The 57,671-nt window shown below is 58.8% G+C and carries 54 protein-coding genes (1 of these 54 running past the window's edge); 21 read left to right on the top strand and 33 right to left on the bottom strand.

What is annotated here, in order from left to right; genetic code table 11:
• From U3654_RS00270 to U3654_RS00250, 5 genes are all read right to left on the bottom strand, one after another.
• A protein-coding gene (locus U3654_RS00270) for a DUF481 domain-containing protein (protein ID WP_324753374.1) crosses the window boundary here: on the bottom strand, window positions 1-820 show its 5' portion. It extends 8 nt beyond the left edge of the window; 820 of the gene's 828 nt are visible here — the first part of the coding sequence; it begins with the start codon at window positions 818-820; its stop codon lies off the left edge, out of view.
• A gap of 125 nt (window positions 821-945) precedes the next feature.
• Window positions 946-1,887 carry a LysR family transcriptional regulator gene (locus tag U3654_RS00265; protein WP_324753373.1) on the bottom strand — a complete coding sequence of 314 codons (942 nt, stop codon included), beginning with the start codon at window positions 1,885-1,887 and terminating at the stop codon, window positions 946-948.
• 213 nt (window positions 1,888-2,100) lie between these two features.
• Window positions 2,101-2,313: an imelysin family protein gene (locus tag U3654_RS00260; protein WP_324753372.1), complete on the bottom strand. Its 213-nt coding sequence runs from the start codon at window positions 2,311-2,313 to the stop codon at window positions 2,101-2,103.
• A 217-nt stretch (window positions 2,314-2,530) separates the two neighbouring features.
• A complete protein-coding gene (gene hemP / locus U3654_RS00255) occupies window positions 2,531-2,698 on the bottom strand; it encodes a hemin uptake protein HemP (protein WP_324753371.1) in 168 nt (55 codons plus the stop codon).
• Window positions 2,695-2,865 carry a hypothetical protein gene (locus tag U3654_RS00250; RefSeq protein WP_324753370.1) on the bottom strand — a complete coding sequence of 57 codons (171 nt, stop codon included), beginning with the start codon at window positions 2,863-2,865 and terminating at the stop codon, window positions 2,695-2,697. The genes hemP and U3654_RS00250 overlap by 4 nt, the downstream gene beginning before the upstream one ends.
• A 230-nt stretch (window positions 2,866-3,095) precedes the next feature.
• Between U3654_RS00250 and U3654_RS00245 the strand changes: the two genes are divergently transcribed.
• Window positions 3,096-4,313, top strand: a complete 1,218-nt coding sequence (locus U3654_RS00245; protein ID WP_324753369.1) for an FAD-binding oxidoreductase — start codon at window positions 3,096-3,098, stop codon at window positions 4,311-4,313.
• Window positions 4,314-4,322: 9 nt separating this feature from the next.
• On the top strand, window positions 4,323-5,330 hold the full coding sequence (locus U3654_RS00240) for a C-terminal binding protein (protein WP_324753368.1): 1,008 nt from the start codon (window positions 4,323-4,325) through the stop codon (window positions 5,328-5,330).
• On the opposite strand, the gene U3654_RS00235 is transcribed toward U3654_RS00240, so the two are convergent.
• The 5 genes from U3654_RS00235 to U3654_RS00215 form a co-directional block, all read right to left on the bottom strand.
• Window positions 5,321-6,094, bottom strand: coding sequence for a DMT family transporter (locus U3654_RS00235; protein WP_324753367.1), 774 nt, complete (start codon window positions 6,092-6,094; stop codon window positions 5,321-5,323). The genes U3654_RS00240 and U3654_RS00235 overlap by 10 nt on opposite strands.
• A 62-nt stretch (window positions 6,095-6,156) precedes the next feature.
• A complete protein-coding gene (locus tag U3654_RS00230) occupies window positions 6,157-7,512 on the bottom strand; it encodes an aspartate aminotransferase family protein (RefSeq protein WP_324753366.1) in 1,356 nt (451 codons plus the stop codon).
• Window positions 7,513-7,590: 78 nt separating this feature from the next.
• Window positions 7,591-9,039, bottom strand: coding sequence for a phosphonoacetaldehyde dehydrogenase (phnY, locus tag U3654_RS00225; protein WP_324753365.1), 1,449 nt, complete (start codon window positions 9,037-9,039; stop codon window positions 7,591-7,593).
• Between the two features lie 16 nt (window positions 9,040-9,055).
• The gene (gene phnA, locus U3654_RS00220) at window positions 9,056-10,300 is read right to left on the bottom strand and encodes a phosphonoacetate hydrolase (protein ID WP_324753364.1); all 1,245 of its coding nucleotides are present in this window, start codon (window positions 10,298-10,300) and stop codon (window positions 9,056-9,058) included.
• A gap of 18 nt (window positions 10,301-10,318) precedes the next feature.
• Entirely contained in the window at window positions 10,319-11,497 is a 1,179-nt protein-coding gene (locus tag U3654_RS00215; RefSeq protein WP_324753363.1) for a 2-aminoethylphosphonate--pyruvate transaminase, read from the bottom strand.
• A 123-nt stretch (window positions 11,498-11,620) separates the two neighbouring features.
• Here U3654_RS00215 and U3654_RS00210 point away from each other — a divergent pair, with 123 nt between their 5' ends.
• The gene (locus tag U3654_RS00210) at window positions 11,621-12,496 is read left to right on the top strand and encodes a LysR substrate-binding domain-containing protein (RefSeq protein ID WP_324753362.1); all 876 of its coding nucleotides are present in this window, start codon (window positions 11,621-11,623) and stop codon (window positions 12,494-12,496) included.
• A 3-nt stretch (window positions 12,497-12,499) separates the two neighbouring features.
• Here U3654_RS00210 and U3654_RS00205 read toward each other — a convergent pair whose 3' ends face one another.
• The 6 genes from U3654_RS00205 to U3654_RS00180 form a co-directional block, all read right to left on the bottom strand.
• Window positions 12,500-14,527 carry a putative 2-aminoethylphosphonate ABC transporter permease subunit gene (locus tag U3654_RS00205; protein ID WP_324753361.1) on the bottom strand — a complete coding sequence of 676 codons (2,028 nt, stop codon included), beginning with the start codon at window positions 14,525-14,527 and terminating at the stop codon, window positions 12,500-12,502.
• A gap of 3 nt (window positions 14,528-14,530) precedes the next feature.
• The gene (locus U3654_RS00200) at window positions 14,531-15,655 is read right to left on the bottom strand and encodes a putative 2-aminoethylphosphonate ABC transporter ATP-binding protein (RefSeq protein WP_324753360.1); all 1,125 of its coding nucleotides are present in this window, start codon (window positions 15,653-15,655) and stop codon (window positions 14,531-14,533) included.
• Between the two features lie 79 nt (window positions 15,656-15,734).
• A complete protein-coding gene (locus U3654_RS00195; protein WP_324753359.1) occupies window positions 15,735-16,754 on the bottom strand; it encodes a putative 2-aminoethylphosphonate ABC transporter substrate-binding protein in 1,020 nt (339 codons plus the stop codon).
• A 205-nt stretch (window positions 16,755-16,959) separates the two neighbouring features.
• Window positions 16,960-19,422, bottom strand: coding sequence for an FAD-dependent oxidoreductase (locus tag U3654_RS00190; RefSeq protein WP_324753358.1), 2,463 nt, complete (start codon window positions 19,420-19,422; stop codon window positions 16,960-16,962).
• 84 nt (window positions 19,423-19,506) lie between these two features.
• Window positions 19,507-20,277 carry a DeoR/GlpR family DNA-binding transcription regulator gene (locus U3654_RS00185; protein WP_324753357.1) on the bottom strand — a complete coding sequence of 257 codons (771 nt, stop codon included), beginning with the start codon at window positions 20,275-20,277 and terminating at the stop codon, window positions 19,507-19,509.
• A gap of 72 nt (window positions 20,278-20,349) precedes the next feature.
• Window positions 20,350-22,023 carry a Na/Pi cotransporter family protein gene (locus tag U3654_RS00180; protein ID WP_324753356.1) on the bottom strand — a complete coding sequence of 558 codons (1,674 nt, stop codon included), beginning with the start codon at window positions 22,021-22,023 and terminating at the stop codon, window positions 20,350-20,352.
• A 393-nt stretch (window positions 22,024-22,416) separates the two neighbouring features.
• Between U3654_RS00180 and U3654_RS00175 the strand changes: the two genes are divergently transcribed.
• Window positions 22,417-23,169 carry a rhodanese-like domain-containing protein gene (locus U3654_RS00175; RefSeq protein WP_324753355.1) on the top strand — a complete coding sequence of 251 codons (753 nt, stop codon included), beginning with the start codon at window positions 22,417-22,419 and terminating at the stop codon, window positions 23,167-23,169.
• A 182-nt stretch (window positions 23,170-23,351) separates the two neighbouring features.
• Here the strand turns inward: U3654_RS00175 and U3654_RS00170 are convergent, their stop codons facing one another.
• The 6 genes from U3654_RS00170 to U3654_RS00145 form a co-directional block, all read right to left on the bottom strand.
• Window positions 23,352-24,161, bottom strand: coding sequence for an ABC transporter permease subunit (locus tag U3654_RS00170; RefSeq protein ID WP_324753354.1), 810 nt, complete (start codon window positions 24,159-24,161; stop codon window positions 23,352-23,354).
• Window positions 24,161-25,042 (bottom strand): ABC transporter permease subunit, encoded by an 882-nt coding sequence (locus U3654_RS00165; RefSeq protein WP_324755343.1) that lies wholly within the window; start codon window positions 25,040-25,042, stop codon window positions 24,161-24,163. Before U3654_RS00165 ends, U3654_RS00170 begins: the two co-directional genes overlap by 1 nt.
• A gap of 44 nt (window positions 25,043-25,086) precedes the next feature.
• Entirely contained in the window at window positions 25,087-26,226 is a 1,140-nt protein-coding gene (locus U3654_RS00160) for an ABC transporter ATP-binding protein (RefSeq protein WP_324753353.1), read from the bottom strand.
• A gap of 68 nt (window positions 26,227-26,294) precedes the next feature.
• Window positions 26,295-27,380 carry a polyamine ABC transporter substrate-binding protein gene (locus U3654_RS00155; RefSeq protein ID WP_324753352.1) on the bottom strand — a complete coding sequence of 362 codons (1,086 nt, stop codon included), beginning with the start codon at window positions 27,378-27,380 and terminating at the stop codon, window positions 26,295-26,297.
• Window positions 27,381-27,410: 30 nt separating this feature from the next.
• A complete protein-coding gene (locus U3654_RS00150; RefSeq protein WP_324753351.1) occupies window positions 27,411-28,721 on the bottom strand; it encodes an FAD-binding oxidoreductase in 1,311 nt (436 codons plus the stop codon).
• Window positions 28,721-30,070, bottom strand: a complete 1,350-nt coding sequence (locus U3654_RS00145; protein WP_324753350.1) for a glutamine synthetase family protein — start codon at window positions 30,068-30,070, stop codon at window positions 28,721-28,723. Before U3654_RS00145 ends, U3654_RS00150 begins: the two co-directional genes overlap by 1 nt.
• A gap of 124 nt (window positions 30,071-30,194) precedes the next feature.
• Here U3654_RS00145 and U3654_RS00140 point away from each other — a divergent pair, with 124 nt between their 5' ends.
• The 7 genes from U3654_RS00140 to U3654_RS00110 all read left to right on the top strand — a co-directional run bounded on the left by U3654_RS00140 (window position 30,195) and on the right by U3654_RS00110 (window position 35,798).
• The gene (locus U3654_RS00140) at window positions 30,195-30,890 is read left to right on the top strand and encodes a GntR family transcriptional regulator (RefSeq protein ID WP_324753349.1); all 696 of its coding nucleotides are present in this window, start codon (window positions 30,195-30,197) and stop codon (window positions 30,888-30,890) included.
• Window positions 30,891-31,025: 135 nt separating this feature from the next.
• The gene (locus U3654_RS00135) at window positions 31,026-31,694 is read left to right on the top strand and encodes a Crp/Fnr family transcriptional regulator (RefSeq protein ID WP_324753348.1); all 669 of its coding nucleotides are present in this window, start codon (window positions 31,026-31,028) and stop codon (window positions 31,692-31,694) included.
• Between the two features lie 167 nt (window positions 31,695-31,861).
• The gene (locus U3654_RS00130) at window positions 31,862-32,074 is read left to right on the top strand and encodes a DUF2892 domain-containing protein (protein WP_324753347.1); all 213 of its coding nucleotides are present in this window, start codon (window positions 31,862-31,864) and stop codon (window positions 32,072-32,074) included.
• Between the two features lie 17 nt (window positions 32,075-32,091).
• Window positions 32,092-32,973, top strand: a complete 882-nt coding sequence (locus U3654_RS00125) for an MBL fold metallo-hydrolase (RefSeq protein ID WP_324753346.1) — start codon at window positions 32,092-32,094, stop codon at window positions 32,971-32,973.
• Window positions 32,974-33,158: 185 nt separating this feature from the next.
• Complete coding sequence (locus U3654_RS00120) at window positions 33,159-34,913, top strand: SulP family inorganic anion transporter (RefSeq protein WP_324753345.1); 1,755 nt, start codon at window positions 33,159-33,161, stop codon at window positions 34,911-34,913.
• A gap of 13 nt (window positions 34,914-34,926) precedes the next feature.
• The gene (locus U3654_RS00115) at window positions 34,927-35,367 is read left to right on the top strand and encodes a YeeE/YedE family protein (protein ID WP_324753344.1); all 441 of its coding nucleotides are present in this window, start codon (window positions 34,927-34,929) and stop codon (window positions 35,365-35,367) included.
• Entirely contained in the window at window positions 35,367-35,798 is a 432-nt protein-coding gene (locus U3654_RS00110) for a DUF6691 family protein (protein WP_324753343.1), read from the top strand. The genes U3654_RS00115 and U3654_RS00110 overlap by 1 nt, the downstream gene beginning before the upstream one ends.
• 301 nt (window positions 35,799-36,099) lie before the next feature.
• On the opposite strand, the gene U3654_RS00105 is transcribed toward U3654_RS00110, so the two are convergent.
• Both U3654_RS00105 and U3654_RS00100 read right to left on the bottom strand, forming a co-directional pair.
• The gene (locus U3654_RS00105) at window positions 36,100-37,302 is read right to left on the bottom strand and encodes a M24 family metallopeptidase (protein WP_324755342.1); all 1,203 of its coding nucleotides are present in this window, start codon (window positions 37,300-37,302) and stop codon (window positions 36,100-36,102) included.
• 124 nt (window positions 37,303-37,426) lie between these two features.
• Window positions 37,427-38,320 carry a LysR substrate-binding domain-containing protein gene (locus U3654_RS00100; RefSeq protein WP_324753342.1) on the bottom strand — a complete coding sequence of 298 codons (894 nt, stop codon included), beginning with the start codon at window positions 38,318-38,320 and terminating at the stop codon, window positions 37,427-37,429.
• A 92-nt stretch (window positions 38,321-38,412) separates the two neighbouring features.
• Here U3654_RS00100 and U3654_RS00095 point away from each other — a divergent pair, with 92 nt between their 5' ends.
• The 5 genes from U3654_RS00095 (at window position 38,413) to U3654_RS00075 (ending at window position 43,199) form a co-directional block, all read left to right on the top strand.
• A complete protein-coding gene (locus tag U3654_RS00095) occupies window positions 38,413-39,216 on the top strand; it encodes a creatininase (RefSeq protein ID WP_324753341.1) in 804 nt (267 codons plus the stop codon).
• Window positions 39,217-39,267: 51 nt separating this feature from the next.
• Window positions 39,268-40,386: a spermidine/putrescine ABC transporter substrate-binding protein gene (locus U3654_RS00090; protein ID WP_324753339.1), complete on the top strand. Its 1,119-nt coding sequence runs from the start codon at window positions 39,268-39,270 to the stop codon at window positions 40,384-40,386.
• Between the two features lie 69 nt (window positions 40,387-40,455).
• A complete protein-coding gene (locus tag U3654_RS00085) occupies window positions 40,456-41,298 on the top strand; it encodes an ABC transporter permease (RefSeq protein ID WP_324755341.1) in 843 nt (280 codons plus the stop codon).
• Window positions 41,298-42,095, top strand: coding sequence for an ABC transporter permease (locus tag U3654_RS00080; RefSeq protein WP_324753338.1), 798 nt, complete (start codon window positions 41,298-41,300; stop codon window positions 42,093-42,095). Before U3654_RS00085 ends, U3654_RS00080 begins: the two co-directional genes overlap by 1 nt.
• A 15-nt stretch (window positions 42,096-42,110) precedes the next feature.
• Window positions 42,111-43,199 (top strand): ABC transporter ATP-binding protein, encoded by a 1,089-nt coding sequence (locus U3654_RS00075; protein WP_324753337.1) that lies wholly within the window; start codon window positions 42,111-42,113, stop codon window positions 43,197-43,199.
• A gap of 189 nt (window positions 43,200-43,388) precedes the next feature.
• Here U3654_RS00075 and ctaD read toward each other — a convergent pair whose 3' ends face one another.
• The 3 genes from ctaD to U3654_RS00060 are packed head-to-tail and all read right to left on the bottom strand — an operon-like array spanning window position 43,389 to window position 46,006.
• Entirely contained in the window at window positions 43,389-45,059 is a 1,671-nt protein-coding gene (gene ctaD / locus U3654_RS00070; protein WP_324753336.1) for a cytochrome c oxidase subunit I, read from the bottom strand.
• A 32-nt stretch (window positions 45,060-45,091) separates the two neighbouring features.
• Window positions 45,092-45,301 carry a hypothetical protein gene (locus U3654_RS00065; protein ID WP_324753335.1) on the bottom strand — a complete coding sequence of 70 codons (210 nt, stop codon included), beginning with the start codon at window positions 45,299-45,301 and terminating at the stop codon, window positions 45,092-45,094.
• 39 nt (window positions 45,302-45,340) lie between these two features.
• A complete protein-coding gene (locus U3654_RS00060; protein WP_324753334.1) occupies window positions 45,341-46,006 on the bottom strand; it encodes an FAD-binding oxidoreductase in 666 nt (221 codons plus the stop codon).
• 170 nt (window positions 46,007-46,176) lie between these two features.
• Here U3654_RS00060 and U3654_RS00055 point away from each other — a divergent pair, with 170 nt between their 5' ends.
• Together U3654_RS00055 and U3654_RS00050 are read left to right on the top strand one after the other, a co-directional pair.
• Window positions 46,177-46,605 (top strand): RrF2 family transcriptional regulator, encoded by a 429-nt coding sequence (locus U3654_RS00055; protein WP_416384537.1) that lies wholly within the window; start codon window positions 46,177-46,179, stop codon window positions 46,603-46,605.
• 24 nt (window positions 46,606-46,629) lie between these two features.
• Window positions 46,630-47,130, top strand: a complete 501-nt coding sequence (locus U3654_RS00050) for a DUF6522 family protein (RefSeq protein ID WP_324753332.1) — start codon at window positions 46,630-46,632, stop codon at window positions 47,128-47,130.
• 198 nt (window positions 47,131-47,328) lie between these two features.
• On the opposite strand, the gene U3654_RS00045 is transcribed toward U3654_RS00050, so the two are convergent.
• Both U3654_RS00045 and nhaA read right to left on the bottom strand, forming a co-directional pair.
• Window positions 47,329-47,538: a DUF2945 domain-containing protein gene (locus U3654_RS00045; protein WP_324753331.1), complete on the bottom strand. Its 210-nt coding sequence runs from the start codon at window positions 47,536-47,538 to the stop codon at window positions 47,329-47,331.
• A gap of 67 nt (window positions 47,539-47,605) precedes the next feature.
• Complete coding sequence (gene nhaA / locus U3654_RS00040) at window positions 47,606-49,420, bottom strand: Na+/H+ antiporter NhaA (protein ID WP_324753330.1); 1,815 nt, start codon at window positions 49,418-49,420, stop codon at window positions 47,606-47,608.
• Between the two features lie 224 nt (window positions 49,421-49,644).
• Here nhaA and U3654_RS00035 point away from each other — a divergent pair, with 224 nt between their 5' ends.
• From U3654_RS00035 to U3654_RS00025, 3 genes are read left to right on the top strand one after another with little or no spacing between them, the layout of a single operon-like run.
• The gene (locus U3654_RS00035; protein ID WP_324753329.1) at window positions 49,645-50,070 is read left to right on the top strand and encodes a DUF5602 domain-containing protein; all 426 of its coding nucleotides are present in this window, start codon (window positions 49,645-49,647) and stop codon (window positions 50,068-50,070) included.
• Between the two features lies 1 nt (window position 50,071).
• Complete coding sequence (locus U3654_RS00030) at window positions 50,072-50,587, top strand: plastocyanin/azurin family copper-binding protein (protein ID WP_324753328.1); 516 nt, start codon at window positions 50,072-50,074, stop codon at window positions 50,585-50,587.
• Between the two features lies 1 nt (window position 50,588).
• Entirely contained in the window at window positions 50,589-51,296 is a 708-nt protein-coding gene (locus tag U3654_RS00025; RefSeq protein WP_324753327.1) for an RNA polymerase sigma factor, read from the top strand.
• A gap of 110 nt (window positions 51,297-51,406) precedes the next feature.
• On the opposite strand, the gene gyrB is transcribed toward U3654_RS00025, so the two are convergent.
• The 4 genes from gyrB to dnaA all read right to left on the bottom strand — a co-directional run bounded on the left by gyrB (window position 51,407) and on the right by dnaA (window position 57,671).
• Window positions 51,407-53,824: a DNA topoisomerase (ATP-hydrolyzing) subunit B gene (gene gyrB / locus U3654_RS00020; protein WP_324753326.1), complete on the bottom strand. Its 2,418-nt coding sequence runs from the start codon at window positions 53,822-53,824 to the stop codon at window positions 51,407-51,409.
• A gap of 84 nt (window positions 53,825-53,908) precedes the next feature.
• The gene (gene recF, locus U3654_RS00015; RefSeq protein ID WP_324753325.1) at window positions 53,909-55,012 is read right to left on the bottom strand and encodes a DNA replication/repair protein RecF; all 1,104 of its coding nucleotides are present in this window, start codon (window positions 55,010-55,012) and stop codon (window positions 53,909-53,911) included.
• 45 nt (window positions 55,013-55,057) lie between these two features.
• Window positions 55,058-56,176, bottom strand: coding sequence for a DNA polymerase III subunit beta (dnaN, locus tag U3654_RS00010; RefSeq protein WP_324753324.1), 1,119 nt, complete (start codon window positions 56,174-56,176; stop codon window positions 55,058-55,060).
• Between the two features lie 142 nt (window positions 56,177-56,318).
• Window positions 56,319-57,671: a chromosomal replication initiator protein DnaA gene (gene dnaA / locus U3654_RS00005; protein ID WP_324753323.1), complete on the bottom strand. Its 1,353-nt coding sequence runs from the start codon at window positions 57,669-57,671 to the stop codon at window positions 56,319-56,321.

The raw sequence follows: 57,671 nt of genomic DNA, 5'->3' as shown, positions 1-57,671 counted from the left end.
CAACCACGAGGGACACATTGAACGAGGTATCGGTATCATCGCGACCGGGCAGCGGATCGCTGTTCCATTCAGTCCGCAGGCTGGTACGGGTGGCCAGGCTCTTGGACAGCTTGAAGGTCACGCCCAGATCGTTGACGACCAGCGTGTCGTTGTCCGAGAACAGGACGTCAGTGTCGTTCGACAGGAACGCGTACTCGTTGATCTTATGGTAGAGGCGCGAGGATGCGATACCAGCGATCTCGGTGGTGTCGTTGCCAAGCTGGTCCTCGATATAGCGCACGCCGGGGCCTGCCTGAACGCGCCAGGCTGTGCGATCGTTGTTGATGATCCGGTAGCCCGGACCGGCGCCGAGGAACGCGTCCCATTTGTTGGACGCAAAGCCGTCATAGCGCAGGGTGCCAACACCGAAGATATAGGCATTTTCGCTGACGTAGCGGTTCGCCTCATAGGTGGCGAACGCCTCTTCCTTGTTGCGCACGTCGTTGTCTTCGGCTGCTTCCAGTGCGAAGGCCCAAGTGTGGTTCCAGGGGCCGACACCATAGCGCAGGCGACCGGCAAGTGACAGATCGACAGTGTCGGTATTGCCGTCAGTGGCCGACAGGCCCAGCGCCATGCTACCGCTCCAGCCTTGTGCGAATTGGTTGTTGCCGAAACGGTCTTTGTCTTCGGCTTTGTCCATGTCACGGGTGACGTCGCGCTCGATATCCTCGACGCGGTCGTCCAGGTCATCGATGCCGAGAACCACGCTCTGAGCGAATGACGGTGCAGCGATCATCAGCGCCAAAGCGGAGGCAGCCGCCAGTTTGGTTGAATTCTTCATGGGTCGTTCCTTTCCCAACAAGGTGACCCGCTCAGTTCATTTGAACGGGAGCATCTCTGCTAAGACGAAAATAGGAACCCCTCATGCATAAGTTAAATTCAAATTATTCAAGTATGAAATGATTATTACTCACGTGAATCGTTTTCACCGCTACCTAAAATTGTAATCTCATGTACCTCGCTGATTTCACGCAATTTCTCCCGAACTTGCTCCTGCTCGACCTCTGTGTTCAATGCCACATCATGCAGCGCAGAGCGTGCTATTTCTGCAACTTCCGGATCCAAATCCTCGCGCCAGATTGCCCAGACCGGAAAGGGAAATACAGGCGCGTCGGGCACCAGGTGCAACTGGCCGCTGTCGATGTAGCGTTTGACGTATCGCGCGGGCAGATAGGCCGCATAATTGCGCGACAGGATGTACTCGGCGACCAGCGCCCCCAGTGCAAAGGTAATGCCTGGGTTGGTCAGATTGGGCAGCTCCATCGCGTGGGATTGCACAAATTCCGGCCCCCAGTCGACAAAAAGGTATCGCCCCTCCAAGTCCATCGTCGGCTCGGGCCAGGGCGCGACCAGCACCAGTTCCTCGTCCGTGACCTTTTCGACTGACAGGCCGGGCCGCAGTTGTGGTGTGTACATAAGGGCGGCGTGCAGCACGCCTTCGGTCAGTTGGCGCGTCAGGCGGTCCGGCATCCCCAGCTCGGTGCGCAGGTTCAGCTGCGGCATGACCTGCCTCAGCCGGTCGATCCAACGAAATCCCAGCCGTGGCCAGAGCGAATATTGCGCCCCGATTGTAATCGTCTTAGTAAAACCTGCCGGCATGGCGATCTGCTGACGTGCCTCCTGCCAGATCTTGATCAGGCTCAGCGCGTAATGTTCGAATTCGCGGCCAGCGACGGTTAGTTCCGCCCCCGCCTTGGACCGCGTGAACAGCGGACAGCCCAGCGATTCCTCCAGCCGCAAGATGCGCAGCGAAACTGCCGATTGGGTGACGAACAGTCGCTCGGACGCGGCCACGAACGACCCGGAGGCAGCGACTTCGAGAAATGTTTTGATAAGCGTGATGTCCATGGGGCAAACATGAGAGTTTCTCATGTCAATCGCAAATGAAAATCGTTAGGCGTTCACGGAAAAACGGCCTAATCCCATTGATGCGGAACTAGATGACGCAAGCCCTTTGCGTCCGGGCTTGACGAAAGATCTCGTGCGGTCCCAACCCCAGAGGCCTGACGTCCGGTTCCGCACAGTTAACCCCGATATTAGGCGATCGGACCGCAGCGCCGCTCAACATGTGATACCGGGCCTCGGCACTGCTACGCACTCCTTGACCAGCATACCGCGAAAGTGGCGGTGCTTCAGCCACACCTCTTTCGCGGCCTGAAGCGCCTCGGGTGAGGGATCGTTGGTCAGGGCCTGAACCGCGTCTTGCAGGGCGCGCGCCGACGCGGCGCTGTCCTCATACCCGGCGGCAGCGATGTTGGTGTAAGTGTACAGCACTTCCGATTTTGTCGCGGCAAAGGCCGGTAGCGCCAATGCAACGGTGAGGACCGTGGTGCTGAGAAAAAAGGCGGTTCATGTAGATCTGTCCTTTAGTGCAATGCGGCAAACGCCGAGGCTATCCGCGCAATGTCGCGCGGCGCGGCCAGCGCGAAGCATTTCATCGTCAGCCCACATTCGCAGGCCAGCGTGGTGAGGATCGGTGAGCAACGGCCGCTCATTTCGTCAGGATCAACTTGCCGGCGCGCGTTATTCGCAAATTGTAAACCTTGTCCTCGAACACGATGCGCGCCTGATCGCCGTCCAGCACCAGATGCCGGGCGTCATAGGTGGGCAGATTGTCCGCCGCGTTACTGATTTCGATGGTCTTGGGCTGAAGCGTCATGGCCGGGCCTCCTGCGGCGGGCGCGTACGGTCCAGCATCCATTCAAGGGCAGCGCCCTCGATCCCGGCATCCTCCTGCCAGCGCTGCACAATCTCGGCGGCGCCGGGGCGCGCACTGGTCCGCGCCGGGTCGGCAGGGGTTTGCAAGGGTGGTTTTTGGAACAGCATGGCGCGCGTCCTGATCTATAAATATCCGTCGGCTTCCCCGAATCTCAAGACATGTCCCGAGTCGAGGTGGCTGGCACAGAAATAAATCTGAGTGATTCAGTCAGCTATGTCAATTCGACTTTTTTAGTCGGAAACAAAAACCTGCCGACCTCTGTCAATTCCACAGGACTTGCCTTTTGCCGCGCGCCTGACGAAAGTCGATCTGCGCGCCCCCTTCAGGAGACACCAAGATGCCGCCCAATAGCTATGTGTCGTCCCCCGCCCATGACGCCTATGACGTGATTATCATAGGCGGCGCAATGATGGGTGCGGCTGCGGCGTGGTTCACTGCGAGCGATGCGGATTTCGACGGGCGCATTCTGGTGATCGACCGTGATCCGACTTACGAGAAATGTTCGACCGGGCACACGAATTCCTGCATCCGCCAGCAGTTCAGTTCAGCGCTGAATGTGCGCATCTCGCAGTTTGGGGCCGATTTCATCCAGAACCTGCGCAGCTATATGGGTGATGACCCTCGCGTACCGCAGCTAAAGATTCAGAATTACGGCTATATGTATCTGGCCGATACCGAGGCTGGCGCAGATGCCCTTCGTGCCAGCCATGCCGTCCAGCGCGCCGAAGGGGCCGAAACGCGGCTGATGACGCCGGATGAACTGGCCGCCGAATATCCGTTCTACGCGGTGGACGATCTGGTGCTGGGCAGCATCAACCTCAAGGATGAGGGCTATTGGGACTATATGGCCGTCTTTGACTGGTGGCGCCGTTCCGCGCGCGAGCGCGGCGTCGAGTTTCTGGCAGGCGAGGTGACAGCGATCCATCATGACAAGGGCCGGGTGACAAGCGTCACGCTTGCGTCGGGCGATGCCATCGCCTGCGGCCAATTGGTCAACGCGACCGGCCCGCGCGCCGCGCGCACGGCGGCGATGGCGGGCATCGACATCCCGGTGGAACCTCGCAAGCGCTATACGTGGACGTTCTCGGCCGAGCAGCCGCTGAGCCGCGAATTGCCGCTGACGGTGGACCCTTCGGGCGTGCACATCCGGCAGGATGGGCGCGATACCTATATGGCGGGCGCCCATAGCCATATTGATCCGGCGGTCGATCCGGACGATTTTGACATGGACCATAGCATTTGGATGGACCACGTCTGGCCCGCCATCGCCACGCGTATCCCGCAATTCGAGGCGATCCGCGTCCTGCGCGAATGGGCCGGGCACTATGCCATGAATACCTTTGACCATAACGCCATTTGCGGCCCACATCCTGAGCTGAGCAACTTTCTGTTTTTGAACGGATTCTCCGGCCACGGGCTACAGCAAGCGCCCGCCATGGGGCTTGGTATGGCCGAATGGCTGGTGCATGGGCAGTATCGCACGCTGGATCTGACCCCATTCCATTTCGAGCGGATCACAGAGGGCAGACCCTATGCTGAGACCGCCATCATTTAGGGATTCCCCATGAAGATCGTTCGCACCGACGCCGAGCTGCAAACCCCTATTACCGATACCGCGCTGAGGGATGCAGGCCACGATCTGGTCACGCTGCCTGATGGAATAGATGAGGATAGCCTCATCGCCGCGGTGGCGGACGCCGACCTGCTGCTGATGTGCTACACTCCCATAACCGTCCGCGTGATCGACGCCGCGCCCAACCTGCGCGGCATCGTCAAATACGGCGTAGGTATCGACGCTATCGACATCCCTGCCGCCAAGGCGCGCGGTATCACGGTCGTCAACATCCCCGAATATGCCGAAGAAACGGTGGCCGAGGGCGCCTTTGCGCTGATGATCGCGCTGGCCAGAAAGCTGATCCCGCTGGACCGCAAAATGCGCGCCGATGGCTGGGCCTGGCCCGAGCCGACATGGATGGGCAACGATATTGCGGGCAAAACTATCGGCATCGTCGGCTTTGGTAAAATCGGGCGCAGCATGGCGCGAATGTGCGGACAGGGATTCCGCGCCAACGTGATCGCCTACAGCCCTCATACGCCCGCCAGTGACATGGAGGCGGTCGGCGTGACCCGGTGCGAGACGCTGCTCGATCTTCTGGCGCAAGCCGATATTATCAGTATCCACTGCGTTCTGAACGCCAACACCCACCACCTGATCGGCGAGGCCGAACTGCGCGCGATGCAGCCCCACGCCCACCTCATCAACGTCTCGCGCGGGGCCATCGTGGACGAGGCGGCGCTGGTACGCGCATTGCAGGAGGGATGGATCGCAGGTGCGGGTCTGGATGTTTTCAGCGACGAGCCTCTGCGCCGCGACGGCCATATGATCAGCCCGCTCTTTGAGATGGACAACGTGATCCTGTCGCCGCACCTGACGTTTTACACCGCCGAGGCGATGGAGCGGCTGGAGCGCGAGACATTGGAGCGCTGCAACGAGATGATTGAGGGGCGGCCCGTGCTGGTCAAATCCACTGATCCGCGCCTACAGGATCAGCCGGGCGCTACCTATCCGTGACCGGCGATCAGTACGATTCCGACCGCAACGATCCCAGCTGCCACCAGTCGCCGTGCGCGCGGCCCTTCGCCGAACCATAGAACCCCGATCATCGCGGCAAAGATCACCGACGTCTCGCGCAACGCCGAGACGAGGCCGAGGGGTGCCAGCGTCTTGGCATACAGCACCAGGCCATAACCGCAGCCCGATATCACGCCCCCCAACAGGCCCAGAGCGATTGTTTTGACCGGCAACGCACGCAGTCGTTCCATCCGGCGCGGAAACACATACATCGCCACGGTCAGATTGCCGACAAAGACCCACGCGATGTAGCCCACCGCATTGCCGGATGCGCGCACGCCCATACCGTCGATCAGCGTATAGCTGGCCACGATCAGCCCCACCCCGACCGCCGCCAGCACGCCACCCATTGGCAGGGCGCCATGCAGCACCGGATAAGACAGGACCGATATGCCGACACTGATTGCGACGATTCCGGCCCATGCGTAAAGCGGTAGCACCTCACCCACCCAGATCTGCGCCGCCAGCGCCACCACGAGCGGTGCAAGGCCGCGCGAAATGGGATAGATCAGGCTAAGATCGCCCAGCCGATATGCAACATTCAGCAGATAGAAATAGCCCCAGTGAATGACGATGGACGCGATCAGCCACGGCAGTGCCGCCATCGACATACGCGCCGAAAACAGCGCCAGCGTCAGGCCGAATGCCCCCTGCCCAATCGCGAGCAGCCCGGTGGTCAACGCGCGATCCCCTGCTCCCTTCATCACCGCATTCCACAGCGCATGAAGCATGGCGGCGCAGAGTACCATCAGGCTGACGGTGAGGGTCAGTTTGCTGCGTCCTTGATCGCCGCCACAACGATCTCGAGCGCACGGTCAAGATCGCCCTTTGGGATGGTCAGCGGCGGTGACAAGGTCAAAACACAGCCTTGGGATATCTTGAAGCTGAGGCCCGCATCAAGGCAGGCATAGTAGATGCCCTCGGCCAGCGCATTGCCTTGCGTCTTGTCGCCCCGATTCTGCACAATCTCGACGCCGAACATCAGGCCGCGCCCGCGAATGTCACCGACAATCGGGCAGCCATTCAGCCGATCCCTCAACAGGTCCATCGCATAATCGCCCAACTCTGCTGAGCGTTCGACAAGGTTTTCGTCCTCGATGATTTCCAGCGTGGTCAGCGCTGCGCGGGCGGTCACGGGGTTTTTCTCATGCGTGTAATGCCCGATGGCAAAATCGCCGCATACATCCAGATCACGCCGCGCGACGCAGGCGGCGATAGGCAGGATACCTCCGCCTAGTGCCTTGCCCATGGTGACAATATCCGGAATTACGTCGTCATGCTCAAACGCGAACATGCGGCCCGTCTTGCCCAGACCTGTCGGAATTTCGTCGAGGATCAGCAGCGCACCATGACGATCACAGGACTCGCGCACGGCCTTCCAAAAGCCGGGAGGCGGCACGTAAGGGACGGCGCGCATCGGCTCGGCTATGACGGCTGCGACGTCGCCTTCGCGCTCTAAAACATAGTCGACCATCTTGGCGCAGGCGAGGCCGCAGACGTCCGGACCTGAGTGATTATAGGGGCAGCGATAGCAGGCAAAAGGCGCGACATGCTCGGCACCGGAGATGAGAGGTCCGGCGATGTGGCTGCGAAAGGTCGCCTCGCCACCGACGCTGGCCGCGCCCATGCCGGCGCCATGGAAGGCATCCCAGAAGCTGACCGTCTTGAACCGCCCTGTCGCGGCGCGCGCGATTTTCAGCGCCACTTCGTTGGCGTCCGATCCGCCGGTGGTAAAGAGAGTCTTGCCCAGATCGCCCGGCGCAATTTCGGCCAGTTTTTCGGCCAACTGCACCGCAGGTTCGTTAGTGAAACGGCGCGGTGCGAATGGCAACTCATCCATCTGAGCGGCGATGGCGGCCTTTAGTCGGGGATGCCCGTACCCGATATGGTGCACCGAATTGCCGTGGAAATCCATGAAGCGACGGCCATCCAAATCCTCGATCCAGATGCCTTCGGCCTTGGCGATGGTCGACACGCAAGGGCTAGAGAGGCTCTGATGCAGGAAGGCGTCGGAGTCGCGTTGTAGGAGCGGTGCGGAGTTCGAGCCGATGGACTTCTTTAGCCACGCCTGACGCGCGTCCGAGGTGTTGGATTCGCCTTCGGTGTGAACGATCTGGGTCATGGTGCCTCGCCTTCGGGTGCCTGTGGCGTCAAAAAAGAGAGGCCCGACAAGCGGGCCTCAAGTCTCGGGGAGAGAGTATTATCCGGGCCACGGCAGCGAGTATGTCTTGACGTTGGTAAAGAATTTCATCGCCTCAATGACGCCTTCCTTGACGCCATTCCCGCTGTCCTTGATCCCGCCAAAGGGTGACATTTCAATCCGGTAGCCGGGCTGTTCCCAGATGTTGCAGGTGCCTACGTCCAGCCCGTTGATATAGGCGATGGCGCGGTTCAGATCGTTGGTGCAGACACCCGACGACAGGCCGAAGGGGGTGGAGTTCGAAATCCTCATCACCTCGACATCATCATCGGGTACACGCACGATCGGGATGATCGGCCCGAAGGTTTCCTCCATCACCAATTCGCTGTCGTGGGGTACGTGATCGACCACAATGGGTGGCAGCAGCGCGCCCTTGCGCTCGGGGTGATACAGGATTTTTGCGCCCTGTTTCTCGGCATCGAGCACGCGGTTCTCAAAGGTTTCGGCAGCCTTGGCGTGGATGACGCAGCCCAGTTCGGTATCGGGATCTCGCGGATCGCCAAAACGGATCGCTTTGGCCTTTTCCAGCACCAGCGCGACAAAGCGGTCACCTACAGATTCCTGCACCAGAATACGCTTGATCGCTGTGCAGCGCTGGCCGGAATTGCCCGTCGCGCCCGCAACGGCGATGGTCGCGGCCTTGTCCAGATCAGCGTCGGTCAGGTCGTTACAGATAATCAGCGGATCGTTCCCTCCCAGTTCCAGCGCCTGACGTTTATAGCCCGCCTTGGACGCGATCATCTTGCCCACCGGCACACCGCCGGTGAACGTGATGATGTCGATATGATCGTTGGTGATCATTTCGTCGCCGATGTCGCCGGGCAGGCCGGTGACGATCTGGAACATCTCGGGCGGTAGGCCGGCCTCATAGAGGATATCGGCCAGCGCGATCGCGGTCAGCGGGGTCAATTCGGTCGGCTTGCAGACCATGCAATTGTTCGTGGCGATGGACGGCGCGATCTTGTGGCTGACCATGTTCAGCGGGTGGTTGAACGGCGTGATGGCCGAAATCACACGAACCGGCTCGCGCATGGTAAAGATTTTACGCGCTTTGCCGTTATGAGTGAGGTCGCACGAGAAAATCTCGCCGTCGTCGATCAGCGCCTGAGAGGATGCAAAATTATAGACATCCTGCGCGCGTTTCGTCTCGTAAATGGCGTGCTGGTGGCAAATGCCCAGCTCCAGCACCAGCCATTTGGCCAGATACTCGCGCCGCTCGCCGATCAGTTCGCCCGCGCGGTGCAGGATCTGGCTGCGCTCATATCGGGTCAGGGTCGGCTTGTAATTAGCGGCTATCTCGAACGCCCTGCGCGCGTGCTCGGCCTTGCCCGCCGGGACGGTGCCGATGACCTCTTCGGTGTAGGGAAAAAGCACCTCGACAACATCGTCGGTAAAGACGATTTCACCGCCAATGCGCATCCCCTCGTGGCGTGGCTCGATCTGGGTCAAGGACAAGTCCTCCATATCAAAGTGCCGCCGCAGTCGTAGCGTAGAAGAATGCATCGAAGTTGCGCAATTCCGGCTTGGTGGGCAAGTCGATCTTGCGGTTCACGATGAAGGGCACGACCTGCTCGGTCAGGCCACCATGGCTGCGCAGCGGCTCGTTCAGGGCGGCCAGATCGTGGCGGTGCTCGGAGGTGCCGATGGTCATGTTCTCGGTCGAAATCATGACAATGTCGCCGATGCGGTCTTCGGGCAGTTCAAAGCGTTTCACTGCCTCTTCCTTGTCGATGACTTCTAGCAGTTCATCATGCTTTTTCAGGCGCGCGATGATGTCCGCGCGGTCGGCACCTTTGGGCAGATACGCGGTGGCAAAGCCGCCCAGCGCGCCGTGATGGACGACGTAAGGGTCGGTGATTGGCAGAATGACGCGCGCCGCCGCCTCGCCCAGCCATTCGTCCATCAGATCCTGAACATAGATGGCCTGCGGATCACCATTGGCGTCATGCTTGGGTTTCATGCCGTGATCGGCGGTGACCACGATCGCCGCGCCCATTTCATCAAGCTCGCCCAGATACTTGTCGAACATCTTGTAGAACGATTTCGCCTCTGCGTCGTCCGGCGCATATTTGTGCTGAACGTAGTCGGTGGTCGTCAGATACATTACGTCCGGCTTCCATTCGCGCAGCAGCTTGACGCCAGCGGCAAAGACGAACTCCGACAATTCAGCAGAATAGACCTCGGGCTGTGCCATGCCCAGCCATTTGCTGGCGGCGTCCTGGCCGTGATCGGCCTGCGTGGATGTATCGGACTTCTCGGCCGAGAAGCACTTGGCGCGGTCATCGTCGAATTTGAGGCCCGCACCCAGCAGCGCGCGCAGCTTGTCCTTGGCCGTGACGATGGCGACGCGCGCGCCTGCTTCGTAGAACTTGCTAAAGACAGTCGGCGCGCGCAAGAAGCGCACGTCGTTCATCATCACCTCTTCGCCGGTGTCCGGATCATAGAGGTAGTTGCCGCAAATCCCGTGGACGATGGGCGGGCGGCCCGTCGCGATGCTGAGATTGTTGGGGTTGGTAAAGGACGGAATCACCGAATGGGCCAAACGGTCGGTACCGGTTTCACGCATCTTTTGCAGGTTCGGCATCAGACCGTCCGCGATCGCCTTGGTCAGGTATTCCGGCTCGCATCCGTCGAGGCAGATGGCAATGGCGCAGACCTTCGGCGCTGGATATTCGCGGTCGTTGGCGGTGACGGAGTTGGTAATCGGCATATGTTCGGTCCTTAAAATTCAGGCAGCCAGCTTGGCGCGTTCTTCCAGCGCGATGGCCGGCGGTGTGGCATCGGTGACGCCCATTTCCTTAAGCGATGCGGCGGCGGCCTCGACCACCTTGCGCATCACATGTTCATCCATCTGCCCGATACAACCGACGCGGAAACTGTCCACGACTGTCAGCTTGCCGGGGTAGATGATGAAACCCTTGTCCTTCATCAGACCATAGAACTGGTCAAAGACGAAATTGGCATCGTCGGGGCAAAAGAACGTGACGATGATCGGCGACAGCCAGCGATCCTTGAGCAATGTCTCAAACCCCAGCTTGCGCATCCCCTCGACCATCACGTCACGGTTGCGGGTATAGCGTGCGCCGCGACCCTCTACGCCGCCCTCTTCCTCGTGCGCCTTGAGGGCAACGAGGAACGCGGCGACGACATGCGTGGGGGGCGTAAAGCGCCACTGACCGGTCTTGTTCATATGCGCCCATTGCGCATGCACGTCGAGGCTGAGTGAGTGGCTGCGGCCCTTGGCTGCCTCCAACTCGTCCTTGCGCGCGATGATAAAGCCAAAGCCCGGCACACCCTCGATGCATTTGTTGGCCGACGATACCAGCGCCTCATACCGGATCTCGGACGGCTTGAGTTCAATCGCGCCGAAGGCCGACATCGAGTCGATCAGCAGCTTGCGCCCTGCGGCATATGTCGCCTCGGAAATTTCCTCGACCGGGTTCAGAATGCCGCTGGACGTTTCGCAATGGATGGCGACGACATGGGTGATGGCGGGATCGTCTGCGAGGATCTGCGCCACCTCCTCGCCGCGGGGGGGCAGGTAGTCGCCCTTGTCCAGCACGACATGCGCGCGGTCCAGATATTCCAACGTCTGCACAGTTCGCTTGCCATAGGCGCCATTGGCCAGCACCAGCACCTTGCCATCGCGGGGAATGAAGGAGGCCAGCATCGCCTCGACGGCGAAGGTGCCACTGCCCTGCATCGGTACGCAGTCGAAATCGTCCTTGCCCGTTCCCAGCATGGCCAGCAGGCGGTCCCGCAGATCGCGGGTCATGCCACGAAAATCGTCGTCCCAGCTACCCCAGTCCCGCAACATCGCCTCCTTGGTGGCGAGGGACGTGGTCAGCGGACCGGGGGTGAGCAGGTAAGGCTCGCCCAGATGCGGGGGTTTGATGGGGAGGGTCATATCGCAATGCTCCGAAAAGACAGTGTTGCGAACACGATTGCCGCAAGGCCGCCCATATGTAAAATTGCAATAATCAATTAATGTATAGGCCCGGCCTATGCGTAACCCAAAGGGAGGTGGCCCATGCGGCATAGCCAGTTGCGCGCTTTTCATCATGTCGCGGCTCTCGGCGGATTTTCCCGCGCAGCCGAGGCCATGTTTCTGACGCAGCCCGCCATTTCGGAGCAGGTGCGCAAGCTGGAGCAGGCCCATGACGTGCTGCTGTTTTACCGCGAGCGCAAGCGTGTGCGCCTGACCGAAACTGGCGAGCATTTGTTTTTGCTGACCAAGCAACTTTTCGAGGTTGAGCAACGCATCGCCGACTACATGTCCGAAACCCGCGCGGCGATCGAGGGCGAGTTGCGCATCGTCGCGGACAGCGCGCATCACGTCGTCAATCTGCTCACGCAGTTCCGCCAGCGCTATCCGAATGTCACCGTGTCCCTGCGCAGTGGCAATACCGAAGAAATCCTGCACGAGCTGCGCAGCTACAACGCCGAGATCGGCGTGATCGGCGATGCGCCTTCCACACCCGATGTCGAAATGCTGGATCTGGGTGCGACGCCCATCACCGCCTTTGCCGCTATCGGCCTGCTGGTCAATCCCGCCGCCGGGCTGACGCTGGCTGAGGCGGCAGAATTTCCGCTGATCCTACGCGAAGCAGGATCCAAGACGCGCGCCAGCCTCGAGGAAGAGGCCGCAAAACAAGGCATCACGCTAAAGCCTGCCATCGTTGCCGAGGGGCGCGAGGCGGTGCGCGAGATGGTCGCATCCGGTGCCGGGATCGGCTTTGTCTCGCTGGCCGAATTCGGGCACGATCCGCGGCTGGTGCAAATACCGCTGAACGGCGTCGACATCGCGATGCGCGAGACAATCGTGCATTTGCGGCAGCGCCGCGAGGTGCGGGTGATCCGCGCCTTCATGGAGTTCGCCCGCGCCGATCACCCGGCTGAGGTGTAATATCTAGCGCGTCCGCCAGGCCTGCGTGCGGCCCAGTATGCCCTTGGACGCGATCAGGTGGATGATCCGCGCCACCGCGTTGGTGTAGAAAATCATCATGCCCATCGCCGCCGCCGGGGCGATATCGCCCGCATCGTCCATGTTCAGCACCGCAATCGACGCCAGCGCCGTATCGGTCGAATAGAGGAACACCACCGCCGACACCGTCGTCATCGCATTGACGAAAAGGTATATCGAAATATCCAGGATCGCGGGCAGGCAAACCGGGACTGTCACCCGCGCGAACAGCTTCATCGTGGGCTGTTTCAGCGATGCCGACACAGCCTCGAATTCGCCATCCATCTGTTTTAATGCCGTGACTGCCGTCAGGTGGGAGACGGTGTAAAAGTGCGTCACAGTCGACACCACGAGGATCACCATCGTGCCGTAGATTACGTTCAGCGGGTTATCCGGATTGTTGAAGAAAAAGATGTAGGCAAGGCCCAGCACCATCCCCGGAATCGCCATAGGCAGCATCGCGAAGCCTTGAAATATCGCGCGCCCGGTTTTGAACCCCTTGGATTTTTCGACGAGGTAAGCGCCGAAGAACACAACCGCCGTGCCAATGACCGCCGTCAGCAGACCCAGCTTGATCGAATTGTAATATGCCTCCCAGCCACCGCCATCCATGCGGTCGAACTGGAAATTCTTGAGGCTGAGACTGAGGTCATAGGGCCAGAATTTGACCAGCGCCGCAAACTGGCAGACAGCGAGGATGCCCACGATGAATATCCCGACAAGCGTGCAGTAAATCAGGAACAGCCGGTCCATTTTCTTGTCCGGTGTGGGCTGGAATGGAACCGAGCGGGCCGAGAGGGACGCGACCTGTTTCGATTGAACCATCCGGTCTATCGCAAAGGCGAGGATCGCGGGGATCACGAGGACCACCGACACAACCGCGCCCATTTCAAAGTTCTGCTGACCTATAACCTGTTTATAGATATCGACCGCCAGCACGTTGAACTGTCCGCCAATCACCTTTGGCAGGCCGAAATCGGTGATGACGAGGTTAAAGACAACGAAAGCCGCCGAGATCAGACCATAACGCGCGCCAGGAATGGTCACCGTCCAGAAGGTGCGCCAGGGTGAGGCGCGCAGGGATGTGGCTGCCTCGTAGAGGCGCGCGTCCGATATTGCGAGCGCGGTCGAGATAATTAGGAACGCGTGTGGAAAGGTGAAAAATACCGACCCTATCACGATACCGATTGGCCCATATATCGTCGCGCCGAACAACAGCTCTTTCAACATACCCTGATTGCCAAAAAGATAGACCAGCGCGATGCCGGGCAGCAGCGATGGCACCAGAATGGGCATCATCGCGATCAGGCGGAACACGCCTTTGAACCTCATGCAACTACGGTTCAGCGCATAGGCAAACCAGAACGACAGGCCCACGGTGATGACCGTGCTGATAGCAGCGATCCACAGCGAATTCTTGATCGAATTTGACAGTGCGGGCGTCGAAAAATACTCAACAAAGTTGGACAGGCCGCGCGATTTCGTAGGCCTTAGCGATACGCGCCGGAACGTATTGCTGTCCAGCTGCTGCCACTCAGTTCCTGTAACCAGCTTTGAGCCGACGAGGAAACGGCCGCCCGTAGCCACGTTCCGGATCTGGTATTCGACCGGACTGCGAAAGCTAAAATCGGGGAAAAGCCCGGTCACGCCAAGGCGTCCGTCAGCGTTCGTGTTCAGATCGCGCGGCTTATAGGTCTCGGTGCGCTCGTTCAATTCGGTGCCGGTAAGGATAGTGCCGTCGAAAACGCCCGCTTCGTCCGAAACCTGAAATTCGAACCCCGACAGATCGAACCGATAGGTCGACAGCGACTTTGAGAACATGACGTAAAGCGGCATCACCAACGTGACGACGAGGTAGAGCGCGATCACACCCATCCCCGCGCGCATCAATATGTCATCGCGGCTCAGCTTGCCCTTGATTGCGCGGCCGGCGGGCATCTGCGACTGGGCTTTGGTCTGGCTTGCGTCGACCATCGCTCAGACCTCGCCTGCGTCAAAGACCATGACGCGGCTCTTGGGCAGTTCGATCATCATGTCCTTGCCTTCGCGCAGGTCCAGCCGCCGCACCGCGTTCATCGAGAAATTGGCAAAAAGCGGCTCGCGGCCAAAGCGTTCGTTCGCAAGACGGCAGCGCCAGTAAGAGCCGAGGAATTCCATCTCGGTCACGGTGACGTTCAGTGTATTGGCCTGCGTTTCGACCCCGCCCGATGCGTCCGCTTCGCCCGGCTCGGCCCCGTGGGGGATGACGTCTTCGGGGCGGATCGCCATGGTGACTTTGGCGCCGCGCTCAAAGCTGTGCGGCGCACACTCCAATTCAGCGCCGCCGCATGACACCCGGTCGCCAACGCCGGCGGTCGCTTCGAATTGGTTCATGTCGCCGATAAACCCGGCGACGAACAGCGAGCTGGGGTGGCGATAAATTTCGGTCGGGGTGCCGATCTGCTCGACCCGGCCATGGTTGATGACGACGATCCGGTCGGCCATCGACAGCGCCTCTTCCTGATCGTGGGTCACCATGACGGTGGTCACGCCCAGCTGGCGCTGCAGTTTCTTGATCTCATGACGCAGGAACACGCGCACCTTGGCGTCGAGCGCCGACAAAGGCTCATCCAGCAGCAAAAGGCCGGGGTTCGTGGCGATGGCGCGCGCCAGTGCGATACGTTGCTGTTGCCCACCCGATAGCTGGGCAGGATATTTCTTGCGCTGCTCTTCGAGGCCAACAAGGCCCAACAGTTCCGTCACGCGCGCCTCGATCTCGGGCTTCTTGCGACCGGTGTTTTCGAGGCCGAAGGCGATATTTTTCTCAATCGTCAGGTTTGGGAACAGGGCGTAGGATTGGAACACGATGCCAAAGTCGCGCTGCGACGGTGGTAGGTTCGACACATCCTTGCCGCCCTGATGCACGCTGCCCTTGGTCTGTAGGTCCAGCCCCGCGATTGCCCTCAGAAGAGTTGTCTTGCCGCAGCCGGACGGACCAAGGAAGCAGACGAATTCGCCCTCTTGAATGTCAAGCGAGACATCGCTGAGCGCAAGGAAATCGCCAAAGGCTTTCCAGAGGTTTTCGATTTTCAGATAGGCAGGTCCAGCAGTTGCGTCGAGCACAGGGAGCGTCCTTTCGCGAATGGGTTTGGCTAGGGAATAGGAAAAAAGGGGGCGGCCTTGGCCACCCCCGATCATCGTCTTACTCGGCTTCGGACTTGCCGTCGTAGCGCTTCTGCCACTCCTCGAGGATGCGCCCGCGGTTGTTCGCAGCAAACTCGAAATCGTTTTCGATCATCGCATCGCCCAGACCTTCGGGGAAATGCTCGACAGGCTGCGCGATGCCGTCGATCGCGACCACGGCGTAGCCGACATTATACATCTCCATCGCGCGCTCAGTGATGGTGAAGTCGACCAGCTTTTGCGCTGCTTCTAGATCGTCGGTGCCTGCGACAATGGCCGTCGCCTCCATGTCCCAGCCGACGCCCTCGCTGGGCACGATGATCTCAAGCGGTGCGCCCTCGGCCTTGGACTTGGCGCCGCGGAACGCGAATGAGATGCCGATCGGGATTTCGCCTGCCGCTGCCAGCTTGCACGGCTTGGAGCCGGAATGGGTGTAACGCGCAATGTTGTTGTGCAGCGCGTCCATATAGGCCCAGCCCTCATCCTCGCCGAACATCTGTAGCCAGCTGGACACATCAAGAAAGCCGGTGCCGGACGAATTGGGGTTCGGCATGATGATCTTGTTCTCGTATTGCGGATCGGTCAGATCCTTCCACGAGGTGGGCATCGTCAGGCCCTGCTTTTCGGCCTCGACCGTGTTGTAGCAAACGGCAGCGACCCATGCGTCCATGCCGACCCATGCGGGGGGCGTGTCCTTGTCGACGAACTTGGGGTTCAGTTTTTCGACGCCTTCAGGCGCGTACGGCTCCAGAATACCTTCGGATTTCAGCAGCAGCAGCGATGTCGCAGCAAGGCCCCAGATGACGTCGGCCTGCGGGTTGTCACGCTCGGCCAGCAGTTTGGCGGTGACGACGCCGGTGGAATCGCGCACCCAGTTGACGGTGATGTCGGGATGCACTTCGTTGAAACGCTCGGCGTAGCGAGCCAGATCCTCGGCCTCGATGGCGGTGTATACGGTCAGCTCGGTTTCGGCGATGGCAGCGGTGGCCATCAGCATCCCCGTCAGGGCCGATACGGCGGTTGTCAGTTTGAAATTCATTATCTTCTCCACTGTTATGCGCGGGTCAGTGCCCGCTTGATACGCTGCACGGCCTTCTTAGGACCGCTTTGCAACAAGACTGTGACAGGTTACGTCGACAAGCAAAATCGATTTAACCTATCGGTTGATTAGCAAAGCCTATCAATAATTTCGCGCCACGCGCCCATTTTTTTTGCCCCACAACCGATGCGTGAACGGCGATGCGTCAGGCATCTGCCTTTGGCCGCGCGCTCTTGGGGTCGTAGGGGCTGCGCAGGTGCGCCTTGGCTGTCAGCTTTTTCCCTGCAAGATCAATTTCGAACCGGGCAGCGCGAATCACGTCGGCGGTCAGCGGCTGCGACCCGTGCAGCAAACACAGCGCCGCGCACGCCCCCAGACTGTGCCCATACGCCGCCGAGCGAACCTCACCCATTTCGACGCCATCCATCAACACTGCCTCGCCGCCCCACAGCTGCGCATCCGCGTCGTCAACGACCAATTGCACGATTCTGGTCCGCATGTGATCCGTGTCGGCCTTGGCCGCGATCAACGCATCGCGCCCGATGAAACCGCCCGGCTTATCCATATCGACAGCAAAGCCCAGACCGGCCTGCCACGGCGTAATATCGGGCGTCAATTCGCGGCTCCACGCACGAAACCCCTTTTCGATGCGCAGCCCCTCCAGCGCATAATAGCCCGCATCGCGGATGCCGTGATCCGCACCGATGCGCATAAGATCGTCATAGACGCCGGCCGTGAATTCGGTCGGCACGATCAACTCCCATCCCAACTCGCCCACATAGGTCATGCGGTTAGCGATGACGGTCGCATAGCCCAGATCAATCTGGCGGTGCGTGGCAAAGGGGAAGGCCGCATTGCTTAGGTCAGCGCGGGTCAGCGCGCCCAAAACATCCCGCGATTTCGGCCCCATCAGCGCCAGCACCGACCAGCCGGAGGTTACGTCCGTGACCGTCACATGCGCGCCCTCGCCCAGATTGCGCGTGATCCAGTCGGCATCGTGAATCGCCTGCGCCGAGCCGGTGATCAGCAGGAATTCGTCCCGCCCGCGCCGCAGAACGGTCAGGTCGCTTTCATACCCCCCACGCGGGTTCAGAAGGCCGGTATAGATTGTGCGCCCAATTTCGACGTCAATGTTCGCGGCGCAGATACGATTTAGCTGCGCACAGGCATCGCGGCCCTGCACCAGCAGTTTGGCGAACGATGTCTGATCAAAGAGGGCGACACCCTCGCGGACCGCCTTGTGTTCAGCGCCCGCAAAGTCATGCCAGTTCTGGCGGCCAAAGCTGTAGTCGATCCGCGCACTATCGGCATCAGGGGCAAAGAAATTCGCCCGCTCCCATCCCATTTTCGATCCGAAAACAGCGTGTTTCGCCATCAGGCGATCAAAGAGAGGTGAGCGGCGGAAGGGGCGCGCCGTGTCTAATTCGCGGTTTGGCCATGGCATGGCATAGTGCAGGCCCAGCGTTTCCTTTATGCGGTCGTGCAGCCACGTCGGGTTGTTGTTAAAGCCCGCAAAACGGCGGATATCAACGGCTAAGAGGTCAGAGGTCGGCGCGCCCGCGACAATCCATTCGGCCAGCGCACGCCCGGCACCACCCGCACTAGCGATGCCCATGGAATTGAACCCCGCCCCGACAAAGAAATTGCGCAGGTTCGGCGCTTCGCCAAGGATGTAGTTGTTATCGGGGGTAAAGCTTTCGGGGCCGTTGTAGAACTGCCGCACACCCGCCTCGGCCAGTTGCGGCACACGGATCAACGCGTTGTCCATCAGGATTTCGAACTGGTCCCAATCATCGGGCAGCAGTTGGAAAAAGAATTTGTCAGGGATGCCATTCATGCCCCACGGCTTTGCCTCAGGTTCGAAACCGCCCATGACGAGACCGCCGGTTTCCTCCTTGAAGTAGATATAGCCGTCCGGATCGCGCATGACGGGCAGATCGGGGGTCACGCCCGCCATCTTGTCGGTCACGACATAGAGATGCTCGGCCGAGTGCAGCGGCACGTCGACCCCGCACATCAGGCCCAGCTTGCGCGCCCACTGACCGGCGCAATTCACCACCACTTCGGCGCGGATCGTACCCTGATCGGTGACGACGCCTGTCACAGCGCCGTTTTCGGTCAGAACGTCTGTCACCTCAACGCCCTCGATAACCTTAGCGCCGCGGTTGCGCGCGCCCTTGGCCAACGATTGGGTCAGATCGGTAGGGTTCGCCTTGCCATCGCCAGGCATCCAGATCGCGCCCTTGATGTCATCCACCTGCATGACGGGCCATTTTTCCTGTGCCTCAGCAGGGCTGATGACGTCGACTTCGACGCCCTGCGCACGGGCCGATGCGGCGGTGCGCTTCAGCATCGTCATGCGGTCGTCACTGCGCGCGACGGTGACTGATCCGCAGCGTTTCCATCCGGTGCCAAGGCCGGTTTCAGCCTCGAGGCCGGCATAAAGTTCGGTCGAATAGCGGATGAGTTCGGTCATCGCTGGCTGGCTGCGCAGTTGGCCGACGAGGCCGGCGGCGTGCCATGTTGTACCGCAGCTCAGTTGCCCCTGCTCCAGCAGGACAACGTCGCTGTGCCCCATTTTGGTCAAGTGATACGCGACCGAACAGCCGATGATACCACCCCCTATGATCACATATTGCGCGGTGTCAGGAAGTGTCGATTCGGACATGGGGCAGGCTCCGGCTGGGCGATGTGGAAACTGGAATCACCCTAAGCGGGCTTTGCATAATTTGGCAATATTTTTCTTTTCTGGCTAATCGTCAAGCGCGCCTGCGATGTCCACACCGATCGACGCATGCCTGAGGGCGGCAGCGATATCGTCCGGCGGAGCAAGATCGCTGACCATGCGCGCGCCCTTGGGCAAGGGGCCCAGCACCACCTGCCCCACCTCGCCGAACTTGCTGCTGTCGGTCAGGATCAGCGCCTCTTCTGCCTGCCGCATCATACGCAAGCGCATCTCGGCTGCCTCGCGTGAGAAATCTGTGAAAAGCGCGCGCGCGCTGACGCCGCCCGCCCCGATCAGCGCGAATTCGGCGCGGTAATGGCTGAGTTGCTCAAGCGTCACGATGCCGAATGTCGCCGTCTCGGCCAAATCCAACCGCCCGCCCAGAACAGTGACCTCCCGTGCGGCTGGGGCAATTATTTCGGCTATTTTCAGATCGTTCGTATAGATGGTCAAGCGCTGCCTGCACTGGGCAAGCACCAAAGCCACGGCCAAGGTGGTCAAGCCATTGTCAATGAACAGGCTCGCCCCGTCGCCAATACGCTGAGCCACATGGTGAGCGATGCGCGCCTTGCCCTCGGGGTTCGTCGCGGCGCGGGTCTGCGTTGGAGGTTCGGATGTCAGGATGCGCGTGGCGCCGCCGCGCACCTGCCGCAGTTGATTGTCGGCAGCCAGAAGTTCGATATCCTTGCGCACCGTCTCGCGGCTGACGCCTAGCGCCTCGGTCAGATCGCGGATCGACACGGCGGGGTGCGACGACACCTCGCGCAGGATAATCTGGTGGCGCTGGGATGGTAACATGGTGTCGCTCTTTTCCTGCTTTGGCGTGGATCATGCCAAGTTTCGCAAAGCACGTCCAGCTTTAGCCCGCCCTCAGTCGTCCGTGCCGTCTTCCATGTTCTGAATCAGGCGCGTCTCCAGAAGCTGGCCGTTGCGATAGAGGATCGGATAGGCCACCGCCGAAATATGGCCGTTCAGATCACGCAGCGCGCGCAGCGTTTCCAGATGCACATCGCTGGATTCGAAACTGTCGGCGCGGCCCTCTGACAGGCGTTGCAGATGGCGCTTACGGCTGCGCCTTTCCTTCTGCTTCATCTCGGTCTTTTCCATGACCAGCAAGCGCGCGCTTTCCAGATCGTCCGAGATCAGCACGTTGCTTGCCAACTTGAAATTGGCGCGCACGGCCTCGAACATGTGGACCAACTCGGACCATCCATCGGCGGACAATTCCACCCGCTCATCGCGCTTTTCCGCCGCAGTGCTCAGGAACTGGCCCGACACCAAATCACCCGCCGCCTCGAGGCGGATGGCGAATTCCATGAGGCTGCGCACGATATTGGCCTCGTCCTTCGTATATTTGTCCAGTGGGATGTCGGCAACGTAGCGCCTTATGCCCAAAAGCGCGGCGTTGACTGCGTTATCCTGTAGCTTGATCGCACGCATCCGCGCCTTGTCGGCATCTTGGTAGAGGGACTGGATCGGCTGATACATCCGCTCGACCAGCCCCATCATGCGCAAAAGCTCGCGCTTGAGGCTGGCGATGGCCATTTGCGGCGAGCCAAGAGCATCGATATCCAGCACGCTGATTTCGTCATGCTGCTCGGGCTCGGCGCGCGCGACATTTGGCATCATTGCCACCACGGGCCGCGCCAGCGGACGGCACAGCGGCAACGCGATTATCATCAGCGACAGGTTGAAGGCGATATGCGCATAGATCAGCGACTGTTCTGGCGACACGATCAACAGATGCGAAGGATCAAACCCGATGTTGATGACCAGCAGCGCAACCAGCGCCCAAGTACCACGCAGCGCCATGTTGGCCACCGGGATGCGCCGGCCCTCGACGCCCATTCCGCGCGTAAGATAGACAGGAATGACCGCACTCCCGAGGTTTGCACCCAGCACCAGCGACAGGCCAGCGGCGAAGGGAATCGCGTCGATATGCACCAACGTGACGCACATCAGGATCGCAGCCACGCTGGAATGCATGACAAAGGCCAGCGCTGCGCCAACGATGAAAGCAGTGATAAAGTCACGTCCCAGATATTCAGCGATGGCGGGCAGGAACGCGCTGTCCTTGATCGGCTCCATCGTCTGGCGCAGCAATTGCAACGAGATGAGGATGAACGCCACCCCCATCAGGATGCGCCCCGCCTGCCGCCAGCGCCGCCCTTCGGTCTTGATGAATAACCAGCCGCCGATGGTCAGCAGCAGTGGCACCAGCCAGTCCAGCCGGAACGAAAGCACCTGAATGATCAGCGCCGATCCCAGATCGCCGCCCAACACCACCGCCAACCCTGCCGGGAACGCCAGATATCCAGCCGCCGCAAAGCCCGACGTCAGCAGGGCGACCGCAGCCGAACTTTGCAAGATCAGCGCCAGCATCACACCCGTCGCACCCGATCCGATCAGACTGGTGCTTTCGGTCAGCCAACGTTGGAATTGCGCGCCAAAACTGCGTTCGATCCCAGTGCGCACCATCCGCACGGCAAAGAGCAGCAGCATGGTGGCCCCGGCCAGATTGATGAGAAAGCTGAGAATCGCCATGTTCTAGTTCCGTCCTACCCGCATCGCGGCCCAAAGCGGCACCGCATCCGGTCACACGCACTACAGCGGGACATCTGCTGTCGTTATATAGGGGCCAGTCGCTACCAATCTGCTACAAACCATAAAACTAGGCCATATCCCAGAGGAATTTTGCAAAACTTGGCGATCGCACAGCATAGCCAAGCCCAAATCACAATACTTCCACACAGCGGTGCTGCCACAACCGTCGCCAGCAAGCGCACTCGGCGGTCACGCATGATGGCCTATAGTTGTTGCGTAATGTTAAGGAAGTTTGGCCGTGCAAATGGCCAGCTGCCTGCCACATCCAGCATTGAAAATGCTTATTCCTCCCGAGCGCTACTATCGCAGATGCGTCGGAGATCTACGGATGCGATGAACGTTCTGGACGAGATTGAAATGCCAAGCAACAAAACTGAGGCGAAAGTCTCGTCGGTTCCAATTGACCTATTTGAGATCAGGAAGTTTTCGATGACCGAGCGCCATTGGCAGGCTAAGCTGAGCGCCAAGACGGGCATCTATCCGGAGGACAAAGCCATGAAGAAACTTGGCCTGACAATTGCTCTGACGCTTACCGCAGGAACTGCGATGGCGGAGGTTGAGGTCGGTATCACCAAGGATATTCCCTCTGTCATCCTGCAAACCGAAAATGGCACGCGGGAGATCGGCAGGATCCAAGACACCAAAAATGAGATCAGCGGCGAATGGGCGCTGACCTCCCGGCCCTGTCCCGAGTTTTGCATCCAACCGCATAGCCCGGCGGAAGGGGTCACCACGATTGGCGAATTGGAGCTGATCGAGATGCTACAGAACCCAGAGGCCGTGGTAGTGGACAGCCGCACCCGTGACTGGTTCGAGGGCGGCACAATCCCCGGAGCGATCAACATTCCATACACCTACGTCGTGGACGAACTGGCACAGCTGGGTTGCGAGCCGGACTTCGACGGCTGGGACTGCCAAGAGGCAAAACCGGTAGCGCTTTTTTGCAACGGCGTCTGGTGTGGCCAATCGCCCTCGGCGATCCGCAACATGCTCAAGGCCGGATACCCCGCAGACCGCATATTCTATTACCGCGGCGGCATGCAGGTATGGCGCCTGCTCGGGCTAACCGTGATAGGCGGCGAATAACGAACCATCGCGAGCGGTGATGCCACAGTCTTTTTCTTAGTCGCCTCCTACTTCAGTGTTGGGCCAGACTCACTATCAGATTGAATGACCTTCCGAGGGGCGGGCCAAACCCTTCGGGGTTTATGCCCCGCATAACCCTGCTGCGCGATGGGTCAAGGATCGCAGTTCACCGAAGCGGCCCTTCACCGTTGAGACATCTTCTTGCTGCGGTTCATCTGCAAGGCTGCAATGATGATACCCAGCGAGACCAGACCGATGATAATCGTGGCCAACGCGTTCACATCCGGGCTGACCCCCAGTCGGACTTTGGAGAAGATCACCATCGGTAGCGTCGAGGCACCGGGGCCCGAGACAAAGCTGGCAACCACCAGATCGTCCAGACTGAGGGTAAAGGCCAGCAGCCAACCCGACATCAGCGCCGGCGCGATTACCGGCAGTGTCACGTCAAAAAATACCCGCACCGGGCGCGCGCCCAGATCCAGCGCCGCCTCCTCGATGGACAGATCCATGTCCACCAGTCGCGATTGGATAATCACAGCCGCATAGGCCGCGCCAAAGGTCGAATGGGCGATGATTATAGTCAAAAGGCCGCGCCCGCCGGGCCAGCCGATGACGTTTTCCATCGCCACGAACATCAACAGCAACGACAGGCCGATGATGACTTCGGGCATGACCAGCGGCGCGGTAATCATCATGCTCAGCAGCGTCTTGCTGCGGAATCGCCGGAACCGGATCAGCACGAACGAGGCCACAGTACCAATCACCACCGAGAGGGTCGCGCTGGCCAATGCGATGCGCAGACTGACCCAGGCGGCATCCAGGATTTGCGGATCACTAAACAACTCGCCATACCATTTGGTCGAAAATCCGCCCCAGACTGTCACCAGCCGACTTTTGTTAAAGCTGAATATCACCAGCGACAGGATCGGTGCGTAGAGGAACGCAAAACCAAGAACGCCGACAATCGTGAGAAACCAAGATTTGCGTTTCATCAGGTTTCCCCTCCGCCCGCTGACTGCGCCCAGCGCAGCAGCATGATTGGGATCACCAGTACGAACAGCATCACAATGGCCACAGACGAGGCGATGGGCCAATCCCGGTTTGAGAAGAATTCGTTCCAGAGAACCTGACCGATCATCAGCGTATCCGGCCCACCCAGCAGCGCCGGGATGACAAATTCGCCGACTGCGGGGATGAACACCAGCATACAGCCCGCGATAATCCCGCTCAGCGATAGCGGCACGGTGACGGTAAGGAACGTCGTGACCGGGCGCGCGCCCAGATCGGCAGACGCCTCAAGATAAGCGTCGTCCAGTTTCACCAAATTGGCATAGAGCGGCAGGATCATGAACGGCAGGTAGGTATAGACGATGCCAACATAGACCGCGAAATCAGTTTGCAGCATCACCAGCGGCTGGTCGATGATTCCGACGTTCAGCAGAAAGTTATTGATGATGCCATTGCCCTTGAGAAACCCGATCCACGCATAGACGCGCAGCAGAAAAGACGTCCAGAATGGCAGGATGACCAGCATCAGCAAAAGGTTGCGCCGATCCGGGGCCGAGCGGGCGATCAGATAGGCCATCGGATACCCGATCAGCAGCGCGATAATCGTGGAGATGCCGGCAATCTTCATCGACCCCAGATAGGCTGCGACGTAAAGAGGATCATCCAACAGAAACAGATAGTTGCCGAAGTTTAAATTGATCGTCAAAAACCCATCGACCCATTCCGTGATCGCCAGATAGGGCGGCCGCGCAATTGCAGCCTCGGACAAGGAGATTTTTGCCACCACTAGAAACGGTATCAGGAAAAACACCAGTAGCCAGACCGTCGGAATAGCGATGACCAAGGCCCGGCCCCGCAGACCCATCCGGCCCAGCAGCGCCCCGATCCGCGATCCAAGCGGTAGGCTGCTCATGATGTCACCACGATTCCAGCGCTGCCTGCCCAACCCAGATTCACCCGGTCATCCCAGGTCAGCGCACTTTCCTCGGACCGGGTCAGGTTGGACTGGCTGACGCGCACGCGCTTACCGCTGTCCAGCCGTACCTGATAGACCGACGAATTGCCCAGATAGGCAATCTCGTCAATGGTGCCGCTCAACTTGTTGCGCAGATCGCCCAGATCGCCTTTGCTGATCTGCACCTTTTCGGGGCGCACCGCGACGGCGACCTTCTGGCCGATTACACCGCTGATGCCATGCGGCACGTATATGTCCAGCCCAGCATCAGGCGACGCGACGATGATGTGGTCCTCGCCGTCCGCAGCAATACGCCCCTCAAAGATATTCACCGAACCGATAAAATCGGCAACAAAGCGGTTTTGCGGGTATTCGTATATCTCGCGCGGGGTGCCGATCTGAACGATCTCACCTGCGGTCATGACACCGATCCGGCTGGACAATGTCATCGCCTCTTCCTGATCGTGGGTGACAACGACGAAGGTTACACCAAGGCTTTCTTGAATCTTGATCAGTTCGAACTGGGTTTCTTCGCGCAGCTTTTTATCCAGCGCGCCCAGCGGTTCGTCCAGCATTAGCAGCTTGGGCTTTTTCACCAGCGAGCGGGCCAGCGCGACACGCTGACGTTGCCCGCCAGACAATTGATGTGGCTTGCGGGTGGCGAATTCATCCATCTGCACCAGCGACAACATGTCGGTGACGCGGGTGGCGATCTCGGCCTTGGGCAGGCCGTCGCGTTTCAGACCGTAGGCGATGTTCTTTTCCACACTCATATGCGGAAACAGCGCGTAGGATTGAAACATCATGTTGGTGGGTCGATCATAGGGCGCGATGCCTGCCTGATCCTGACCATCGATGATGATCTGGCCCGAGCTGAGATCCTCAAACCCTGACAGCATCCGAAGCAGGGTGGACTTGCCGCAACCCGATCCGCCCAGAAGACAGAAAATCTCACCCTTGTAGATTTCCAGCGAGACGTTGTTGACCGCCGTGAACGCGCCGAATTTCTTGGTCACATTGTTGATCTGCAAGAAAGGCGCCGCGCTCGGATCCATCCAAGGCTTTGCATCTGTCACTGAAATGGCTTCGGACATGGTTGCTCCCAATTTAATCTTGGAAAGTGGCTGCCGCCCGGACCCTGCCCGGACGGCAACGCACAGGTCTATTTGCCGGTTTTGATCGTGGTCCAAGCACGGGTCAGCGTCCGGTCATAGCGCGCCGAATGCGGCTTGAGGGCGAACATCTTGGCCGTGACCTCTTTGGGCGGATAAATACCGGGATCGTTGGCCACTTCTTCGTCCACGAATTCCGTCGCAGCGGTGTTCGGGTTGCCGAAATAGACGTAATTGGTGATGTCCGCAGCAACCTTTGGCTCTAGGATATAGTCGATGAACTTCAGTGCGTTCTCAGGGTTTGGCGCATCGTCGGGGATCGCCAGCATGTCGAATCCGATCTGCGCGCCCTCTTTTGGGATCGTGTAAGCGATATTGACCCCCTGCCCCGCCTCGGTGGCACGGTCGCGCGCTTGCAGCACGTCGCCGGAATAGCCGATGGCTACGCAGATGTCGCCATTGGCCAAATCGTTGATGTACTGCGACGAATGGAAATAGCGGATGTGGGGACGAACGCCCATCAGCAGCTCACTTGCCTTCTCCAGATCGGCCTTGTCCTCGGAATTCGGGTCCAGCCCCAGATAGTTCAGCGCGGGTGCCACTATTTCGGATGGGGAATCCAGCATCACGAGGCCGCAATCAGCTAGTTTGGCGGCGGTTTCCGGATCAAACACCATGTCCCAGCTGCCGATTTTATCTGCGTCGATGCGCTCGGCCACCTTGTCGACGTTGTAGCCGATCCCGGTAGAGAACATCATGTAGGGTACGCCGTAGGTATTGTCCGGGTCGTTCACGGCGATAATCTTGAGGATTTCGGGATCGAGGTTGCCGTAGTTCGTTAGTTTGTCCTTGTCGATCTTGGCATACAAACCAGCCTGCGCTTGGCGAGTGTGAAATTCGATCGACGGCACGACGATATCATAGCCGCTGGCACCAGTCAGCATCTTGGCCTCCAGCACTTCGTTGCTGTCGAACACGTCGTAATTTACGGTGATGCCGGTTTTCGCCTCGAAATTTTCAACCGTGTCCGGCGCCACGTAATCGGACCAGTGATAGACGTTCAACTCGCCTTCGGCCCATGCAGCACCGGCAGTCAGCGCCAGCGCGCTACAGATCAATGTCGTTTTCTTCATCATATCCTCCCATTGGATTTTATTATTATTCGTTCATACGCCCAGCTTGTCACGCAATCCGTACCACCATGAACCCATCACGGAATAAGGCACGCGGAACATCCGCCCGCCGGGGAATGGATACCACGGCACCTTGGCAAACACGTCGAACCGGGTCAGGTCGCCGTCGATCGCCTCGGACAGGATGCGCCCGAAGGTGTGCGATCCGGTGACGCCGTGGCCGCTGTAGCCATGCGCGAAATAGGTGTTGTCGCCGATGCGGCCCATCTGCGGAACGCGGCTGAACGAAAGGGCGAAATTACCGCTCCAGGCGTAGTCGATTTTGACGCCTTTAAGCTGCGGAAACACCTTGTCCATGTTGCCCTGCAACTTGGCTTTGATGTCGCTGGGGTCCGCCCCGCCATAGACGGTGCCGCCGCCGAACAGCATTCGCTTGTCACCAGACAGACGATAGTAATCAAGGATATAGCGGATATCTTCGACACAGGTATCCGTCGGCAGCAGTTCCTGCGCGAGCGCCTCGCCCAAGGGTTCGGTAGCCATTACCTGCGTTGACACCGGCATCACCCGCGAGGTCAGCGTTGGTACCACATGGCCCAGATAGGCATTGCCGCACAGAACCAGCGTCTTGCAGGTCATCGACCCCTTGGCGGTTCTGACCACGGGCTTTGCTGCAGCGTGATCAACGTCGATCACCGGCGACATCTCATAGATCGTGCCGCCATTCTTTTCGAACGCCGCGGCCTCGCCCAGCGCCAAATTCAACGGGTGCATATGGCCGCCGGAATGGTCAATCAGCCCGCCCACATAGAGGTCAGAATTGACGTGCTTGCGCAGTTGATCCTTGTCCAGCATCTCTTGGTTCTTGAGGCCATAGCTGGCCCACAGCTTCATCCGGTCCTCCAATTCGCCCATATGGGCGCTGGTCAGACCGGTAAAGATGTTCTTTTCCTTCAGATCGCACTTGATGTCATAGGTGCTGATCCGCTCGCGGATAATCTCGCCGCCCTCCTGCACCAGACCGGCGACGAACGTGGCAGTGTCCTGACCATAGCGCTTCTTGATCGTCTGCAGGCTGGCGTTCAGCCCGTTGACGATTTGTCCGCCATTGCGCCCCGAGGCGCCCCAGCCGACGCGCGCACCCTCAATGATGGCGACCTTATAGCCCTTTTCCGCAAGGTGCAGACCTGTCGACAGCCCGCTATATCCGGCGCCGACAATGCAGACGTCGATCTGATGATCGCCGACCAATTCTGGCCGCTCCGGCGAGGGGTTGGCAGAGGCCGCATAGTAGCTAGCGGTGTGGCTACCGTCGCCGGCATAGGGGTGGCTGTGCGCGTTCATCAAACGACCTCCAAGTAACTATCGTATTCGAAATTGGTCACATGACGTGCAAATTTGCGCAATTCCTGCATCTTGCATTCGACCAACATCGTCTGCAAACGATTTGAAAAGATGCTCGGAACATCCGCGCCCTTGCGGAACGCGTCGATGGCCGTCGCCCAGTCCAGCGGCAGATTGTCGAGCTTCATCGAATAGGCATCGCCAGTAATCGGCGCGGCGGGCTCCATATCATTTTCAATGCCGATCAGCGCGCCGCCCAGAATGCTGGCCAACACCAGATAGGGGTTGGCATCGGCCCCGGCGACGCGATGCTCGATGCGCCGCGCCTTGGGACTGCCGCCGGGAATGCGGATCGCAGCGGTGCGGTTTTCATATCCCCAGGCGACGTTTGTCGGCGCATGGGCACCGGGCAGCAGGCGGCGATAGGAATTCTCATGCGGCGCGAATGTCAGCGTATTTTGCTGCATCGTGGCCAGCAAGCCGGCCACCGCGTTCAGCAACAATGGGGTGCCCTCGTCGCCGCCATTGTCGAACACGTTCACCCCATTCTCATCAACCAGCGAGAAATGCACGTGAAAGCCGCTGCCGGAGAGATCACCATAGGGTTTGGCCATAAAGGTGGCCGCAAACCCGTGTTTACGGGCAATGCCGCGGACCAGCCGCTTGAACAACACCGCATCATCGGCGGCGCGCAGGGGGTCGGCAACATGGTGCATGTTGATCTCGAACTGCCCTGCCCCGTTTTCCGAGATCGCTGCATCCGCCGGGATGCCCTGCAATTCGCAGGCATCGTAAACGTCGTTCAGAAACTCATCGAAATGCTGCAATTCGTCCAGCGACAGCGCCCCGTCGGATTCCAGCCGCTTGCCGGTGACCGGGGATCGCGGAGCCTGCGGGTGATCTTCGGAGGGATCGACCAGATAGAATTCCAGTTCGGTCGCGACCACGGGCGTCAGTCCGCGCTCCTTATACTGCTCGGCGACACGCGCCAGCGCCCGGCGCGGATCACCCGGAAACGGTGTGCCGTCCTCTTGCCGCATCCACAGCATCGCCAACGCCGTCGGGCGGCTGGTCCAGGTAATCGGCATCAGGGGGCGGCCGGTGAAATCACACAAACCATCGGAATCGCCGGTCTCGAATACCAGTTCACTGTTCTCGACATCCTCGCCCCAGATATCCATGCCGACAATCGAAAGCGGCATCCGCAGCCCGCCCTCGACCACCTTGGAAACCTGATCGACCGGAACACGCTTGCCGCGCATCGTGCCGTTCAGATCGCATACGCAGGCAAAGATGGAATCAATCTCCGGGTGCTGTGCCAGCCAAGCTTCGGCCTTGTTGTCAGACATGCGTCACCTTTCGATACCGATGGTTATTTTGTGATACCCTTATGTAATTCGTAATATCGTTTACTGTATTGTGTCAATCATTTTAGTGAATATAGTCAGACTCAACAAACCCAAGGGCAACCTCATGACCAGCAACGGCCAACTCAACATCCCTGATATTCCAGTAGCTTCGGGTGCGACGACACAGGAATACGTGTACGAGCGCCTGCGCAACGCGATCATGCTGGGCGCGATTGAACCCGGCACATCGCTCACGATGCGCGGGCTAGCCGAACGTCTGGGCCTTAGCCCGACCCCGGTTCGCGAGGCGGTGCGGCGACTCAGCTCGGAACATGCGATACAGATCAAAGATAACCGCCGAATGACGGTGCCATTGATGACGCCTAATCGCTTTGAGGAGTTGGTCGCACTTCGCGTCGCGGTCGAGGTTCATACTGCCACCCGCGCGCTGCCTTATGTGTCAGATATCATTATTGAAAAGCTGACAGAGATTGATGACAGGATGGACCGGTTCGTCCTTGAAAGGGATCTGGACCAACTGACTTTGCTGAACCAGGCCTTTCACCGCACACTCTACGCGGTCAACCCGGCCCAAGTCTCGATGCCCATCGTCGAGAGCATCTGGTTGCAACTTGGTCCGTTTCAGCGCCAGGTCATCACGCGGGTCACGGAATATTACGAGATCGATCGTCACAAGGAGATTCTGGCCGCGCTGACGACCCGTGATGTAACCGATTTGCAGGATGCCATTACCAACGACATTCAGGACGGCGTCCTGAAATCCGGCCGTAACCTGCTTGCTTTGACAGACGCGGCGTGAGGAGCTTGGATGTCGCGACGCCTATGACCGCCTGTGCAGCTAACGCTCCGGCTCTTGGCAACTGATTGCCAACATTGCATCGAACCGCGCTGATTTATTGGACCGCATTACTGATGCAGACGCGAGGAACCCATCATGAATAAAACCCCTTGGGTTGATCGCTTTCCCGGTTTGTCGCGCCTCGAAACCCGCATCAAGTCTATTTTGCTGGCTCGAAGTGCCGTTTTGGACCTGCCTCGTGGCACCGTTATCTTTGGTCCGGGTAAGTCGCCGGAAAACATGCTATTTCTGCTTGAAGGCTCGGTTCGGGTGCAGCAAACGTCCGAAAGCGGGCGTGAAATCGTCCTATATCGCATTCATTCCGGCGAAAGCTGTGTGCTGACCACTGCCTGTCTATTGACTTATGACGACTATTCCGCCGAAGGCATCGCCGAGACCGACATCTGCGCGGCGGCCATTCCACGATCAGTCTTTGACGATCTGGTAGCGGAATCCGCCCCCTTTCGAAATTTCGTGTTCGAAGCATTCTCGAAACGGATCACTGACTTGTTCTTGATGATCGATGAAGTCGCGTTTCAGCGGATCGACGTGAGATTGGCACAAAAGCTGCGCGAACTGGCAGACGGGGCCGAGTCGATCAAAGCAACCCACCAGCAGCTATCGGTGGAATTGGGCACCGCACGCGAGGTTATCTCGCGCCAGTTACAGGAATTCCAGCGGCGGGGTTGGATTGTGCAATCGCGTGGCACGATCAGGGTGAGCGACGGCCCCGCGCTAGACAATCTGGCCGACGAACGCGGGTGAATAATCGCCACTTGGTGATAATGCGATTGTCCGGCGGCCATTGGCGCATTGATGGTGGATCAGAAAACGAAAATTGCCAGCTTCTGACCAGAATACTGTTTGTGACATTGTCACCGACAGCCCCGACCTTGCCGTCTATAACCAAAGCGAAGCTTAGGAGAGGCATCATGCATACCAACGAAGGAACACTGGACCGCGTTCTGCGGGCAGTCATCGGAATCACACTCATCATTCTGCCGCTAGCGACTTCGGCACCGGTATTTACCATTGCGGTATTCTACTGGGGTGCAATTCTCGTCGGCGCGGTGCTGCTAATCACGGCCGTCACCGGTTTCTGCCCCGCATACCGCCTTTTGGGAATCAGAACCTGTCGCCGCTAAAGCCAAAGGGAGCCACCATGACCTACCCCGTTAACATGTCGCTCAAACCCGACGTCTCTGCTCATTTTGATGAGAGCACCAACACGATCAGCTACATCGTCAAAGATCCCGCGTCAGATCACTGCGCGATTATCGACAGCGTGATGGACATCGATTACGCAGCGGGCCGGATCACCTACGATCACGCCGATGCACTGATCGCCGAGGTCGAGGCGCGGGGTCTGACGCTGGATTGGATCATCGAAACGCATGTCCATGCCGATCACCTCAGCGCCGCGCCCTACATTCAGCAGCGCCTGGGCGGCAAGATCGGTGTCGGCGACAAGATCATGATTGTGCAGGAAACCTTTGGTAAGTTCTTTAACGAAGGCACCGAGTTTCAGCGCGACGGCAGTCAGTTCGACGCCCTATTCAAGGATGGTGACACCTACACAGTCGGTGAAATGGATGTGTTAACGATTTACACGCCCGGCCATACACCCGCCTGCATGGTTCATGTGATGGGTAACGCGGCGTTTGTCGGTGATACGCTGTTCATGCCAGACGCGGGATCGGCCCGCGCCGATTTTCCCGGCGGCGATGCCGGACAGCTATATGACAGCATTCAAAAGGTGCTGAGCCTGCCCGATAAAATGCGCCTGTTCATGTGCCATGATTACGGCCCCGACGGACGCGACTTCGCGTGGGAGACTACCGTGGCGGACGAAAGAGCCAACAACATTCACGTCGGCGATGGCAAGACCCGCGAAGATTTCGTGCGCTTTCGTAGCGAGCGGGACGCGCAACTCGGCATGCCCAAGCTCATCATACCGTCGTTGCAAGTGAACATGCGTGCCGGCGATCTACCGACGGATCATGACGGAAATTTAATGCTCAAGGTGCCGTTGAACGGCCTCTGATCGGGCTTTAGGGTGGCGCGTTATCCGGCGCAAAGGAGTATGTCCCTGCGGAGAGCGAGTATACGAAGAGCGTACGAAGCGCATCTGAACGTCCCCCACAACCCGACCAAAGGCAATCCAACATTGACTTGCGTTCAGGGCATTCGCGCCCGGGCCGCCAACGCCCTCATCAAAGTTTTGTAAATATGCAGCCCATCGCCCGTTACCTTCCGATCCTTGATTGGGGTCGTCGCTATAATCGCGCCACATTCTCGGATGATCTGATCGCTGCCGTCATCGTGACGATCATGCTGATCCCACAATCGCTCGCCTATGCTTTGCTGGCCGGAATGCCACCCGAGGCCGGGCTTTATGCCTCGATCGCGCCAATCCTGCTTTATGCGGTCTTTGGCACAAGCCGGGCGTTGGCCGTTGGCCCTGTCGCCGTCGTGTCGCTGATGACTGCCGCTGCATTGGGCCAGATCGCAGAACAGGGAAGCATGGGTTATGCGACCGCCGCGCTGACTTTGGCCGCCCTTTCCGGTGCGATGTTGTTGGGGATGGGGCTGTTCCGGCTGGGATTCCTTGCCAATTTCCTGTCGCATCCTGTCATTGCGGGTTTCATTACCGCGTCCGGTATCATCATCGCGGTCAGCCAGCTGCGCCATATCTTGGGGATCGGCGGCGGCGGTCATAATCTGATCGAACTTGTCGAAGGGTTGATCACGCATCTGCCCGAGACCAACATCATAACGCTCGCGATCGGCGTGTCTGCCACCGCGTTTCTGTTCTGGGTTCGCAAAGGTCTGAAACCGCTGCTGCGGCGGATGGGCCTTGGGCCTCGCCTGGCCGAAATCGGTGCCAAGGCCGGTCCAGTTGCTGCCGTGTTTGTCACGACGCTGGCGGTCTGGGGTTTCGATCTGGGGGCGCGGGGGGTGGCCATCGTCGGCGACGTCCCTCAAAGTTTGCCGCCACTGACATTGCCCGGCATGTCCCCCACCCTGATCGGTCAACTCCTGCTGCCCGCCCTGCTGATCTCGGTCATAGGTTTTGTTGAATCCATTTCTGTCGCCCAGACACTTGCCGCAAAGAAGCGCGAGCGGGTGAATCCTAATCAGGAACTGATCGGTCTGGGTGCCGCCAATCTGGGTGCCGCGTTCACAGGCGGGTTTCCGGTGACGGGCGGGTTTTCACGTTCCGTGGTGAATTTCGACGCAGGCGCACGCACACCTGCGGCAGGCGCCTTTACCGCCATGGGGCTGGCCGTCGCCGCACTGGCCCTGACGCCGCTGATATATTTCCTGCCCAAAGCCACGCTGGCGGCCACGATCATTGTCGCCGTCCTTAGCCTTGTGGATTTCAGTGTTCTGCAGCGCAGCTGGGCCTACTCAAAACCGGATTTCATCGCTGTCGCAACGACCATCTTTATAACGCTCGCCTTTGGGGTCGAATTGGGCGTGTCCAGCGGTGTGGCGATCTCGGTTCTGTTGTATCTTTTCAAAACGTCCCGGCCCCATATTGCCGAGGTCGGACGCATCACCGGTACTGAGCATTTCCGCAACATCCATCGTCACAAGGTCGAAACTGACCCGCGCATCGTCACCCTGCGAGTCGATGAAAGCCTCTATTTCGCAAACGCCCGATTTTTGGAGGATCACATCCTTGACCGGGTCACGCAGGACAAAGCCGTGCGGCATGTCATCCTGCAATGCTCGGCCGTAAACGAAATCGACATGAGCGCGCTTGAATCGCTTGAGGCGATCAACGAACGGTTGGGTGAGATGGGGACGAAACTGCATCTGTCCGAGGTCAAAGGCCCGGTCATGGACCGCCTGAAACGGTCAGATCTGCTGAGCGCCTTGTCCGGAAAGGTGTTTCTCTCACAACATGCGGCGGTTAAGGAGTTGACTGCCAGTCCCGAAATCAAATCGACCGCGCCTGACGCGGCGACTTCCTCCTGAAAGGAAATGGCCGATGCTGCCTGTTACACTTACTGATTTCACTCCGTGGGCCTCACTTGGGGGCGGAATACTTATAGGGCTGTCCGCCGTCATGGTGATGGCCTTGTTCGGTCGAATTGCCGGGATCGTGGGGATCACCGCAGGCGCCGTCACGCAAGGGGATCGCGGCTGGCGGCTGGCGTTTATCGCAGGGCTGCTTGCCGCCCCTGTTGCATGGTTGCTGGTGACGGGTGATTTCCCGCACCAAACCGTCAGTGAAAATCTGCCCGCTATGGCTATCGCTGGTTTGTTGGTGGGTATCGGCACCGCGCTGGGATCAGGCTGCACATCCGGACACGGCGTTTGCGGACTAGCGCGGCTTTCTGGCCGGTCGCTGGCCGCCGTCATAACGTTCATTGTGTTTGCCGCACTCACTGTGTTCGTCTTGCGTCATGTAATCGGGGGGGCAATCTAATGCGTCTTTTGTTTGGTTTTCTTTCCGGTCTGATCTTTGGCATCGGGCTGATCCTTTCGGGCATGGCAAACCCTGCGAAGGTTCTAAACTTCTTGGATATTTTCGGCACATGGGATCCAAGTCTGGCTTTCGTCATGGGTGGCGCGTCGCTGACCGCGTTTATCGGCTACCGTCTGGCATGGCGGCAGGATCGCCCAATTCTGATGGCAGATTTCGACATTCCCTCGGCCAACGATATCGACGTCAAGCTGCTGTCGGGTGCGGCATTGTTTGGCATCGGCTGGGGTATCGGCGGGTTCTGCCCCGGCCCCGCGTGGACGGCCCTGCCCATCGCCGCCTCCGGCACGCTGATATTCGTCCCTGCAATGCTGATCGGTATCTGGGCGGGTCGGCGGGTCAAATCCACCTCCCTCAAGACAGGGAGTGTATGAACCACGTGCGACCTGAATAAGCGCACCGTCCGCTATGCCCCCTGAACCGGGTCGAAAAGGCCAAGTTGATCTATCCGGTTCAGCAGACCGTCGCGGGCCAATCTTCGCGGCGGCAGCGCGGCACCGCTTTGCGACTGCAGCCAGTCGATCCTGTCGCGCCTATTCATCGGCCACGATTACGGCAAGGGTGATCGCAAAGAACCCGTGTCGGAGGCGGCATTCGCACAGGACAAGGCGAGAGATATCCACGTCGCCACCGCGGTGCTGGACTTTCTGTGATCAACGAACGGGGGAGAGAGCATCAATTCTCAATAATGTTGTGGTCCGGGCCCAAGGGGAAACCGGTGATATTCTCCGCCCCATCCTCGTCAATAACAACGAGGTCATGCTCGCGGTAGCCGCCAGCACCGGGGGTGCTCTCAGGGATCATAACCATCGGCTCCATTGAAACGACCATGCCGGGCTTCAACACCGTGTCGATATCCTCGCGCAGTTCTACGCCAGCTTCGCGGCCATAATAATGGCTCAGGACACCAAAGCTGTGACCATAACCGAACGAACGATACTGAAGCAGGTCCCATTCACGATAAATTTCGTTCAGCTCGATCGCGATGTCCATGCAACGCGCGCCGGGCCTTAGCAATTCCAGCCCGCGCTCATGAACCTTCACATTTTTCTCCCAGATATCGAGGCTGGAATCGTCCACGTGCTCGCAGAACAGCGTCCGCTCCAGCGCGGTGTAATAACCAAAGATCATCGGGAAGGTATTGAGGCTCAGGATATCGCCCGACTGCACCTCGCGGTTGGTCACCGGATTATGCGCGCCGTCGGTGTTAATGCCTGACTGGAACCAAGTCCAGGTGTCCATCAACTCCACGAAAGGAAAGGATTTGGCGATCTCGCGGATCATAGCGTTGGTGCTGGCGATGGCGACCTCGTGTTCGGGCACACCGGCCTTGATGGCGCCAACCGCTGCCCAACCGCCGGCGTCACAGATGCGCGCGCCCTCTCTGATCAGCTTGATTTCCTGATCGGACTTTATGGTGCGCATCCACATTGAGGGCTGCCCGACATCGACAAATTCAACATCGGGTAATGCGTCCTGCACCTGCTGGCGATGTTCAAGCGACACCTGGTCGAACTCAATCCCGACGCGCTTAGCGCCCTTGGTCAGCTGCTGGATAGCGCGATAGAAATTGTCGCGGTGCCAGTCGGTATAGGTGACGTTATTGCCAAAGCTGCGGCGCCACGGCTGGCCACCGTCTATGCCCGCCGAAATGGTCGTGGCGTTCTTTTGATCAATAACCATCCCGTACTTGCGACCAAAAGAGCAATAGAGCCAACCGCTGTAATAGTTGATGCAATGGTGTGACGTAAAAAGCGCCGCATCAACATCACTTTTGCCCATCCAATCGCGCAGCTCGTTCTGACGGCGGGACATTTCATTGTCGGAAAACGGCGAGTAATCCTTGTCGCCATTGTGCCACTCCATGACGTGAAGCATGTCATCCAATACTGGAAACCCTCATTGTCGATAGTTGATTGTCTTTCGCTATCAGCCTGGCGGCAGTAAATAAAATTAATTGAAGTGATCTATGTATGAGTAACGCAAATTGAGGCAGTCAACGTCATTTGGCTCGCGCATGAGTAGGTGATTGAAAGGCACTGACCCCATCACTGATCTGCTCAATCAGCTTCAACGCCGCATCCGACATCTTGATATGCTTGTAAAAAAGGCCGACGTGAATATTGGCCAGTTTCGGAAATCCCTCTTTGGGGCTGAGGATACGCATCCCTGGCAAGAGCGTCTTCTTGGTCAGGGCGGTCACGCCCATGCCATCCAGAACCGCCTTTTGCAGGGCCGAAATACCGGGGCTTTCGAATGATACGTGCCAATCGCGCCCCTCGACATTAAGCGCATCGACCATGCGCTTGCGATAGAAGCACCCATCGGGGTGGGCAATGATCTTGACCGGCGTGTCCGGATTGATCCGGTGGTCACGACCGCACGCCCAGACCGGACGTTCGGACCAATAGAGCGAAACATGCGGCGCGGGCATCCTATCAGTGATCGAGATAGCTAAATCCAGATCATCGGCATGTAGCGCCGCCAGCAAATCACGGCTCCGGTTGCAGCGGATATCCATAAGCACTTGCGGATTGGCGTGGGAAAACTCGCCAATGATTTTCTGGAAATACTCGATCGAATAGTCGATCGGCAGGCCGATTCTAAGGGTTCCCAACAGCTTTGCGCGCTGAAGCTTGGCTACAGCGCGGTCATTGAGGCGCAACATCTCGCGGGCATAATCCAAGAGGGTCTGACCATCCGCCGTCAGTTCGATCTTCTTGCGCTTGTGACTAAGAAGCTTGACGCCCGCCACCTCCTCAAGCCGCTTGATCTGCAAGGAAATTGCGGGCTGCGTTCGCCCAAGAGCCTTACCCGTTTCGGTGAAATTGCGCAGATCGACCACGGTCACAAATGTGCGCAACAGATCAGTTTGCAGATTGGTGAAACTACGCACTATTAAGAATCCTCATTGAACTATTATTACTATAAATTTCTCACATGGCGCAAGCTATCCTACGATTATCCAGTCCGATAGGAGGGGGTAACATGACCAGATCCACCGTTTTCGCCGCTGAAATGCCATGGCCCTCCTATCAAAAACAGGTTCAGGGCGGCGATGTGCCGATCTTGATCCCCCTTGGTTCCATGGAACAGCACGGCCACCACATGCCGATGCATGTCGATGTCCTGTTGCCCACCGAATTCGCCCGCCGCGTGGCCGAGCAAGTGGGTGCGTTGGTCGCGCCCCCGTTTACTTACGGCTACAAGTCACACCAAAAATCGGGCGGCGGAAACTTCTTTCCCGGCACGACAAGCCTTGACGGCGCGACCCTCGTGAATGCGCTCAAGGATGTGGTCAAGGAATTCGTGCGGCATGGCGTGCGCAACCTGTGTATCGTCAACGGCCATTTCGAGAACTCGTGGTTCATCACCGAAGCTATCGATTTGGCGCTGCGCGAGCTGCGCTGGGGCGGAATCGACGACGTCACGGTCATGGTGCTGTCCTATTGGGATTTCGTTGATCAGGCATCCATTGAAAAACTCTACCCCAACGGTTTTCTGGGCTGGGACATCGAGCATGGCGGCGTGTTGGAGACATCCTTGATGCTGCGCCTGCATCCCGATCTCGTCTCGCTGAAGGACGCGGTAGAGCATGCACCCGCCACCTTCCCGCCCTACGACATCTATCCGGCCAAACCGGATTGGACCCCCGCCAGCGGGACACTGTCCTCACCCAAAGAGGCCACCGTCGAAAAGGGTGACATCTTGCTTGAGGTTTGCACCAAAGGCATCGTCGACGCTATCATCACGGAATTTGCACCCAAAGGCGCGCCGACAGCCGCCCAGTGATACGCACAACATCAAAAAAAGAATGCTGTTTTCCAACCAGGAGAGAGAAATATGACCAACACTCTGATCAGACCCACTCGCCGCAAGCTGCTGACCATGACGGCCGGCGCCGCGCTAGCGACACCCTTCCTATCGATCCGCGCCTCGGCGCAGACGGTGAACCTGTCGATGCTGGCATGGTATGGCCACGCCGAGCCCGACATTGTTGGTGAATTCGAAGAAGCCAACAACGTCAAATTCACGCCGAAATACTACACCGGCGGCGACAACATGCTGGGCCTCATCGCGCAATCGCCCCCCGGCACCTACGACGTGATCCTGTCGGATGGTGAATATGTGCAACAGCTTAACGCGGCTGGCTATATTCAGGAACTGGACGCAGCCGACTACGCCTTTGACGACTTTTTCCCCGAGTTCCAGAAGTTCCCGGGCCATTGGTCTGACGACAAGCTTTACTCTGTCATCACGCGCTTCGGCTTTCTCGGGGTGTCCTACAACACTGATGAATTCACCGAAAAAGAGGCCTCGACCTACGGCATCTTTGCGGACGAGCGCGCGACCGGCAAGCTGGGCCATTTCGACTGGCATCTGCCGAACCTGGGCCAGATGAGCCTCTGGGACGGAAATGCGTCGCCCTACGACATCGACGATGCCGCGTGGGCTGCGGTCAAGGAAACCACGATGGGCCTGCGTCCGCAGGTCGGTGGCTTCTTTGACTATGGCGGAACATTCTCATCGCTCAAGAGCGGCCAGATGACCCTGTTCGCCGGCATTGGCGACTGGATCACCGGCGTTCTGGAGAAAAACGGCGCGAACGTGCGCAGCGTCATCCCCGAAGAGGGCGGCTTGCAATGGACCGAGTCGTTCTCGATCGGCAAGGGCACCAAGAATTACGAGATGGCCAACAAGTGGATCCAGTATATCACCTCGCCCGAGGGTCAGGCCAAGTCGGCCGACATGGCCGCCTATCCTGCGCTGATCCCATCCGAGGCAGGCTGGAAGGTGCTGAACGAAACCAACCCCGAAGAGGCCAAGCGTCAGAAGATGGTCATGGGCGAGCGTAACGTCATGGACATGATCCGCGACGGTCAAATCCAGTTCCGCCAGCTGCCCGTGCAGCAGGATCTGGGCGATTGGAACGACTTCTGGTCCGACTACAAAGCCTCCTGAACGTGATATTTGCCGGGGCCAAGAAATGGCCCCGGCGCACTGCCTTCCCAATGATCCGGACGTGACATGATGAAACGCCCCAGCCTCTTTTCGCTAGTCCTATCGCTGCCGCTGCTGATCTGGCAGCTGGCGTTTTTCCTGTTTCCGCTGCTGTTCCTCGTCGCGATCAGCTTTTGGACGGTCAAGATGTTTCAGATGCAGCCCGATCTCAATTTCGGTAACTGGCAGCGCATCCTGACCCGGGGCGTGTTCTGGGACGCCTACCTGCGCACCATGATTTTGGCGACCTCAGCCGCCGTGCTGACCAGCGCCATCGCCTTTCCGGCGAGCTATGCGATTTCATTCAAACTCAGCGACACGGCCAAGCGTTGGATGATCTTTGTGCTGATCATCCCGTTCTTCACCAGCTATCTGGTGCGGGTCTATTCACTGCAGGTTTTCCTGACCGATGCGGGCATCGTCAACGCGGCGCTGGGTTATATCGGGCTTGGCCCGTTTCCCATGCTGAACAACACCTTCGGCACGCTGGTCGGGATGATCACGCTCTGCTTGCCGCTGGTGATCCTGCTGCAAACATTCAGCCTCAATTTCGTCAACCGCGATCTGATTGAGGCTGCGCATAACCTGCGCTGCGGGCGGCTGCGCACGGTGCTGTCGGTCGTCGTGCCGTCGGCCAAAGTCGGCCTTGTCATCGCAGCGCTGTTTGCCTTCATCCTCAGCTTTGGTGATTTCGTCAGCCCGCTTTATCTGGGCGGTGGCAACCCGCCGACGCTATCGATCATGATCACCGACATCACGAAATCAGGCCAGCAATGGCCGCGCGCCGCTGTGGTCGCGATCATGATGATCGGTACGCTGATGACTGTGGCTTTCGCCGCCATCACCTACGCCTACAAGGAGCGCGGCAAATAATGGGCAACGAGAACAAAATCATCAATGGTTGGCTAATGCTGCATATCGCGCTGTGCCTGATCTTTATCTTTGCGCCCATCGCGGGCAGCTTTGTCTTTTCGCTGAACTCGGACCGTTTCCCGTCGCTGCCGTTGGGGGAATTCTCGCTGGAATGGTATCGCGCAATCTGGGAGGACCCGCTGGTCTGGTCCGGCTTTGCGAACACCGTGATCGTGGGCCTGACCGTGGCTGTGATCGCCACCATCCTCGGATTTGGCGGGGCTTATACCGATTTTCGCTATAACTTCTTCGGCAAATCCTTCTATCTCGCCCTAGCGCTACTGCCGCCAACGATCCCGGTCGTCATCATGGGCCTCGCAATGCTGGCATTCCTGTCGCGGATCAACCTGTCGGGCAGCACGATTTCGGTGGTGATCGCGCATGGCGTGATGTGTAGCCCCTTTGCCATGGCCATCATTCGCCTGCGCCTGTCGCAGATGGACCCCGACCTAGAGGCAGCAGCGTGGAACCTCGGCGGCAACGAATGGGCGACGCTGCGTCACGTCATCATCCCCTTCACCAAGCCGGCGATCTTTGCCGCGCTCTTCATCACCATGGCTGTGTCTTTTGACGAGTTCGCCGTCGCGTGGTTCGTGTCGGGCCTGAACGAGACGCTGCCGGTCAAGATCCTCGGCTTCCTTCAGGGGCAGGTCAGCCCGCGCATCAACGCCATCGGCTCGCTCGCCTTCCTTAGCTCCATGACGCTGATCGTGCTGGCGCAGCTATTGCTGCGGAACCCCGATCAGGGATCGAAATAAGAAATGGACGATAACATGACATCCAATGCCATCGTAAAATTCGACAATGTGGTCAAAAAGTTCGGCGACTTTGTCGCTGTCGAAAAGGCCGATTTTGAGATTGGTCGGGGCGAGTTTCTGGCCATCATGGGGTCGTCCGGCTGCGGCAAGACGACGACGCTGCGGATGCTGGCGGGACTCGAAGACCCGACATCGGGCGACATCTATCTGGACGGCGAGCGGGTGAACGGACGCGCCACATGGGATCGCGACACGCCGATGGTCTGGCAGAGCCTTGCGCTGTTCCCGTTCCTGACAGTGCAGGAAAACGTCGAATTTTCGCTGAAGATGCGCGGCGTGGGCAAGGCCGAGCGCACCGAACGAGCACTCAAATGGCTGGACAAGATGCAGATCACCGAATTCGCGGATCGCAACGTCGCGCAGCTCTCAGGTGGCCAGAAACAGCGCGTGGCTTTGGCACGCGCACTGGTGACAGAGCCAAAAATTCTGCTGCTGGACGAGCCACTGTCGGCGCTTGATGCGCATCTCAAGGTGCGCATGCAGGCTGTTCTTTCGAACCTGCAAAAGGATCTGGGCATCACCTTTGTCTACGTCACCCACTCCATGTCCGAGGCGTTCTCGATGGCCGACCGTGTGGTCATCATGAGCCGTGGCCGGATCGAGCAGATCGGCACGCCACGAGAGATCTACCGCGAGCCGCATAACCGGTTCGTGGCCGAATTTCTCGGCTCGGCCAACATCTTTGATGCCACCATCGAAGGGAAGGTCACGGACGGCTGGAAGGTCACGCATGAAGGTGGCAACACCGTTATTCCCACGGCCGAATTGCAGAATGGAAAGCCGGGCGACAAGGTCACCTTCATCGTCAGCGCCGAAAACATGCAGCTAAGTGCGCCCGACAGCGATCAGATCGGAATCGAAGCGACGGTCGTGGGCGATGAGTTCGTCGGGGGCACGGCCATGATCTTTCTCGAAACGGAGACGGGCCAGGAAATCAAGGTGCAGAAATCCCATGACGAGCTGAGCGACGTGAACGCCAAGGCCGGATCGAAACTGATCGTGAGTTGGAGCGCGGAGAACTGCCACGTCCTTCCGGGCGAGTGAACCCTAGTTAATAGGCGTCGTTAGTGCCGCATACTCGGGCTTGGCCCTCCGCTTTTCAGAACGCAGGCACGGGCCACTTCAAAAATGTGAGGGCTCAGGCACGCTCAGTGCGATATTGCCCGAAACTACGCTGGAACCTGTCAAACAGACGGGGCGTCGCTTTGGGATGATGATGGACAACGGACAAGATCAAGCCACCGACTTTCTGTCCCAGTCTTCAGGCTTGGGCAATTGCTCGAACGTATGTTCCGGTACGGGGGTCGGCAGGGTCCATTCCAGTGTATCGGCGTAATCGTTCCAGTAGCTCGCCCGCGTCTCGCGCTTGCCGGCCAGCAAGGTGTAGAAGATGATCCAAATGAACAGCAGGAACGATGCGAACGACAGCAGCGCGCCCCAGCTCGATACTGTATTCCACAGCGCGAAGGCGTCCGGATAGTCGATGTAGCGGCGCGGCATCCCCTGACGTCCCAGAAAATGCTGGGGAAAGAAGGTCAGGTTTGCGCCAATGAAAAACATCCAGAAATGCAGCTTGCCCGCCCATTCGGGATATTGGCGCCCCGACATCTTGGCGAGCCAATAATAGATCCCGGCAAACAGCGCGAACACCGCGCCGAGGCTCATCACATAGTGGAAATGGGCGACCACATAATAGGTGTCGTGGTAGGCCCGGTCCAAACTGGCCTGCGCCACGACAACACCCGTCACCCCGCCGACAGTGAACAGAAAGATGAAACCGATGGCAAACAACATCGGCGTCTTGAACTGGATCGAACCGCGCCACATGGTCGCCAGCCACGAGAATATCTTGATGCCGGTTGGCACTGCGATCGTGACCGACGCAATCTGGAAAAAGCTTTGCTGCGTGATCGACATGCCCACAGTGAACATGTGATGCGCCCAAACCAGAAAGCCCAGGAACCCGATGGCAATCAACGCCCAGACCATCGGCAGGTAGCCAAAAATCGGCTTGCGCGAAAACGTCGCGATGACGTGGCTGATGATACCAAAACCGGGCAGGACGACGATATAGACCTCGGGATGCCCAAAAAACCAGAACAGATGCTGATAGAGCATCGGATCGCCCCCGCCGGCGGGCTCGAAGAATGTCGTTGCAAAGTTTCGATCAACCAGCAGCATCGTCACGGCCCCAGCGAGGACTGGAACGGCCATCAGAAGCATCCATGCCGTGATAAAGATCGACCAGGCGAACAGTGGCACCTTGAACAGGCTCATGCCCGGCGCGCGCATGTTGAGGAAGGTAGTGATCATGTTGATCGCGCCAAGGATCGAACTGGCGCCCGAGACGTGGATAGCAAAGATCGCCAGATCCATCGAGATCCCACCATCCCGAACCGAAAGCGGCGCGTATAGAGTCCAGCCCACCCCGGCACCGTGTGATGCGTCCCCGCCGGGCGCGAAAAACGACGCGACGGCCAGACTGGTTCCCGCCACAAACAACCAGTAGCTGAGATTGTTCAACCGCGGAAACGCCATGTCAGGCGCGCCGATCATCAACGGCATGAAATAATTGCCCATCCCGCCGAACAGCGCCGGGATCACCACGAAGAACATCATCAGAATACCGTGGTAAGTGACAATGATGTTCCACAGATGCCCGTCCGGCGTGCAGTCTGCCACCGAAGGCCAAAACCGTAAGCCTTCGAGGCACATGTACTGCACGCCCGGCTCCATCAGCTCCATCCGCATAAAGACCGACAGCAACGCGGCGATCAAACCGACGCCAGCCGAGGTGAACAGATAGATGATGCCGATGTCTTTGTGGTTGGTGGACATGAACCATCGGGTAAAGAACCCGCGTTCGTCGTGGTCGGGGCTCTGGTGCAGGGTCGCTTCGGTCATAGCAGCCTCCGTGGGACAAAATCGGTTCGGCGTCAGTTGCGGGACGTGGTTTCAAATCGAGGAAGCAAGACGTTGCTTTCGAGGTGAATATGCTCGATCAGATCTGCGTTGAGCCCAGCCAGATTGGCGCAAAGCGACCTCCAGCGCGCACAAGCATTTTCAGGCAGCGTGAGATCATCGGCGAGCGGCGCAGCAATAGCACCAACGGGTCGGACAAGCTGGTCATGAAGCGTTTCAGTCATGAGGCCTCCCGTGATCTGGGCGCACAAACGTGCCCATAGCTAGAACTTCTCTTCAATGATCTGCGTGTCCTCGACGCCCAGATCGTGCAGCGCCTCGCGGACGGCACCCATCATTGGCGGCGGTCCGCAGAGATAGTAATGGCTGTCAGGTTCGACGAACTGGCGCAGGTAGTCGCGATCAATCCTTTGCTGCGGGACACTGGCGCCAGCCTCGTCCACCACGAAGGCGGTCTTTAGTCCCTCCATCGCCTCGAACTTGTCGCGCCAGATGATGTCAGCTTCGGTCTTGTTGGCGAACACTAGCGTCGATCCCGCAAGCGTTCCGTGTTCGTGCAACCTTTGGCGCAATATGGCAATCATCGGGGTGACGCCCGCGCCACCGGCGATGAACACACCCGGCCCCTTGTCCGCAATTGCGCCAAAAGGTCCCTTCATCTTGACTTCGTCACCCGGCTCCATTTTGGCGATCTGTTCGGTAACGCCGTGATGATCGGGGTAGGATTTTATGATGAATTCCAACGTCGGCTCATTCGGCAACGTCACTGGGGTAAAGGGACGTCCCTTCTTCTCCCAACCGTCCTTGAGCAGATGCAACTCCACACCCTGTCCGGGCGCGTATTCGAACGCGTCCGGTCGATCAAAGATCAGATGGTGCGTATCACGCGTAACCGGTTCGATTTCCTTTAGTGTCAGGCGAAATGTCATAAGTCATCGCTTTCCTGTTGCCCAAACAGGCGGATCACCTTGCGTCGATGTCCTCATCCCGACACTCACGAGACGCTTTCGCTCGCCGAATCCATCACATATTTGGTATTTGCATTACTGATTATCCCTCAATATAATCAGTTCTGTCAATACCAATTAAAGGAGACCGCATGCGGCTATCATCGTTCACCGACTACGGATTGCGGGTCTTGATGCGTCTTGCCGGCGCACCTAACCAGTCCATCTCGACAGGGCAGATCGCCGATGAATTCGCGATTTCGCAACATCATTTGGCCAAGGTGGTTCAGGATTTGGGTCGCGGCGGGTTCGTCAACAGCCAGCGCGGCAGGAATGGCGGTTTGCAGCTGGCGCGGCCCGCAAAAACGATCACGCTGGGCGAGGTCGTCCGTCATCTGGAGCAGCGGTTTGCAATTGTGGAATGTTTCCAATCGGATGGCGGTTCGTGCGTATTGAAGCCGCTGTGCCGCCTGAAACCTAGGCTTGCCGCAGCGCGCGAAGCTTTCATGTCGGAACTGGACCAGTCAACCGTAGCGGATTGTGCTTTGACTGCCAGTGGGCCGACGCTCGCCGCCAAATAACACGTAGGAGATTGGAGGATAAAAATGTCAGAAATTGAATTTTCCAAAGACATGATCCAGATAAACGCCGAGATAGTCGCCAAGGCGTTTCGGATTAGTTCTGATGAACTGAAACAGAGGATGCGCGATGGGACGATCACCAGTCAGAGCGAACATGGCGCCGACGAGGACGCAGGCAAAATCCGTCTGACGTTCTTTTCGGCGGATCGGCGAGTTCGCGTGACGGCGGACGATAGCGGCAAACTTTTGACGTGCAGCGCGGTGGATTCCAGAAGGCGCACTGTGCCTGCCGTGTCAACTGATGTGGCGACCAAAGCGAGCATCGCCATGGACGAGGTAAAAAGACGCCTTGATGGACTTCTCGACGTGGCGCTAGAAGGAACCTTTCCCGCCAGTGATCCCGTTGCCCTCGGTTTTGATTTGGCCAAAGAAGACGCTCTTTGGCCGACGGAGTCTGACGAAAGGTTTGACAAGGAGCCTGCGACAAAGACGCCAGCACGGACCCGGCGCAATCCCGTTGGATGACGCATTCCGCGCCAGATCAACCAGATCGCGCCGACGGATAGGCCAGCTTTGCATCAGGGGTCCGTTTGGCCCACAATGTCAGCTTAGCATGCTGTTCACGTCCGTTTGTGGATCACCCCATGCCCGCCTGCCGCAGAATATCGGTGACCTCAGCGAGGCTTCGGCTTGAGTGACCGGTCGTGTAAAAACCGCCTGCCATCAGTCGATCTTTGTCAACGCATCTTCCTTGTGCGCGGCGACGTGGTCAGTCTTGTCGCTTTTGATTTCGTATTGCGGATCATCCTTCGACGCCCGTCTCTGGTGCCCCTTGTAGTCGAAATCGCTGGTGTGGATTTTGGAAATCTTGCCAGTCACATGCCCCGCTTCGGAATTCCATTTCACATGATCGCCGACTTTGTATTTAGCCATTTAGTCATCCTCCTTTCCCTTGAAAACCATAATTGCAGCACGAAAGTTCCGCAGCGACGGTTTGAGGTCAAACGCTGCGGTTTATCGGTGATGCGGCGAAAATGAGGATTGTCATACCGATGATTGCGGATGCGACCGACCCCAGTAGAATTGCAAGCTTGATCGCGCCGAGTTGCGTCCCTTCGAAGGCCGCTGTTGCGATGAAGATCGACATTGTAAAGCCGACACCGGCCAGAAAACCCGCACCAACAAAGTGTTGCCAGTTGATCTCGGACGACAGTTGCGCCCATCCCAGCCGGATTGCCGCCCAACAGGCGATGCCAATGCCAAGCGGCTTTCCGATCACGAGGCCAAGCATCACCCCTAACGCTTCGGGAGCCAGCGGAGTGAAGTTGGATCCCGCCAAAAGAACGCCGGTGTTGAAGAACGCAAATAGGGGCAGGATCAGAAAGTTGGTCCAGTTTTCCAGCGCATGTTGCAGATGATGGCCCGGCTCGCGCAACCGCGTGATCGCGGTCTCGATCGCATTGACGCCATATTCCGCGATATTTTCGCGGGCGAGGCCGCGTTCAGGCTCAACCGCATCTGCGATTGCCGTCGCCTGTGCCGCAACTTCCTTGACGTTGGCGGGTTGGCGCGCGGGGATCAGCATCGCCGTCAGCACCCCCGCCAGTGTCGCGTGCAAGCCCGAGGCATGAATGAACATCCAAAGAATAAGACCAAGAATGAGGTAAGGAAGCAGTGCATAAACCCGCACCCGCCCCAGCATTGCCATGGCAACAATGCAACCGAGCGCGCCGAGCATGGGCATGGCGTACAAACCGTGCCCGTAAAATAGCGCGATCACGACAATTGCGCCAAGATCATCGGCGATAGCCAGAGCTGCGACGAACACCCTTAGGGAATTGGGCACGCGTTTCCCAAGCAACGCCATCAGCCCCAGCGTGAATGCGATGTCGGTGGCCATCGGAACGCCCCAGCCGTGCGCCGCCGGGCCGCCGGTGTTAAATGCGGTATAAATCAACGCGGGCGCCACCATGCCGCCGATGGCCCCGACAATCGGCAGCATCGCGCTTGAAAGATCGGACAATTCGCCTGACACCAGCTCACGTTTTATCTCAATACCGACGATCAAGAAGAAGATCGTCATCAAGCCATCATTGATCCATGCCTCTACAGATAGGCCGAAGCGGGCATCGCCGAACTCAATCGCGAAAATTGTCAGCCGCAGTTTCTCGTAAAAGTCGTGCAGGCCGGAATTGGCGACGATCAGCGCGGCAAGCGTGGCCAAGACCAGCAGCAGGCCGCCCGACGCCGCCCAGCCAAAGAACCGCTGGCTCGCGCGTTCGGCGCGATAGCCGAACGGCCGTTCAACCGCATCCATGATGGATAGCTCATCCCAGGCACCGGAATAGGGTTGCCCTTCGATGAACAATGTCGGCGTGCGCTGAACGTCTACCGCGGTGGCTGTTTCCCGATCCTCGGCCAAGTGTGCCTTAACGGCATCCGAAGTCAGATCTTTCTGGAATTGCGCGATATCCAGCTCAATCTCTTTAGCGAGCTTTTTGATGCCTTTGGCCGTGAACCTTTGGCGTCTCCGAAACAGCGCCTGATGCATCTCCCAGAACTTGCCTTGGCTGCCAGCGGCAACGGCGGCCCTTGCCGCCCGATCTGCATCGGCATTTCCAGCTTCGGGATACTGGCGGTAGATATAAACGACCTTGCCATCCTGGCGGTCAGATATCCTGCGCAGGATATCACGCAGACGGCGGCACGCGTTGGAGGTGTAGTCACCATATAAAACGACAGCGTGGTCGCACCCCGGTTCACCGAGATAGAAGTCGCGATCAGCGTCGAATGATTTGCATTGGGTGCGGATCATGGCTGCCTCGTCCCCCCAAGTCGGGCTTGTCGGCAATTTCGGGCATTGCCAGGACGAAAGCACGCGCAATTAATCCTGGCAAGCTGGTTTCAAGTCTCTGCCATCTTTGCGCACTCGGCAGAAGGAGTTTTGAAAAACTTCGGAACCTATTTGCCCCACTCGCATCCAATATTACAGACACGCCCCTAATAGGCCTGTCTTTGGATATGAGAAAGGAACACAGCATGACCCGTTTTTTAGCCTTTTTGGCGGCATCGTCCATCGTTGCGGCCAGCGCAGCCTTTGCACACGAACCATCGAACGCCGTCGCAATCAGCCCCCCAGATGCGCCCTATCAAAGGGTCAGCGATCTGGTCAAACTGCCTGATTTCCTGCCCGGCATTGGCCAGCTTTTTGTCGATCCGGCGACACTGCCTGCGGGGCCGTTTGTGGCCTATGACCATGATGGCAAACTTGTCAGCACCATCTACATGATCTCGATTTCACAGATGAATGCCGACACGAGTTTTGACGATCTCGCGGCCCCCGGCGGCAATGTCGATCATGTGGATATCTACTACAACGCCGGCCACCCCGGTGTCGAAGAGCCGCATGAACATATCGTGCTCTGGCATGTGCCAGTCGCAGACGAAGCCAGCGTGGCCGAGTAAGATGTTACGCCGGAATTTTCTGTGGTGGAGCGGGGGTTTTACCGCCGCTCTTACCCTCTCGCCGGGGCTGGCATTGGGCGGCTCTATGGTCGAGATCACGATGACAGGGCGGTCTGACGGCTCCAAAGTTTGGTTTGACCCTTACGGTGTGTTGGTTCGGCCCGGCCAGACAATCCGCTGGACCAACCGCGACAAGGGGAACGCCCATACCGCCACGGCCTATGCGCCCGAAAACGATGACCATCCGCTCCGCATACCCAACGGCGCTGCAGCCTTTGACAGTGACTATCTACTGCCGGATGAGAGCTATGAGGTGGCTCTCGAGAAACCCGGCGTCTACGATTATTTCTGCATACCGCATGAAATGTCGGGCATGGTTGGGCGCATAATCGTGGCGGAGCCAGACCAGACCGTGTTCGACGACTATCCGGGCGGCGGTCTGCCTGATGCGGTTCTTGACGGGTTGCCGGAGATTGTCGACATTCTGAAACAGGGCCGCATTCAACATGGTGAATGACATGGGATCTGAAAAAGCTCTGCTGCGCACTTCATACCGGGGCACGAGCGAGGCCGAATTGGTTTCACTCGCGCGCGAACGCAACGATGCCGCTGTCCGCGAACTGATCCGGCGCTGCAATCAGCAATTATTCCGCGTCGCGCGCGGCATCCTGCACAATGACTCCGAGGCCGAGGACGCAGTGCAATCCGCCTACATGGCCGCGTTTACCAAGCTAGAAACGTTTCGCGGCGACGCCGCGTTCTCAACATGGCTGACGCGGATTGTGATGAATGAGGCCTACAACTGCCTGCGCCGACGACGCCCCGTCGTCGATATCACTGAATACCGCGAAGGGATGCTGAACACTGATGAAGGAGGTATGTCCGGCACGATGACGCCCACACCTAAAAATCCCGAATCCGAATTTGCCTGTGCCGAGCTGCGCGCCATTCTCGAAGCAGCGATTGACGCATTACCTGAGCGGTTCCGTCTGACCTATGTCATGCGCGATGTACAGGAGATGCCGACGCGCGACGTCGCAAACCTGCTTGGCATCAATACCGTTACGGTAAAAACCAGGCTCTTCCGCGCCCGGCGCCTCTTGCGGTCGGAGCTGAATAAGACTGTCAAAGGCGGCTTTTCTAGCATTTTTCCGTTCGACGGTGCCCGCTGCACTGGGATGGCCGACCGCGTCATCCTGTCGCTGACAACGCGACCTGACAATTAAGCCGGACACCGGGAAAAAGCGTTCGCAGTGATCCGGATCATGCACTGCCGGCAGTGCATGTTTGTCAATCAGCATCCAATCGCCCCCCTTGTAGGGAAGCGTATGAAATATCAGAAATCAAGGTTCTCGACGTTCAGCGCGTTTTGCTGGATGAATTCGCGGCGCGGCTCGACTACGTCGCCCATCAGTTTGGTAAAAAGATCATCCGCCTCGGCGACGTCATCGACCCGCACGCGCAGCAATGTGCGCGCATCGGGATCCAGCGTCGTCTCCCACAGCTGATTTGGGTTCATCTCACCCAGACCCTTGTAGCGTTGCAGCGACAGACCCTTTTCACCCTCGGTCAGGATAGCGTCCAGCAGATCTATGGGACCATAGATCTGCTGCGTGCGATCCTTGCGCATCAGCGTTGCTGGCAAGTTGTAAACGTCCTGCAAGGCCTTGGTAAAGCTGCCGGTCCGCTTCGCCTCGCCGCCGCGCAGGACGGGGCCGTCAAGCGTGCGCACCTCTTCAACGCCGCGCAGGATCCGCGCTAGGCGGATGCCGTGATCCTGCGTGATCCGACCCTGCCAACCGCGCTCATATTCCAGCGCGATAAGGTTCAAACGCTCGGCGACCCTGTCGGCGACGCCTTGCAAGTCGGCCTCGACCGCGCCGGCGGTAAAGGCGCCGGCAATCGCCGCCTGCTCTAGAATATGGCGCGGATAATGCGTTGGAAACGCTTCGAGCACGCGGCGCAGTTGACGGGCCATGTCGACCACGCGCGCGAGGTCAGCGCCTGCAATTTCCTCGCCATTGCCCTGCCGCAGGGTCACGCCATCGACGCCCTGCTCAATGAGGTAGTCCTGCATCGCGGCTTCGTCCTTGAGATAGACTTCGGACTTGCCCCGCGTCACTTTGTAGAGGGGTGGTTGCGCGATATAAAGGTGACCATTTTCAATAAGTTCTGGCATCTGACGGTAAAAGAACGTCAGCAAAAGTGTGCGGATATGCGCGCCATCTACGTCGGCGTCGGTCATGATAACGATCTTATGGTAGCGCAGCTTGCTGATGTTGAATTCATCCCGCCCGATACCGGTTCCGAGGGCCATCACCAGATTGCCGATCTCTTGGCTGCCCAGCATCCGGTCGAAACGCGCGCGTTCGACGTTCAGGATCTTGCCCTTGAGCGGCAGGATCGCCTGCGTCCCACGGTCGCGGCCCGTCTGCGCACTGCCGCCGGCACTGTCGCCCTCGACGAGGAAAACTTCGGTCTTGGTCGGATCCTTTTCCGAACAATCCTTAAGCTTGCCAGCCAGAAAATTAACATCCATAGCCGTTTTGCGCCGCGTCAGATCGCGCGCCTTGCGCGCCGCTTCGCGCGCCAATGCAGCCTCGACGATCTTGGACGTGATGATCTTGGCCTCGTTCGGGTTCTCTTCGAACCATTCGGACAGCTTTTCCGACACGAGGTTCTCGACCGCCGGGCGCACCTCAGAGCTAACCAGCTTGTCCTTGGTCTGGCTCGAAAATTTCGGGTCCGGCACCTTGACCGACAGAACACAAGTCAAACCCTCGCGGGCATCGTCGCCGGTAAAGTTCACCTTTTCCCTTTTGGCGATCCCGCTGGATTGCGCGTAATTGTTGATCGTCCGAGTCAACGCGCCGCGAAAGCCCGCCAGATGCGCGCCGCCGTCCCGCTGCGGGATATTGTTGGTGAAGGGCAGAACCGTCTCGTGATAGCTGTCGTTCCACCACATCGCGACCTCGACGCCGATATCGTCACGCTCACCTCTGATAAAGATAGGATCGGGCAGCATCGCGATCTTGTGCCGATCCAGATATTTGACGAATTCCTTGACGCCACCCTCGTAATGCAGCTCGGATTCCAGCGGCTCTTCGGGGCGTTCATCGCGCAGCAGGATGCGCACACCCGAGTTCAGGAACGCCAGTTCGCGCAGACGCTTTTCGAGCGTCTCGAAGCTGTAAGCGAGGTTTGAAAACGTATCCATCGACGCAAGAAAGCGCACCTCGGTCCCCTTGCGGCCATTCGCTGGGCCGACGACCTCAAGATGCTTGACCGTATCGCCCTTCTCGAACCGCGCAATATGCTCCTTGTCGTTGCGCCACACACGCAGCTCCAGCCAATCGCTGAGCGCATTAACCACCGACACGCCGACGCCGTGCAAGCCGCCCGATACCTTGTAAGAGTTCTGGTCGAACTTGCCGCCCGCATGCAGCTGGGTCATGATGACTTCGGCGGCGCTGACACCCTCTTCCTCGTGGATGGCGACCGGGATGCCACGCCCATTGTCGCTGACCGAAACCGAGCTGTCGCCGTGTATTGTAACCGTTACGCGGTCGGCATGACCTGCCAGCGCCTCGTCGATACCATTGTCAACGACCTCGTAAACCATGTGGTGCAGGCCCGACCCGTCATCAGTGTCGCCGATGTACATGCCTGGGCGCTTACGCACGGCATCTAAGCCCCTGAGAACTTTAATAGAATCGGCGCCATATTCTTCGGAAGCCGTTGCTGCATCGGACATGCGGAATTTCCCCGGTAATTTTGTTATTTTATAAGGGTTTCGGCGGGGGATGTCACGCAGGTATGCGCCGATTTCCGCCCTGTGTCACAACGGTGATACCTGCGAAATTCCCGCCTCTTCCGTCACCTCGATATGCTGGGCGCGCACGCCCAGTTCTGCGAACAGCTCGGGTCCCGTTCCGGTCATCCACGCCTGTGCGCCAAGGCCGCAAACCTCGTCATAAAGCGCCGCGCGCCGGCCCGCATCCAAATGCGCCGCCACCTCGTCCAGCAGCAGGATAGGCGGCGCGCCGAACGACTTGGCCAGCGCCCGCGCATTTGCCAGGATCAGAGAAACCAGCAGCGCCTTCTGCTCGCCTGTCGAACAATCGCGCGCTGGCACCCCCTTGGCTGCATAGACACCATAAAGGTCCGCCCGATGCGGCCCGACCAGCGTGCGCCCGGCCACCAGATCGCGAAACCGACTCTCGGCCAGCGCGGCGCGGTAATCGTCCTCGTTGCCCGGCATCTCGCCATCGGTTGCAGTCAACTCCAGTTCAGCCACGGGAAAGGCCGTCTCGGCTTCGCCCTGCGCGCGATGCAATTCCGCCAGCGCGGCGCGGCGCCCGGCATCTATCTCGGCACCGCTGCGGGCCATCTGCCCCTCCAGCGCCTGATACCAATGCGCATCGCGCACCTGATCCTTTAGCAGGCGGTTACGCTCGCGCATTGCCTTTTCGAAATCCAGCACCGCCTCGGCGTGGCTTGGAACAAAGCTCATCGTGACGCGGTCCAGAAACCGCCGTCGCCCTTCGGCGCCCTCAATCCAGAGGCGATCCATCGACGGCACCAGCCACAAAACCCGCGCAATCCGCCCCAGCGCCAGTTGTGCCGCCGCCTTGTCGTCGACCCTAACTTGCCGCGCACCGCCATCCTCAGCCCAGATCACGACCTCATGAACGCGATCCAGCGAATGAAGAACACCAGTCAGCTTCCATCCCAGCGCCTCAGGGCGTCGCACCATATCCTGCGCCGCCGCCCGCCGCAGTCCGCGCCCCGGTGAAAACAGCGATACCGCCTCGATCAGATTGGTCTTGCCCGCGCCATTTGGCCCATGGATCGCCACAGGCCGCGCATCAAGCGTCAGTTTTGCCGACTTGTGCGAGCGGAAATGCGAAAGCGTCAGCGATGACAGGTAAAGCCCCGTCATGCCCAAGCTTTCATTGTTCTAAAAATACTCAAATCCGGGCTTGCGTCACACACGCATCGGCATGACGACATAAACCGCGCTTAGATCATTCCCCTCGCGCATAAGCGTCGGATCACCTGCCGAATTGAACAGGAACACCGCATTTTCACGATCCACTTGGGATGCAATTTCCAGCAGGTACTTCGCGTTAAACCCGATCTCGAGCCGCTCATCGCCGTAGGCGACGGCCAACTCTTCCTCGGCGGCGCCGCTATCGGGCGCGTTGACCGACAGGATCAGACGATCCTCATCCAGCGACAGCTTGACCGCGCGCGAACGCTCGCTGCTGACGGTCGCCACACGGTCGACGGCCTGCGCAAATTCGGCAGCGTCCACTTCCATCCTGCGGGTGTTGCCCTGCGGGATGACGCGGGTGTAGTCGGGGAAGGTCCCGTCGATCACCTTGGACGTCAGGGTAATGTTCGGCGTGGCGAAACGGATCTTGGTTTCGCTGACCGACACGGCGATCATCATATCGTCGTCTTCCAGCAGCTTGCGCAGTTCGCCGACCGTCTTGCGCGGCACGATCACGCCGGGCATGTCCGCGGCGCCCTCGGGCAGATCGGCGTCAATACGCGCGAGGCGGTGGCCATCGGTCGCTACACAGCGCAGGACCTTGCGGCCTTCGGACTCGGACACATGCAGGTAGACACCATTCAGGTAATACCGCGTCTCTTCGGTTGAGATCGCAAATTTGGATTTATCGAACAGCCGCCGCAGCACCGGCGCCTTGGCCGAGAAGTTGCTGGCGTATTCCGAGGACGCCATCACCGGAAAATCCTCTTTGGGCAACGTCGCGAGGTTAAAGTTCGAGCGCCCCGCCTCGACCGTCAGACGGCCCGCTGTGCCGTCATCAGCCAGCGTGACCAGCGCGCCATCGGGCAGTTTGCGCACGATTTCGTGCAGGGTCACAGCCGATACCGTGGTCGATCCGGGGCGCTCGACCTGCGCAACCGCCTTGTCACTGACCTCGATATCGAGGTCCGTGGCACGGAAATTGACAGTGTCGCCCTCGGCCTCGATCAACACGTTGGCGAGGATCGGAATGGTATTGCGCCGCTCGACGACCGATTGCGCCTGGCTGACGGCCTTGAGCAAGGTTCCGCGTTCGATGCTGAGCTTCATGCCCATCCTCCCTAAAAGATGCCGACGTCGCGCCGGGACTGGCACGGTATCAACACCGCCTTGCAGCGCAAGGCATTTGTTCGCTTTTCTGATCGGGATTGCCAGGTGGGTCAAGCCTTGCGCTCACGCAAGTGCTTTCCCTTCAGGCTTCCAGAGTGCGGCGCAGCAGGTCGATATCCTCGGCCATCTGGGAATCGGCAACGCGAAGTTCGTCGATGCGGCGCACCCCGTGCATGACAGTGGTGTGGTCGCGCCCGCCAAAGCGACGCCCGATTTCGGGCAGGCTGCGCGAGGTCATTTGCTTGGACAGGTACATGGCCACTTGGCGTGGACGGGCAAAGATCCGCACGCGTTTCGGTCCGATCAGATCACTCAGGCGGATGTTGTAGTGATCCGACACCTGGCGCTGGATCTCTTCGATCGTCACCTGTCGCTCGCTGCTGCGCAACACATCGGCAAGGCAATCCTGCGTCAGCTCCATCGTGATTTCATGGCCGACCAGTGACGCAAAGGCGAACAGACGGGTCAGCGCCCCTTCAAGGACGCGCACGTTCTTGGTGATGCGCATCGCCAGGAATTCCAGCACACCATCGGCCAGTACGAGGCCGGGATACTGCATGCGGTAATATTCGACCTTGGATTGCAGGATGCCGAGGCGCAGTTCGTAATTGGTGGGATGCAGATCGACCACGAGGCCGCATTGCAGACGCGACTTGATCCGCTCTTCTAGGTTCTCGATCTCGCCCGGCGCGCGGTCGGCAGAGATGATGATCTGCTTGCCGCCATCGACCAACGCGTTGAAGGTATGAAAGAATTCCTCCTGCGTGCTTTCCTTGCCGGCGATGAACTGCACGTCATCAACCATCAGCACATCGACCGCACGGAACATGGATTTGAAATCCATCATCTTGCGTTCGCGCAGGGCCTGAACAAAACGATACATGAACTGCTCTGCCGACAGGTACACGACATTCAGCTCAGGCTGACGCTGCGACAGCTCCCACGCGATGGCGTGCATCAGGTGGGTTTTACCCAGACCCACGCCGCCATACAGAAAGAGCGGATTGAACGTAATCGGCCCGCCGCTGGCGACGCGCTTGGCCGCCGCATGTGCCAACTCGTTCGGCTTGCCCACGACAAACGTATCGAAGGTAAAGCGACGGTCGAGCGGCGCGGCAGGAACGCCTGCATTCCGCTGAGGCGTTGGTTGGGGTTTTGCCTCGGCGCGGGGCGCAGCGGGGCGGCGGGCCTGATTGGCAGGCACCTGAAAATGGACGCGGCGAATCTCGGGCGAGACGCTCTGTGTGTGATAGAGTATTTGGTCACCGTATTTCTGCGACACGTAGTTGCCAACGAAACTGGTTGGCACGGCGAAGGTCGCAACGCCTTCTTCAATATGCGACAGTTCCAGAGGTTCGATCCAGCTCTTGAAATTGCTCTTGCCGATCGTCTTCAGCAGATCCTGCTTTAGTTGGCCCCATTGATCCTGTGTCAT

The organism is Roseovarius sp. Pro17, from assembly GCF_035599575.1.
GTDB lineage: Bacteria > Pseudomonadota > Alphaproteobacteria > Rhodobacterales > Rhodobacteraceae > Roseovarius.
This window is presented reverse-complemented; position numbering and strand designations above follow the sequence as displayed.

Coding starts and splice junctions, on each gene's coding strand:
- U3654_RS00195 (WP_324753359.1), bottom strand. CDS start 16,754: ATGAATTTCAAACTGACAACCGCCGTATCGGCCCTGACGGGGATGCTG.
- hemP (WP_324753371.1), bottom strand. CDS start 2,698: ATGACGCTTCAGCCCAAGACCATCGAAATCAGTAACGCGGCGGACAAT.
- U3654_RS00065 (WP_324753335.1), bottom strand. CDS start 45,301: ATGACTGAAACGCTTCATGACCAGCTTGTCCGACCCGTTGGTGCTATT.
- ctaD (WP_324753336.1), bottom strand. CDS start 45,059: ATGACCGAAGCGACCCTGCACCAGAGCCCCGACCACGACGAACGCGGG.
- U3654_RS00245 (WP_324753369.1), top strand. CDS start 3,096: ATGCCGCCCAATAGCTATGTGTCGTCCCCCGCCCATGACGCCTATGAC.
- U3654_RS00115 (WP_324753344.1), top strand. CDS start 34,927: ATGCTGCCTGTTACACTTACTGATTTCACTCCGTGGGCCTCACTTGGG.
- U3654_RS00230 (WP_324753366.1), bottom strand. CDS start 7,512: ATGACCCAGATCGTTCACACCGAAGGCGAATCCAACACCTCGGACGCG.
- U3654_RS00095 (WP_324753341.1), top strand. CDS start 38,413: ATGACCAGATCCACCGTTTTCGCCGCTGAAATGCCATGGCCCTCCTAT.
- dnaN (WP_324753324.1), bottom strand. CDS start 56,176: ATGAAGCTCAGCATCGAACGCGGAACCTTGCTCAAGGCCGTCAGCCAG.
- U3654_RS00235 (WP_324753367.1), bottom strand. CDS start 6,094: ATGAAGGGAGCAGGGGATCGCGCGTTGACCACCGGGCTGCTCGCGATT.
- U3654_RS00130 (WP_324753347.1), top strand. CDS start 31,862: ATGCATACCAACGAAGGAACACTGGACCGCGTTCTGCGGGCAGTCATC.
- U3654_RS00135 (WP_324753348.1), top strand. CDS start 31,026: ATGAATAAAACCCCTTGGGTTGATCGCTTTCCCGGTTTGTCGCGCCTC.
- U3654_RS00045 (WP_324753331.1), bottom strand. CDS start 47,538: ATGGCTAAATACAAAGTCGGCGATCATGTGAAATGGAATTCCGAAGCG.
- U3654_RS00250 (WP_324753370.1), bottom strand. CDS start 2,865: ATGCTGTTCCAAAAACCACCCTTGCAAACCCCTGCCGACCCGGCGCGG.
- U3654_RS00160 (WP_324753353.1), bottom strand. CDS start 26,226: ATGTCCGAAGCCATTTCAGTGACAGATGCAAAGCCTTGGATGGATCCG.
- U3654_RS00265 (WP_324753373.1), bottom strand. CDS start 1,887: ATGGACATCACGCTTATCAAAACATTTCTCGAAGTCGCTGCCTCCGGG.
- U3654_RS00055 (WP_416384537.1), top strand. CDS start 46,177: ATGCGGCTATCATCGTTCACCGACTACGGATTGCGGGTCTTGATGCGT.
- dnaA (WP_324753323.1), bottom strand. CDS start 57,671: ATGACACAGGATCAATGGGGCCAACTAAAGCAGGATCTGCTGAAGACG.
- U3654_RS00205 (WP_324753361.1), bottom strand. CDS start 14,527: ATGGTCGACGCAAGCCAGACCAAAGCCCAGTCGCAGATGCCCGCCGGC.
- U3654_RS00180 (WP_324753356.1), bottom strand. CDS start 22,023: ATGGCGATTCTCAGCTTTCTCATCAATCTGGCCGGGGCCACCATGCTG.
- U3654_RS00090 (WP_324753339.1), top strand. CDS start 39,268: ATGACCAACACTCTGATCAGACCCACTCGCCGCAAGCTGCTGACCATG.
- U3654_RS00060 (WP_324753334.1), bottom strand. CDS start 46,006: ATGACATTTCGCCTGACACTAAAGGAAATCGAACCGGTTACGCGTGAT.
- U3654_RS00165 (WP_324755343.1), bottom strand. CDS start 25,042: ATGGGTCTGCGGGGCCGGGCCTTGGTCATCGCTATTCCGACGGTCTGG.
- U3654_RS00155 (WP_324753352.1), bottom strand. CDS start 27,380: ATGATGAAGAAAACGACATTGATCTGTAGCGCGCTGGCGCTGACTGCC.
- U3654_RS00110 (WP_324753343.1), top strand. CDS start 35,367: ATGCGTCTTTTGTTTGGTTTTCTTTCCGGTCTGATCTTTGGCATCGGG.
- U3654_RS00190 (WP_324753358.1), bottom strand. CDS start 19,422: ATGTCCGAATCGACACTTCCTGACACCGCGCAATATGTGATCATAGGG.
- U3654_RS00035 (WP_324753329.1), top strand. CDS start 49,645: ATGACCCGTTTTTTAGCCTTTTTGGCGGCATCGTCCATCGTTGCGGCC.
- U3654_RS00050 (WP_324753332.1), top strand. CDS start 46,630: ATGTCAGAAATTGAATTTTCCAAAGACATGATCCAGATAAACGCCGAG.
- U3654_RS00145 (WP_324753350.1), bottom strand. CDS start 30,070: ATGTCTGACAACAAGGCCGAAGCTTGGCTGGCACAGCACCCGGAGATT.
- recF (WP_324753325.1), bottom strand. CDS start 55,012: ATGACGGGGCTTTACCTGTCATCGCTGACGCTTTCGCATTTCCGCTCG.
- U3654_RS00120 (WP_324753345.1), top strand. CDS start 33,159: ATGCAGCCCATCGCCCGTTACCTTCCGATCCTTGATTGGGGTCGTCGC.
- U3654_RS00080 (WP_324753338.1), top strand. CDS start 41,298: ATGGGCAACGAGAACAAAATCATCAATGGTTGGCTAATGCTGCATATC.
- gyrB (WP_324753326.1), bottom strand. CDS start 53,824: ATGTCCGATGCAGCAACGGCTTCCGAAGAATATGGCGCCGATTCTATT.
- U3654_RS00170 (WP_324753354.1), bottom strand. CDS start 24,161: ATGAAACGCAAATCTTGGTTTCTCACGATTGTCGGCGTTCTTGGTTTT.
- U3654_RS00240 (WP_324753368.1), top strand. CDS start 4,323: ATGAAGATCGTTCGCACCGACGCCGAGCTGCAAACCCCTATTACCGAT.
- U3654_RS00025 (WP_324753327.1), top strand. CDS start 50,589: ATGGGATCTGAAAAAGCTCTGCTGCGCACTTCATACCGGGGCACGAGC.
- U3654_RS00085 (WP_324755341.1), top strand. CDS start 40,456: ATGAAACGCCCCAGCCTCTTTTCGCTAGTCCTATCGCTGCCGCTGCTG.
- U3654_RS00075 (WP_324753337.1), top strand. CDS start 42,111: ATGACATCCAATGCCATCGTAAAATTCGACAATGTGGTCAAAAAGTTC.
- phnA (WP_324753364.1), bottom strand. CDS start 10,300: ATGCCGATTACCAACTCCGTCACCGCCAACGACCGCGAATATCCAGCG.
- nhaA (WP_324753330.1), bottom strand. CDS start 49,420: ATGATCCGCACCCAATGCAAATCATTCGACGCTGATCGCGACTTCTAT.
- U3654_RS00185 (WP_324753357.1), bottom strand. CDS start 20,277: ATGTTACCATCCCAGCGCCACCAGATTATCCTGCGCGAGGTGTCGTCG.
- U3654_RS00105 (WP_324755342.1), bottom strand. CDS start 37,302: ATGCTTCACGTCATGGAGTGGCACAATGGCGACAAGGATTACTCGCCG.
- U3654_RS00030 (WP_324753328.1), top strand. CDS start 50,072: ATGTTACGCCGGAATTTTCTGTGGTGGAGCGGGGGTTTTACCGCCGCT.
- U3654_RS00140 (WP_324753349.1), top strand. CDS start 30,195: ATGACCAGCAACGGCCAACTCAACATCCCTGATATTCCAGTAGCTTCG.
- U3654_RS00150 (WP_324753351.1), bottom strand. CDS start 28,721: ATGAACGCGCACAGCCACCCCTATGCCGGCGACGGTAGCCACACCGCT.
- U3654_RS00215 (WP_324753363.1), bottom strand. CDS start 11,497: ATGACCCTCCCCATCAAACCCCCGCATCTGGGCGAGCCTTACCTGCTC.
- U3654_RS00125 (WP_324753346.1), top strand. CDS start 32,092: ATGACCTACCCCGTTAACATGTCGCTCAAACCCGACGTCTCTGCTCAT.
- U3654_RS00210 (WP_324753362.1), top strand. CDS start 11,621: ATGCGGCATAGCCAGTTGCGCGCTTTTCATCATGTCGCGGCTCTCGGC.
- U3654_RS00175 (WP_324753355.1), top strand. CDS start 22,417: ATGAACGTTCTGGACGAGATTGAAATGCCAAGCAACAAAACTGAGGCG.